This is a genomic window from Streptomyces sp. ISL-12 (assembly GCF_018614415.1).
In the GTDB taxonomy this organism is placed as follows: Bacteria; Actinomycetota; Actinomycetes; order Streptomycetales; family Streptomycetaceae; genus Streptomyces.
Genome location: NZ_JAGGOO010000008.1, coordinates 1 through 55,260 on the forward strand (window position 1 = coordinate 1; position 55,260 = coordinate 55,260).

The following is a 55,260-nucleotide window of genomic DNA, read 5'->3' on the forward strand; positions in this document are numbered from 1 at the left end:
CGCCTGCGGGGATGCTCCGCTCGCCACCAAGGCGCCGGGCGCCCGCGGCCGGTCGACCCCGCGCCTGCGGGGATGCTCCGTCCGTGGCCGTGACGAGCCCGGACGTGGTCGAGTCGACCCCGCGCCTGCGGGGATGCTCCGCCGTAGCTGCCGGCGCCCTGCTGCTGGGGGAGGTCGACCCCGCGCCTGCGGGGATGCTCCCCCGTGAGACCGTCCTACGCGCGCGGGAGGTGTCGACCCCGCGCCTGCGGGGATGCTCCGGGTCCGGTACGTGCCGAACCCGCGCATGTACAGTCGACCCCGCGCCTGCGGGGATGCTCCGTTCGAGGAGGCCCGCCGCCTCGCCCAGCGAGCGTCGACTCCGCGCCTGCGGGGATGCTCCGATCACCGTCCGGGCCGACACCACCCATCAGACGTCGACCCCGCGCCTGCGGGGATGCTCCGCGGGAACGGGTCCGCCAGTACGGCAACGCCGTGTCGACCCCGCGCCTGCGGGGATGCTCCGCCCGCGACCGGGCGGCCGTCGCCCGCGTCCAGGTCGACCCCGCGCCTGCAGGGATGCTCCGGAGTACGGTCCGGACCGCGCGGCCACGGACATGTCGACCTCGCGCCTGCGGGACGCTCCGGACACCCCCTGATCTGCGACGACTTGACCATGTCGTCCCCGCAGCTGCGGGGGGTGTCACTTCAAGGCGCTTTGATCCGGCTGCGCGATGGAGACAGTGCTTAGAAGGCGCTCGGCCTATCACGGTCCGCACTCGCTCTGACCTGCACCAACACCGCAATGTGACGGCCTGTCAGTAAGGCTGGGGGGCAGATGGGGGAACCGCTCTCCTTTCGGCAAGCCGGGGGACGCCGTAACCCCATGGGGTGATATGTCATCGCCCGCAGTACCTTCACACGATTAAAGGTCGTTGTGGAAACAATCTCTCCCTCTCCCGGCGTTGATGCCTTCGAACCGAGGAGGGGTAGGTGCCGGGCCTGAAGTGTTCCACATCACCGGTCGCGGCGTGACGGAGGTCGTGCCGCGTCTTGCTGAGGTTGAGGCCGATGTGCAGGGTCTCGTTGAGGCAAACATGGCGGCGTTGCTGGGGGTCAGTTTTCTGGCGAGCGAGTACAGCACCGGGCCGGTCCACGGCGGGCGTATCGACTCGCTGGGGCTGGATGAGAACGGGGCGCCCGTCGTGGTGGAGTACAAGCGTGGCGTTGACGCCGGCGTCATTCATCAAGGGCTGTACTACCTGAGCTGGCTTGTGGATCACCGGGCCGAGTTCGAGCGCTTGGTCCGCGACCGGCTCGGGAGTCCGGCCGTGCCCCAGGTGCTGTGGAGCAGCCCGAGGCTGATCTGCGTCGCCGGGGACTTCACTCGCTACGACGTGCATGCGGTGCGCGAGCACCGGCGCAGCATCGATCTGGTCCGCTACCGACTTTTCGGCAGCGATCTGCTCGGGCTTGAGACCGTAGCCTCCGTCAGTGGTAGGCCGCAGGCGGCGCGACGGGTTCGCCAGCAGTCAGCGGTGCCGGGCGCGGACGACGGCCAGAGGGTGGTGCTCGACGAGCTGGCGCGGGGGTTGGACGAGACGCTGCTGGGGCTGGGCGAGGGAGTGAACAGCGTGCAGCACAAGACGTACCGGGCGTATCAGCGGCTGCGGAACTTCGCGTGCGTCTGCCCGCCGCAGAGGACCAAGCTCCTCGTCTATCTCAAGGCTGACCCGGAGGAGGTTGACCTGATCCCCGGATTCACCCGGGATGTGACGGGGCTCGGTCACCACGGTACGGGGGACCTGGAGGTGCAGTTGCGCACTCTTCGGGACATGGACCGTGCGCGGGACCTGTTCCGCGCGAGCTACGCGGCGGCCTGAGCCACTCATGTCGGGCTCGGCGTCACGCGCGTGATGTCGGTTCGAATTGCTTCAGGCGGTTCCTTCCGACGTCGGGGCAGGCAGTGGCGGTGGACCATCAATGATGCGCGGGACCGCCGGTTTGGCCAACCGGCGGTCTCGCGCTATGTTGCGTCCTTCGTGACGGGCGGTACTTGGTGACTGCCCGCCTGACGGTGGACGGTTCGGCGCTCAGCTGTCGTGTCCCGCGTACTCGGGCTGTGCGAATCCGCCCGCCTTGCCGTCGGCGGTGCCTGGTCGGACAGAACGTCGCGGCTGGGGTGCCGGGCCCTCGGCCGGCGGAGCACCGGGACTGGTGGTGTGCGAGTCGTGCGATGCGTCTACCGGCTGGCCCGGCGGGAGGGCCCGGCAGGGACAGGGGCTGGTCGCGTGAGGGGTGTACGGCTGTGGGCTGGACCGTGTGGGGCCGTGGGTGAGGTAGGGATGGCGTTCGGCCGGCGAACGGTGAGGAACGGGCCTCCCTCGGCGGTTGGGTCCGTGCCGAGGATGTGGTCGCCGGAGCGCAGTTGGGCGGCGGTGATACGTACAAGGCTGTGCTCGGCGGGTGCGTCGGTGTTCGGTGTCCAGCCCAGGCTGGTGAGCGCGGCTTCCAGCGGCAGGTCGTACTGCTCCATCTGGTGGCGGAGGTTGCCGGCGGGGATCTGTGTGTGGCGGCCCCAGTCCTCCAGCCCCATGCTCATGCCGAAGGCGTGGTGCGGCGCACCGGTGCCCAGAGTGGAGCGGGACTGCGGTTCTTCGGTGATGGCCTGTTCCGGGTTCCAGCCCTGGGCCAGGCGCCGTCGCATGGTGGTGGCCACACACCGTGCCCGGGGGTCGACTGCCCAGTGGTGGAGAGTCTTGGTCTCTCCGAATGCGGTGACCGGCAGGGCGAAGTCGGCTCCTTCGGCGCCCTTTTCCAGAGCGTCGCTGAAACTCATGCCCGACTTCATGATGCGGTTGTAGAGCGTGTGGTACTTGATGCCGGTCTGCTCCGCCCAGCCGCGCAGCGTCAGCGTGCGCTCGTTGTAGGTGAACACCATGTCCGGTTTCTCATGGCGGGCCCTGGTGATGGCGTCGGCCGGGTCCCAGCCCAGGGCCAGGCGCGTGCGCAGGGCCTCGCGGCCCACGGCGCACCGTTCGTCCGCTGCCCAGGCGGCGAGGGGCTTGGATTCCCCGAAAGCGGAGATGGGTCCGCGGGCGAGTTCCCAGTTGTAGCGGTCGGTGCGCCGGTCCTTGGGCCAGGGGGGCCGCCTGTTCGGCTTCTCGGTGTCAGGGTCGGTCATGGTCTGCGGCTTTCCGAGGTCGTGCTGTCGATCGCGCCGGAGTCCGTCAGCGGTCACGGCAGTGGGAGGTGGGGGTGTGTTCTGCGCGCCTTGAGGTGCCGACAGGGAGGGTCGGCGCCGTACGACGGCAACTGGCTGAGGCGCTGTGCTGGGTGACATGGAGGAGCCGTCAGGGGCGTCGGCCGGCGGGGCGTGGGCTGGTGGCAGGCGGCAGGCCGGGCGGGGTGGTCCTGCGGTGGGCTGGGGAGGGGTGTGCCGTCGGTGTCGTACGGGTGCCGGTGCCGTGGGCGAGGTCTTCGGCGAGGGCGGCCAGGAGCGGGGCGGGGGTGTGGGCGGAGGCGTGGATGGCCCAGGTGGGGCGGTCGATGCTGGGGCCGGCCCAGAGGGTCCAGGTGGCGGAGGCGTTGCGGGGGTTCTGGGCGGTGAAGGCGTCGAAGGTGACTCCGGCGTCGCTTTGGGAGGTCGTCCAGGAGATGAAGCGTCCGTCGACGGTGTGTTTCCATCCGGCGTCGGCGAGTGGACGGGTGGCAGCGGTGACGGTCTCCTCGGAGACCAGGCCCGGGGCGCTGGTAGCGGTGTCCCAGGCTGATCCGTCGTCGAGGCTGATCAGGAGGGACTGCAGCAGGGGTTCGGGTGTGGCGCCGGTCATGGTGAGGTGCCAGATGCGGTCGGAGACGGGCGTTTCGTAGGCGGCGAAGGTCCAGGCGGTCTCGCGTGGGTCGGCTTCGTGGACGAGTTCGGCGCGCAGGGTCTGGGACTCGTGGACGAGGTGGGTGGTGTCGTCGGACCAGGTACGCCACTTCTGCCATTCGCCGTGTTCCTCGGCGAAGGAGTCGAGTACGGCGTCGTGGTCGGCGGGGTCTGCGGCGTAGGCGGGGACTGTCTCGGCGTGCCGGGCGGCCGGTTCGCCCTCGGCGAGGCCAGGGAAGAGCAGGGGGTCGCGGGCTTCGGCGGCCTGGCGCTCGACGTCTGTCTGAGGGGCGGGGCCGGGACGAGCCGCGTCGCCGTGGTCGCCGTGGAAGGAGGCGAGGGCGTCGGCGGCCGTTTCGAAGGTCTGAGTGACGCTGCGCAGGTGGTTCTCGCCGTGGAGGGTGACGCCGCTGCCGTCGCGGTAGGAGCCGGCGGCCACGATGGTGTGGCCGTCGTGGGCGTGGGCGTGGATGATGAGCCAGCTGTGGCGGATGTCGTCGTAGATCTTCTGGGCTTCGTCGGAGATCTGACGGATCTCCTGGCGATTGCACCAGGGGAAGGGGTAGTTGGCCCAGGTCCAGTCGTCGTCGATGGCTTCGCGCAGACCTGGCGTGATCGTCACGGTGATGTGCAGGGCGGTCAGCGCCTGGGCGGTGCGTTCGGCCCAGTAGGGCTCCTCGTGGTCGATGCGGGCCATGACCAGTGTGCCCGCGCCGACAGGTTCGAAGCCGCGCACGGTCAGGTGGGCGTGGGCGATGTGCTGTGCGGTGCCGGTGACGGTGGCGACGACGGCGCTGGGGTGGCGTGGGTGGGTGTCGAGGCGGACGTGTGCGTCGATGCGGGGTGGGGTGCTCACGCTGGGCGTTGTCCTTCTGCCGGTGGCCGGCCTGTGGTGGGTCGGCCACCGGCGTGTTCGAGGGGGTCAGCGGGGTGTGCGGGTGGTGCGGGCGGCGGTGGTGGTCGGCGGGCCGGCGCGGGTGGTGGGCGCGGGGTGGGGGCGCTGTGGTGGTGTGGTGGCGTGCTGCCAGCGTGTTCGGACGGCGCTCAGGTCGGCGAGGGCCCGGCGGGCGCCGATGACGAGCTGGAACGGTGTGATGGCCGGGGCGTCGGCGTACGCCTGGATGCGGCGGCCGGTGTGCTCGGCCTTGGCCAGCAGGGAGCGTCGTAGCGTCTGCTCGGCCCAGTGCCCGAGGGACACTGCAGGCTTGGCCAGGAGATGCAGTACCTCGCTGGGTTCTGTGCCGTGGTCGAGCAGGCCGCGCTGCTGGGCTTCCCACAGGATGGTTACGGGGTCGACCGGCTCGTGGCGGCGGGCCAGGGCGGACAGGCACTGCCACAGCCCGGCGTGCAAGGGGTGGGTGAAGTCGTCGGGGACCAGCCACCCGACCGACTCGATGTCTTGCGGGCAGGCGGCGGCTGTCGCGAGCAGTACCTGATCCTCCTCGATGGCCTCGGCGAAGCCGGGGGAGGGGCCCGGCGGCGGTACGGGGGTGCTGGGCAGGACGCCGGCGCGCGGTGGGAAGCGGGCTGTGATGTCGTCGACGACCGCGGTGAGCGCGTCGGCCTCGGTGAGGACCGCCTGGACGGGGTTCGGAAGGGAAACGTCGTGCACGGTCTGCACGAGGTGCTCGGCGGCGGTACGCAGACGCCGGCGGGCGTGCTCGGCCTCGACCATCCGCGCGTAGGCGGGCGCGTGCCGTGGCCAGGGGCAGACCTGGATGACGGTGTGCAGGTAGGAGGCGGTCAGCCCGCGCACCTGCTGGTTGGCCGAGGTGAGTACCTGGTCGAGCCAGTTCGTGTTCTTGGCGTGCTCGGCCGGATCGGGAGCGGGCAGCGTGCTGATCGCGGCGAACAGGGCCGAGTGCACGGCGGTGGAGAACGAGCCGGCGGTGATGCCGGTGAGGTCGGCGAGGTGGTGGGGTTCGAGGAGAAGAGCGCCGAGGAGGGCCTGCTCAGCGTGGAACACCGCAGGCGCGGGAGGAGCCAGCGTCTCGTCGCCGTCGTCGAGGGGGAAAGGGTGGGGCATCAGGCTGCGAGGGTGAAGTCGTCGGGGTCGAGGGGGATGCCGAGGTGCGGGGCGAGGAGGTGGGCGGCGAGCAGCGGGGGGACGGCGTTGCCGATCTGGGAGAACTGCTGGCCCTTGTTTCCCGCCCACGGGTAGTCGGCGGGGAAGGTCTGCAGGACGCCGGCCTCGCGGGCGGTGATCCGGATGGGATCCGGCGTCGCGGGGGACGCGGACTCCTTCGCGGGCGGGCCCTGGACGGGCTGGGCGATCCAGCGGCACTCGTTGGCGCGGTGCCCGAAGAACAGCGTCCCGGCGGGCTCGTCCAGCGGCCGGACGGTGGCCTTGGTCTGGTTGTTGCTGCGCAGGGCCCACGTCCAGCCGGTGGCCGTGCCGACCGGGGTGCGGGCTGAGTTGTCCGCCCCGGATGCCGGGAGGGCGCCGTGGCGGACGGCCGGGTCCGCCTCGTGGGCCTGTGTGGCCGGCGCCGTGCCGGTGGGCGTCTGCTGGGGGCGCCACAGTCCACGGTCGCGGGCGGTGAGCAGGGTCTGGCGGGAGCCGGAGGGGAAGGGCTCGGGTCCGCCGCCCGGCCCGCCACCGGCGCACACGGTGGGCACGGGACGGTCGGTGGCGCCCCAGCCCAGGGCCTGGGCCATGCTGACCCACCGGGCGCGGCCCGGCCCGAACAGCGACTCCGGTTCCGCGGCCTGGGCGTGGGTGGGCTCCGGTGGCTGGGCGGTGCGGACGCGGGAGGCGATCAGGATCGCCCGTCGCCGGGTCTGGGGCACGCCGTAGTCGGCCGCGTTGAGGGTGCCGGTCCACACGGAGAACCCCCAGCCGCGCAGGACTGCCGCGTACTGCCGCCACAGGGGCAGGACATCGGGGACTTCCTCCATGGCGACCCATTCGGGCTCGCCTACCGCGTTCAGCGCGTGGAGGTAGCGCATCGGCTCGGCGGCCAGCAGCGAACGCGGGTCCCGGCAGGCGGCGAGCAGTCGCTCTCGGGTGTCCCGGCCGGCGGCGAGATCGGCGACGGCCTGGTGCACCAGCGGCTGGTCCACCAGCCCGAGGCGCTTGCCGGCCATCGACCACGCCTGGCACGGCGGGCTCGCGATCAGCCCTCGGGTACGGCCGACCCACGGCCACACCGGATACAGCGCCACGTCCGTCCGCAGCGTCAACTGCCCCGCACGGACCCGGGTCAGGCAGGCCCACGCGTCCCATTCCAGGCCGACGTCCCGCGCGCCGAGAACGGTCAGTGCGTGGCTCCATCCGCCCGGGCCCGCGAACAGATCCAGGATCAAGAAGCCAGTCCGAAGTCGTCCCGCGTCAGCGCGATGTCCTCCGTCTCCCCGCGGCAGGCCCACGGGGAGCAGCCGTCCACGACGCCCTGCTCCAACTCCTCCATTCCGGGGCCGTCGGACAGTTCGTCCTGGCGGGCGGCCCACTCGGCGGCGGTGACATGGTCGATGGGCGCCTGGTCCAGGGGCACGCGGGAGCGGTGGAGGAACGCCTGTCCCAGCAGCCGGTTGCCGCCGGCGTTCGCGCGGGCGTTGCCCTGGCGGATGGCCGCGTCGAACGCGACAACGTCCTGCCACTCCTCGGGGCTCGTGTCACGGATATGCCGCCACTGCGCGTTGCCGTGGAAGGGACAGCCGAGACAGCTCGACTTCGGTGTGTCCGCGAGCCCCAGCGAGGTGAGATACCGGACGCAGTCGCGGCGGGTCCAGCCGAGATCGATCAGCGGGTGCCGGTTGCGCATGTAGCGGACGTCGGCGTCCTTGGCGCGGTGGAACTTGTCGGTGGAGATGCCGACCCACTGCTCGACGAAGACGTCCTTCGGGATGCGCTGCGGGTAGGGATACCCGAGCAGCTCCCGAATCTGTCGTTTTATCGGTTTGATCTTGTATTCGCTGGTGCACTGGCGCCGGGTCATGCCCGGCTTGCGGTCCTGGTTGAGGATGTACAGCGGCATGGACGCGAAGCGGTGCTCCGGGTCCAGAGCGTCCTTGCGGATGTTGCCGGTGGAGACCCGCAGGATCGGTATCCCGGCGGGCTCGGCGATCGTCTTCTCCAGCCGGTCCAGATGCTGGTAGACGGCGCGTGGTTCCCAGCCGGTGTCGGCGAAGACCGCGTAGTCGGCTTTGGGGAGGATGCCGTTGGCGGAGAGGGCGAGCATGGCGCTGGACTGGACGCCGGCGCCGAGGGAGATGCAGATGAGCGTGGGCGTGGTGGTGATCGTGGACTTCCTTGCGGGTGAGGGGCTGCGGGCGGTGGGCGCTGTCAGCGGCGTGCGCGGGCGCTGGGGGCCGTAGCCGGGGCGGGGACGGGCCGGGCCGCGGGAGGGCTGGCTGGCAGAGGGGCCGCGATGACGGTGCTGAGGACGGAAAGGCCCAGGGAGGTCAGGCGTACCCGGTCGCGGGGCAGCCCGCTGGAGTAGAAGGGCGGTGCGGACGCGGCGTCGCAGGTGACCAGGCCCTGGGCGTCGAGGCGGCGCAACATGTCGGTGTCCACCGAGTCGCTGCGGTCGTGGCTGTCGGCTTCGTAGTGCCCGGTGACGGCGACGTGGCCGCGGGCGACCATGAGCAGGGAGCGGCGCTGGGCCCTCTCCATGCCGGGGACCGTGGTGCGGGCGTGGGCCTTGGCCGGCAGCCGGTAGGCGAGGTGCGTGGTGGATTCCACGACGGTCGCGGGCGCCAGGGCGGTCAGTTCGCGTGCCTGCCGTACGTGCTGGCCGAACCCGCGGCGGCGGTCAAGGCGTGCGGCACCGGTCTCGTTCGCAGGGAGGGACTGCTGGGCGGAGGTGAGGTAGCGCGTGGCCCCGCTGGTCAGGTAGGCGGTCTGCTTGAGCCTCACGACCGCGCTGGGAACCGGCTCGACGGGCGGCAGACGCTGCTGCCGGACCGCCTTGACGCAGGCCAGCGCCTCGCGCTCCAGACGCCGGGCAGAGGACACGTAAGCGTCCGGGGCGGGTGCGGCAGTGCCTGCGAACAGGAGATCGATCCGGTCGTTGTGCTCGGTGTAGAGGCCGGCTAGAGCCAGCAGCCGCTCCACGAGTGTCAGTGGAGCGGGCACGTCCACGTCGAACATGGGGGCGTGGTCTGGGGTGCGTGAAGCTGTCATCCGTGGTTGGTCTCCGAGGCGGGCGGGATCAGGAAGAGAGCGGCCTGCCGGCCGGCAGACGGCGCCGGTACGGCGTGGCCGCTGGAGGGGCAGGGCCAGCGGTGAGGCGCGCGCAGGGGCGGCGGGAGCCGGCTGTCACCGCCCGCGTGCAAACTGGAACGGGAAGTCCGCAGGGGGGGCAGCGTCGGCGCACGCTGGTGCTGACGGGGTCTGCCGGGCCGGCCGGCGTCATCGGGCGCGCGGCAGCGGAAGCCCTCTTCGGCTCGCCGACCAGGGCCTGGTCGATGAGCTGCTGGTCCTCGCGACGGGCCGCCGCCGACGCGAGCCGGTAGGGCGGTCGCTGCGTGACGGCGTGGTAGGTGGTGGCAGCCCGGTCTAGCTCGTCACCGGCCAGCCGCGACACATCGCGGCTGGCCGCGAGAGTGGGGTCGGCGTCGGACAGCTCCAGTCGGTGAGGAAGCGGGCGATGCGCAATGTGACGACCCGGGCCGGTCGCGCTGCCTCAAGGGGCTTCCCACCTGGGGCGCCATCCGGAGAGGTTGGCCAGCGGGTCAAGGGTTTCGCCGAGCCGAGCCACCGCGCCGCCTGCCAGATGACGCTGGAAGGGCAGGACGTGGTCGGTAGGAGCGAAAATTCACCGTGTTCGCCGTACCGTCGTGGTGCTGGCAGGGGCTGCCGGCCGGACCGGGGAGGCGGAGGGCTCGTACGCGGCGATGGCCTGTCGGCCCGCCTCGGTGACCACCAGGCGCTGCCCTGTGAAGAGGGAGGTCGAGGTGTCCACTTCGACCAGTGCGTGTTTGGTCAGCACCCGCAGCGTGGCCTGGTTGACGGTACGGCCGTTTCCGTCGGTGGCCCGGCTGTAGTTATGCCGGGTTCCGGTGTAGACCCTGCCGCCGCCCTCGGACAGCCGTACCAGGGTTTCGTACTGGCCGGCGGAGAGCTTCACTGCCGTGACGGCATGCTGCTGCCCGGAGTGGTGCTGCAGATCCCGGGGGATGCTGCGGGCAAGGTAGTAGCAACCGGTGAAGGCGAGGTTGAGCTGGTGGGCGGCCTCGGTGAGGTGCTCCGGGAGGGCAGAGGACGCGGTCTTGTACTTGGTGTCCTGATTCGTGGACGAGCCGGAGTAGGGGACTCCTCCCGCCGGGTTTTCACTCAGGGCGGCGGCCAGCCCGCCGGCAGCGGTGGTGGCGGCGTGGACGACCGAGACCATCGCTTCGAGGGAGGGGCGGCTGCCGGGTACTGCGGTGTACTGGCTGCCGGCGAGTGCTTCCAGACGCTCCAGGGCGCGTCCGACCAGCTGGTTGGTGGTCACGATCGCTGTGGTGATCTTCTGCCGGGCGTCGGCGCCAGGCTTCGGACGCAGGTGGAGAACATCGCTGTGCAGGTCCTCGAAGTCGCTGCCGAGGGTCCGCAGCCGCGTGACCTCGGTTTCAAGGTTGATGGGTTGCATAGGGCTCCGAGCGGACGCGTGGATGGTCAGCGGGTGTGCCGGGCGGTCTGGTGTGTGGGTAGCACCACGGGCGCGGCGTGGGGGCGGGGCGGTGCCGGTGGGATGTCCTCGACGGTGGGGATGCCGAGGTCGACGTGGACGCTCACGCCGTCGGTATGCAGGTGGGCTTCGGCGCTGACCACGGCGCTCAGCGTGGTGCGTTCGCTGAGGGCGTCCGGCAGCAGGTAGTGCCGTTTCTGATCGGTGAAGAGAAAGCCGTGCCGGACGAGGACGTCATGTGCCGCGGCGGTGGTGGCGGTCGCGGTGACGGCGCCGTCGGCGAAGCGGAAGGTCACCTGGGACGGGTCCTGGTCGCCGTCATGGCGGCGAGTGGTCCAAGCCAGGTCGACGAGGTCCTGGGTATAGGCCATCAGCCCGTACGCCGCCACGCCGGCGCGCTCGTGGGCGTCCTCGGCGGTGTCGGGCGGCAGGAGGTAGATGGTGCGGCCGTGGTGCCGGCGGGCGGTGAAGCCGGCGTTGGTCAGCATGCGCGTGGCCTGGGGGATGGGGCGGTTGAGGACGAGGAAGGTGTGTCCATCGAAGGTCGAGCCGATGAAGACGTCGTGGTAGTCGGTGAGGGCCATGCTGCTTTCTGCGGGCTGGTGATGGGTTGCTGTGCCGCAGTCGCTTCCCCGCCGGGAGAGGCTCGGCGACGGTGCGGGCGGATCCGCGGCCTCGTGCGTGGCCGGACGACCCTGTCGGCGCGGGGGCGCCGGCGACAGCTTGGCCGGCAGTTCCGGCTCCGATGCGAGGGAGTCGAGGACGGCTGAGATGCGCGTGGTCCAGGCGAGTGCCTACTGGTTCGTCGTGGGGTGGCTGACTGCCCGCAGCGTGACGAGGTCGTCGCTGTTGCCGCATGTCAGGCAGCAGCGGTGGGCGGGGTCGTCAGGGACATCGTGGATGGGTGGCATGAGCGGTGCCAGGAATGCGGGGATCGTTGTTGGCGTGTGCGGCGGGAGGTTTCGGCAGTGTGAGCCTGATCGGTGGGGTTCACGGCCCAGCCGAGTTCTCCGCACCGTCCGGATTCAGGGTTGGTGCCGCGTCGGCAATTGGTCGCGCGGCGGTGCGGGGTTACGTGACCGTCCCGAGACCGGACTGCTTCGCCACGGCGCGGGCGGTGATCGCCTGGGAGGCCCGGGCGGAGGCGGCGGACAACTCGGCGGCGCCGGGTTCGAGGTACCAGGGGCGCAGGTCGAGCATGGCGGCGCGCAGGCCGGTGGCGAAGCACAGGGCGGTGCCCTTGGGCAGGGCCCGGATCGCGTCGGCGGGCAGGATGCGCTCCTGCCGCATCGACACCGAGGTCGACTTGCCGGACTCGGAGCGGGAGGTGGAGGTGGTCTCGACGTCGTGGTCGCCGATCAGTCGGGAGAGCTTGTCGGCGAAGTCCGGGTCGTCGATGCCGGAGCCGATGACCTTGACGGTGGAGGCGGACCACATGGCGTCCATGCCCGCATCCCCCCAGACCTTCTGGCCCTGGCGGTAGGACTGCAGGATGGTGATGGGGATGATGCCGCGTGAGCCGAGGTGGGAGTACAGGTCAGGCAGGTCGCTGATCTTGCAGACGTTGGCGGCCTCGTCCAGGATCGCGAGCATCGGCGGGTCCAGACGTCCGCCGGCCCGCTCTGCCTGGGCGGTCGCCGCGCGCATCACGGAGTCCGCGCAGGCGGCGATCAGGGCGCTGGCTCCGCCACCGCCGTCCTTCGACAGCAGGTAGAGGGTGTCGCAGGAGGTGACGAACTCACTCGGTCGGAACTCGAGGACGTCCTTCTGCGGGGTGACCCAGGCGGCGATCTCGCTGTTGAGGAGCGCGGCGGCGTACTGGCGGGCGGTCTCGTAGATGCCGTCGCGGGTCTCGGGCGGGCCTTCCACGGTGCCCTTGAGCTGGGCGGCTACGGCTGCGAAGCCGTGATCGCGCAGGATGTCCAGCGGCGCGCGGTCGGCGGGGAAGGCCAGCCACTGCATCACGTCGGTGATCGGCCGTTCGTCCAGCGCGGCGGCGAGGAAGAGCTGGGAGAGGATGTTGGATCCGGCCTTGGACCAGAAGTCGCCCTGCTGACTTGCGTCCACGGAGGCGGCCAGGAAGTGCCCGGCGAGCCGGCCCGCTCCGTCGAGGGTCTTGGCGTCGGCCAGCGGGTTCCACCACATCTCGCGGGCGGCGTGGGCGATCTGCTGCGGGTCCATCGACCACACCCGCCCTACCATCGCGCGGGCGTCGAGGGTGGCGGTGTAGGCGTCGCCGGCGGCCTTGTTGGAGGTGAGCAGGACCGGTCCGGGGGCGGCGAGGATGGACGGGATCGCCAGGGACGTGGTCTTCCCGGACCGCGGCGCCATGATCGCCACGGCGACGTCCTCGTACCCCATGCGTACCTCGTGCCGGGTGCCCTGGAGGTTGCCGAGGAGGATGCCGGTGTCCTTCGCGGCGATGTGCTTGGCCGTCTTCAAACTGGGGCGCAGGGAACGCGCCTTCGCAGTGATCGCTCTGGCCATCAGCGGCTCGATGTCCTTCGTCTTGGCCATCCCGGTGATCTTCTTCCGGCCGCTGCTGCTGCCCTTGTGCCGGGACCACAGGAGGCCGGCGACCGCGCCGAGTGCGAAGAGCACGGTGACAGGGACGATGCGAGTACCGATCAGCAGGGCTGTCGGCCCGCTGTCGGGCCAGAGCTGGTCGGGGTGGAGCAGGGCGTCGGTCGGCCGGTACGGCGCCTGGTCGTGGTCGGTGAGCCAAGCGGTGAGGTTGCCCGACAGCCAGGCGAGATGGGACAGGGGGGCGGCGACGCCGAGGACGCCGAGGAGGACGCGGAAGGCGAGGTCGTACCCGTCGTTGGGTGAGTTGGGGGCAGGAGGCAAGGAGGGTGCTTCTCCGGATGAGATGGCAGCGGTGGTGCTGGGTCAGCGGGTGCGGCCGTGGCCGGTCGAAGGGCGCGGTCGCGCTGGCGCCGTGTGCGCGGCGCGGTGGGCGGCGAGGGCGCGGACCCGGTCTTCGAGCGCGGACGCCAGGGCTTCGGCGGGGATGTCCCGGGCGGTGAGGGCCATGCGGTCGCGCGCCAGATGCGGCACCTGGTCCGGTCGTCGGAGCAGGGGAGTGCGGCTGGCGAGCGCGGTGGTCAGGATGGTCACGAGGTGCGGAGGTGTGGTGCGGTCGAGGTCGGCTCGCCAGATCGGCTCCATGGGAAGTGCTGTTCGGATCTCCCAGTTGGGGTGGTCATTGATCCGGACGAGGCCGTCGGGTGAGAGACGGCGCCTGTCGATCTCCGGCTTGGGCCACCTTGCCTCGCGCAGCGGCTCGAAGGGATCGGGCGTCACAGCCGGTTGGGACGGGGAAGTGAGGGCGTCAGTGAAGGCCGCGATGACTTCCACGGGGGTGCGGGCATCGAACCTGGCCGACCACGCCGGATGGTCCGCAGTGCGGGCGTGCTGGATCGTCCACCATGGGCCGTCGGCTCTCGGTTCCAGCCGCAGTAGCGCCTTCTGGTCGGGGCTGGACAGCAGGACCCGCGGTTGCAGCGGGTCGTTGCCATGGCTCCATCCGCAGGCCCGGTGCAGGGGGACGGTCACCCAGGCCGGATCGCCGCCCCCGGCCAGGTACACCGGGGACACGGAGACCATCCGCACGGTTCCTGCCGGCTCATGAGTGCTCACCGGCGTGCCTTCGGAGCCGGTGTTGCCGCAGGTGCGGCGGTCGCGGTCGGAGCCGGGGCCAGAGGCGGGGTATGCCGGGCCGCACGGTGTATCTCGATCAGTATCTGACCCTGGTCGGCCCAGTCCCTGAGATAGCTCCAAGACTCGGCGTGGTGCTCGGCGAGCGCTTCGTCGTAGGCGTGGGTGCCGGGCCCCGCACCGGCGGGGAGGCTGTCGCGGGTGCTCAGCCATTGCTCGTGCAGGGCGTCGAGCCTGTCGAGCGCCTCGCGCAGTACACGGAGCTGATACGTCCACCGCTGTTGCACCGATGCGGCCGGGATCTGGTCCAGTTGGGTTTCGGCGGTGGTCAGGAGGTGACGGGCGGAGGTGCGCACGGTGTCGAACGCGGCGGCGGTATCGGCGTCGCGCTGCCTCTGGCGCAGACCGTAGGCGTGGTCGTCGTGGGGCCAGCCGTCGAGGTCGGTGTGCTCGTCGGAGTAGGCGTCCCAGGAAGCCAGAACGGTCTCGGCTGTGTGCTGGTAACGGCCGAGGTGGCGCAGGGCCTTGCGGTGCTGGGGGGAAGTGCGGGGAATGGGGGAGTCCTTCGGGTGCTCGGTGGGGAGGGGATGAGCTGAGGCGGGGCGGGTTACCGTCGCGGTGGAGCCGTGCCGGTCCGGTGAGCCGCAGCCGGGGCAGTGGTCAACCGCTGCCGGTGGCGGGCGACGCGGTCCTGCGCCTTGATGGCCTTGACCCTCTTGGTGTGGGCGGCGACCACCTGCTCGGGCGAGAGCCGACTCGGTTCCTGCACGGCGCTGTAGTGGCCGGTCCGGTCGAGCATCCCGCGCTGCAGAGGGCTGGTGTCGGTCAACGCTGCGACGAAGGCATTGACCAGGTGGACCGGGGTGTCCGCATGGAAGCGGGCATGCCAGATCAAAGGGCCGGGATACGCGGCGTCACCGGACTCGTAGGTGTCGATGGACCACTCAGGGGCGTCGCGGAACTCGCTGGGCGCACGGTGCTGGATGACACACATGCCGTCGCTGGAGCGGGCCGTGCCGTCCTCGGCGCGGACCCAGCCTGCGGCCTCCACCGTCTGCCACGGCTCCGGTGGTGCGTCGGCCGGCGGGTCGATGAGGGCATCGGTCAGGCTGGAGATGACCTCGGCGGGCACCTGCGCCCCGAAAGAAGCTCGCCAGTACCCGTTGCCGAAGCCCGCCGTCGAGAGCTGCCACCAGCTCGCCAGGTATCCCGTTTCCGGGGTGAACTGCAGGCGGTGACGGTGATCGGGGCTGGCAAGCACCAGGTGGGTGCTCAACGGTTCGTTGATGCGGGTCCATCCGGCGGCGGCGAGGCCGTGCGTGACGTGCCGGGCATCACCGGGGCCGGCCAGGTGGCGGGGACTGGTGTCGAACAGGACCTGCCCGGCGTGCTTGTCAGCGAACTCGGCGAGCTGCCGGTTGCTCACCGGCACCGGCAGCACTCCGGCGTCGGGTAGCCATCGGCGCCGGAGCACTCCGGTTCCGCGAGGAGGGAGCGCAGGTCGTCCAGGACGTAGTGGAGAGCGTGCTGGTCGCTCTGCTCCCACGCGGCGCTGCGCAGTTCGGCGACCAGCAGCCGAAGGGCGGGAGCGCGCGGGGTGTCCGGGTGGTCGGCGATGACGCGGGCCAGCGCGCGCAGGGTGTCGCCAAACTGGACGGGAAGGCCGGTGTACTCGTCCAGCAGGGGCTCGACCAGGGCGAGCGCCTCGGTGGGGTCGGGGGCGTCGCGGAGGTGTTCGGTGAGCCGGGACAGGGTCTCGGTGGCGTGGTGGATGTCGTTGACGGTCAGGTCGGGCACATGGCTCCTTACCGAAGGGGGGCGGGGATCAGCGGCGGGTGCGGGCCAGGGGGAAGCGGGGGTGTCGGGCCGTGACAGGCGAGGTGGTCGGCCAGTTGCGGGCCCAGGCGGCGGCGCGGGCGGCGGTGATCCGGGCCTGTTGCCACGCGGCGAGCTGCGAGGGCAGAACGGACACGGACGTGGTCCGGATCTGGGTGCTGTGGGGGACGTGTCCGCGGGGACGCATCACCGGCTGGGGGCTGGCGAGAGCGGCGGAGAAGGCTGCGACGAGGTGTAGCGGGGTGGTGGAGCTGAACTGGGCGGTCCAGCCTGCCTGCTGGGTCCCGGCGCCGGCCCACCACAGGGCTTTGCCGTTACGGCCTTGGCGGAAGTGCAGCCACGCTGCTCCGTCGGGGCTCGTGGCGGTGTAGTGCCGGCCTTCGTAACGGGTGCGCCAGTGCTGCTCGGTCAGCGGCGCCCAGGCGTTGGGGGCGTGGGCGGAGCGTGGCTGGGTGAGAGCGTCGGTCAGGCCGGCGACGATCTCGACCGGGGTCTGCGGGGCCAGCGTCGCGGTCCATTCGGCTTGTTGCCCGCGTGCCGCACTGTGGATGGACCAGCCGCCCGGCTGCTGGTATGGGTCGTAGGAGATACGGACAGACCGGTCCGGGCTCCGCACTACCAGCGGACCGCGCTTCTTGCTCTTGTCCTGCCAGCCTGAGGCCCGCAGGTAGGCAAAAACGTGACGGATGTCGCCGCCGCCGGCCAGCGCGCGGGGCTCGATCAGGTAGTGCTGCTCGGGCTGTTCTCCCGCCTGCCGGGCCTGCCGCTGCTGGCGCTTCACCGGCTCCGCCGGACGACGAGCGGGGCAGGGGCCGACGGCTTCGCCGCCATGGCTGTGCGTGTGCCGATGTGGCTGAGGGCGTCGTGGTGTTCGTCGAGGTCACCGCAGATGGTGTTGAGGTCGTTCGCGGCCCGGCCCAGGGCCAGCCACACTTCCGCCGGCAGGGCGCCGTCTTCTGCCTGCTGCTTCGCGTGGACGGAACCGACTGCTACGAGACCGGTGAGGCGGCCGAGGATTCCCTCGTGGGGGTCGAGTATCCGGGCGAGCGCCTGAGTGGCCGCTTCGGGGGGAAGGCCGGGCTGGGCCAGGTATTCGGTGAAGCGGCTGAGCTGGCGGCCGACTTCGTTGGTGAGGGAGTCGGCGTACGTTCTCTGCTCGGGACGAGGCATGGTCCTCCTGGACGGTGCGGTTCAGTGGTGGCGTCGATGGCTGGCTGGCCGATTGGGGGCGATGCGCTGCTGAGGGGCGACGGGAGGGGTGGTCGGCTCGGGCGTATCGACGAGACAGGCGCGCAGGTAGTGGCGGAACACGGCGGTCGCCAGGCGGGGCTTCAGGTGCCGGCTGATCGGCGGGGGCGTACGGGGAGCTACAGGTCCTCCGGTCGGGTGGGCTGCCGGGGCCCGGGAAGCGGCCGGTACCCGGCACGGGTTGTCAGGTCGTCCGCTTCGCTGCCCTCAACGCGGGGTGGCCGGGTATGAGCCGGCCACCCCGCATGAAAGTCGCGGGGCAGAGGGTCAGTTTTCGGGCGCTTCCCTGACGTCGCCGGACGGCTTCTGGGCGTTGACCGGGGTGCCGAAGTCGGAGTAGGTGACGTCGGTCATGTCCTCGTGGGAGCTGACCTGCGCGACGAGGTACGGCTCGCCCGTCACGGCCGCGTACCACTTCACCGTCTCACCGTTGGCCTCCATGACGACCGGGATCACGCGCTGGCCGTCCAGCGTGGTGACCGTGCCCTTGGACACCTTGGTGCTCGTGTCGAGGGTGTCGGGGGAGGTGAACGCGTCGGTGTGGCAGTAGGAGGTGAGGGACTGGACGAAGTGGTTGTCCAGTGTCCCGTGGTACCACGTACCGGATTCCAGCAGGTTCTCGCCCGCCTCGCCGTTCATCCACTTCGCGAGTGCGGAGTCCGGCTTGATCCACGCCTCATCGCCCTGGAGGACGAGGTCGTACGAGCCCAGGTCGGTCAGCTTCACGGTGCCGGTGCACTCGGTCGCGGACACCCGCAGGTCACTGGAGGCGTTCGAGCGGGACATCTGCTGCCGTGAGCTGCCGGCCTTCGCGTTGGCCGCGTGGCTGAGGTTGTAGATGTCGGTGGAGGTCTTCACCTCGATGCCGTTGGGCGGGGCTTCGACGGCCGGAGCGGTGGAGCGCGCCGACGTGGAGCCCCCGGTGGACTCATCGGAAGTGGTGGTGCCGGCGCAGGCGGTGAGCGATCCCAGAGCCGCAGCGCACAGGAACGCGGCGGCGGAGCGGTAACCGGTCGAGAAGGACATGGGGCAACCTCACGGTGAGTTAGGAGACGGATACGGACGAGAGCGGCTGCCGCCGTTGTCGGCGGACATCTGCTCGTCCTGGAGGGGGGCGGGCCGAGGCGTCTCGCCGGCCGTGCCGTACGTCAGCGGTGACGGGAGGACGCCGAGGCGGGGCCGGCGCCGGGTGCGGGCGGGGCGGCCGGGCCGGAAGGCGGCGTGCGCGCGGCCCGGTTACGGGCCAGGAGGATCTGGTCGGCGGCCCCGTAGAGAGCCAGCGCGGTGCTCGCGAGCTGTTCGGCTGCCGCCGTGTCCTGGCCGCTGCTTGACAAGTTGCGGGACCACGTGAGGCAGGTGCTGACAAGTGCCTCGCGGAGGAGTGGCACCAGGCCCTGGTCGGGTCCGGCGATCTCGGTCGGGACCGCTGCGGTCTCCTCGCCGCTGCTGGCGTGCTGGCCGCGCTGGGAGAGCTGGGTCAGGTACCGCAGGGTCGCTTCGCGGTCTGCGTTCGGGGCAGTGAACGAGTTCAGTGCCGGATCGAGGTGGACGCTGTGTCCTGTGGCCAGCAGGGCGTGGGAGGCGGCCGTGGCCTTCCGGCGCTGCTGGTCGTCGGGCAGCCCGTGCGGCAGACGGTGATACGGACCGCGGGGACCTGGAGCGTCGAGGAATCCGTTGCGCTGCAGGATTCCGGCTGCTTCCTCGGCGCCGCCGAGGGCGACGACCAGCCCAGTGCGCCGGTCCCTGGTGAGGGTGATGTGTTCCAGCGCCCGGAAGTCGGGCTCTGTCGTGGTCATCGGGCCTTGGTCGTGCGCCGTGGGGCCGGGGCCGACGGTGTGGGCGCGGTGGCGGTCGGGGTGCTGCGGTCCGAGGAATGGTGCAGTGCGACGGTGATCTCGTGCGCACCGAGCTGCTGGCCGATCCGGTACACAGTCCTGGCCTGTGCGGCAGTGTCGTCGCCGGCGAGGAGATAGGTGCCGGTCTGCGGGTCCTGGACGAAGCCGTTGGCGGTCAGGATCGCGGCGGCGGTTTCGCCGACCGGTGCGGCGGCGAGAGAGCCGTTGTCCTGCCAGGCCAGCACGACTTGATCCGGCCGGGACGGCGGGATGTCGGGCGCGGCGTTGAGCCGGGCCTGAGCGAGGGCCGTCTCGTAGCGGGCCAGCAGGTCACCGCAGATCTGGCCTGCGGCGAGGAACGGATCGTCGGCCACGGCGATCCCGTTGGGCTCGCGCACCCCGCGGTACGCCTCGTCGGGCAGACTGCGCGGGGCGACGGCAGCGACGAGGAACCCGTTCTGGCCGTCGTGCCGGTCCATGACGGCGAGCTGGGCGCCGTCGGAGCGGGTCAGCACGGCCGCATGCCGCAAGGGGTGCTCGGCCAGGAGCTGGGCGGCGAGGTCCAGATCCCAGATCCGGTCGGTGAGCTTGGTGAGGCCGGACCAGTTCTCGGGGAAGTAGTAGGTGCTGTCCCAGGTGCCGGGGAGTTCGTCGGCGAGAACGTCGGCGTAGGAGGCCAGGCGCTCGGTGTCTTGAGGTTCGTGCATGCATGTCCTTGAGAGGGAAGGGGAGGTGCTCAGCGACGCGGCCCGGCGGAGGGCGGAGAGACCGGCACAGGGCCGGGCGGGGGCGCGCAGGCGCATACAGCCGAGCGTTCGCGTTCAGCGGTCGGCACCTGGCCGGTGCAGGTACTGCGAGCGGGGTGCGGGGCGTGCCGGTCGTGGAGCGAGTTGCGTACGTGGGTGAGGTCGTTGCGGATGATGCGCAAGGGCTCGGCTGTCAGAGAACGCAGCCGGCGGGCTGTGTGCACGTCGATGGGTTCTCCAAGGCCGTCGTAGAAGTCGGCGGTCGCTGTCAGGACGGCTTCCAGTCCAGCGAGGATGCCGTCGTGGGTGGCAGTCAGTTCGGTGAGGACCTCGGCAGCGTCCGTCGTGGTGGTCGCCTCCTGGAGGCGGTGAACGAGGCTGGTGATGCGGGCACCGAGGGGCAGATAATGCGGCGGGCGCAGGTCGGTGTCGAATGCCTCGTCACAGTCGACGTGATAGCCGAGGGCCCGCAGCCGGCCCACGGCACCGCTGGCCAGGCGGGTTTCCTCCTCTGCGGTCAGGCCGATGGGGGCCCGGTGGTAGCTGTCGTGGACGCGGACCACGGGCACGAAGCCGCAGCGCTGCAGGACGCTGTGTGCCTCCGGGTCCCCGCCGGAGGCGAGGACCTCGCCGGAGCGCGAGTCACGGTGGACGGCCAGGAAGCGATCAGAAAGAGCCAAGGGGAACGATGCTCCTAAAAGGCGCGGCGGGCGGATGACTTGGCGGCGGGCGCTGGCGCTGCAGTGGCCGGCGGACGTGGCTGTGCGGTCAGCCGGGCCGCGGCGGCGTCGAGGTCCTGCTGGATGTCGTAGACGCGGCGCGCGATCAGCTCCAGCCCGTGCCCAGCCCCGGCGTCGGATTGGCGGACGACCTGCCAGGCGGTGTGCTCGACCAGAGCGCGCACGGCGGCCAGCGGGCCAACTCGCTCGTCGGCGAGATGGGACAGCACGGACGCGAACGGGACCGACTCGGCCGGTGCGGACGTCACGGATGTGAGACACAGGTCGCGCTCGATGAGACGCGCCGCGTCGGCGAGGCGGCGCGGAAAGTCGGCGGGGCGCTGCTGCCAGGCGCCGTCCAGGCGGATCAGATTGGCGAGCACGTCGAGGCGGCCGGGCTGGGCCTGGACAGCGACCCACCGGCAGCCCTGTTCATCTCCGGGGATCTGGACGCCGGCAACGCGGGCGAGACGGTGGGCGATCTCGGCCCATTCCGCACGGGACAGGGTGCGGTCGTCGGGGTGCAGACGGACGTCGAGGTGGAAGACGGCATTCCGGTCTCCGCGCGGGCTGGCGGCGAACGGATGCTCGATCACAGGATCTTGGAGGTGTTCCGCCCACTGCGCCGCCGTCCACGTCTTCTGTTCATCGTCCAACGTGTAGTGGTCCAGGCCCGGCCAGTGGGCCACGACCGTGTGCTCGGGCCGAGACTCGTCCCGCGAGACGGGCCGGCCTAGCGCGTCGGTGAGCGCTTCGCGTGTGAGGAAGCTGCGCGGGTGGACAAGGGGGATCACGGCGGCGTCGCTCCGGTGGGGTCGAGGGGGGGACACGGGACGGGCGGTCACCGGCCTGGGCGGGCATCGCCGATGTGGACGAGCTGGCCGAGGGCCGTGGTGGTGTACCAGCCGCAGTCGATGACCGCGTCCCGATGCGCGGCGTACTTCGGCAGGAGCAGGTCCTCCATGGCCCGTAGGTAGATCAGGCAGTCGGGGCAGCGCCGCTGGATGTGCACGAGGTAGCGGGGATGGGCGGTGATGTAGGTCTGGGAGCCGCCGGCCGCGTTCCGTATCCGCCATCCGTCCTCGTCGGTCGGCGCATGCCAGGACGGCGCGATGACCCGCGCCGAATCCCCCCACAACTCCTGGCCAGCCACCCCCTTGAGCACGACAACTTCGTCACCCGGCTGGAAGTGGGCGTGGGTGAGGTCACGGCCCGGAGTGAGCGGGTCGGGCGTCGGCGCGAACGCCGGGACGGACGGGGGCGTCCAGGACGGCGGGTGCATTCGGATCCTCCCAGGTGGCGCTGGTAGCGGCGGGAGCATCAATAGTCCGCACGATCGCCGGTTTGGCTAACCGGCGATCTGCGGCTATGTTCCGCCCGGATCACCGGAACGGGTTCTCTGTGCCCCGGTCGGCCTCGGTGGCGGCATTGAGGAGTTCGAGCAGGTCAGAGCCGTCGGCGTCGCGCTGGTCGATCCACCAGCCGGCCCGGGTGACGTTGCGGGCCTTGTCCTCCAGATCCGCCCAGTCCGCTTCGTCCCAGGTGCCCTCGATGACGAGCGTGGTGTGCGCTGCCGTCATCAACTGGTGGCGGCAGCGCTCGCCCCAGTCCAGGGCCCGTTCAGGGCCCTCCAAGGGCGGCATGTCGAACCGAGCGGCCCACTCGACGGCGGCTTGCTGTTCCTCGGCTCGTTTGGCGGTGAGCCACTCCTCCTTGGAGGCGGTGTCGGTCTTGCGGGCGGCCTTCCAGCAGTCGGTACAGTCCTTGCCCGCGAGCCAGCGAGCGAATCCGGCGCGGCGGTCGGCGGGCCGGTCAGACAGGTCGTGAACGACTTCGTGGCCGCAACTGTGCTGGATGGTCCAGGAGGTGCGGACTGCCATGTGGTTGTTCCTGCTTTCTGTCTTCTGTGTTGTCTCAGCGTGTCCTGCGGATGGCGTCTGTGGCCGCCGTGGCGATGGCGGCGGGAGCGCTGGAGGGTTGGGGAAGGTGCAGCAAGGTGGTCCCCGGCAAGTGGTGGGACTTCGCGGTGAGGGTGAGCTGGAGTACGGCGCAGCCGGCGGTCGTGAGCTGCTTGACGCGGGTGACGGCTTGAGCGGTTTCGTCGCTGTCGTACCGGGCGTCGGTGACGATCACGAGGAGGCGGCCGGTGCCGGGGTGGCTGAGTGCGAGGGCGTGGTCGAGTGCGTCGATGGCGTCGGCGAGGTTGTGGTGGCCGCCGTTGGCATTGAACGTCGTCACGCGCTCTGGTGCTCGGTGGGTGGGTCGGGTCAGTGCGGTGAGGTGCTGGTCGTAGGCGATGGTGGCGGTACGGGAGTCGGGGTCGGTCAGGGCTGCTGCGCGTGCCACGATCCAGGCAGCGGACGCGACGGGCGCGCAGGCGGCACGCATGGAGCCGGAGACGTCGACGGCGATACCTACACGCAGCGGTGGGGTGGGGGAGTTCCGGCGGCGGGTGTGGGTGAACGGTTCCGCGGTGGGGACTGACCCGGCCGCCCGCTGAGCGTCGCGGGCGAGGGCCGCGCGCATGTTGAGGCGGCCGGGTGGGGTGGGGCTGGTGGTCCGCTCCTCGGTCCGCTCGCGGTAGGCGGCGGCACGCAGGGCGCGGCTCAGGCGCGCGGCGGCGCTCTGCTCGGCGGCGGTGGGCTTGCGGGTGCCGGTGACCGGGTTGTTGTAGGGCGCCGGTGTGCCGTCGGGGTTGACGGTGGTGCCACGGGCGTTGAAGACCGACTTGGCGGTGGCGGCGGCTTTGCGTCGCTGGTCGGCTCGCTGGGCGCGGTCCTGAGCCCGCGCCTTGGACTGCGCGGCCACGGCGTTGGCCGCTGCGTCCTGTGCCGCGAGGTCGGCGGCGTCGGTGGCTGCCGTGCTGTCCATGACGACCCCCACGGCGCCGGACAGCAGATCGGTGAGGTTCTCCGGCACGGGCAGGGCGGGGGCCGCGGCGTCCAGAGCGTCGCACCATTCTTGAGCGTGCGCGAGCATGGTCGTGGCGTCGGGGTCGGCGCACTGGTGGGCTGCGGTCCAGATGCGGGTGAGGGTGGCCAGCAGGTCGGCGCCCAGCACCTTCTTGCACAGATCGGCGACGGCCCGGGTCTCGCCGGCGTCCAGGATGCCGACGTCACGGCGGCCGAGGATCAGGGCCGCCACACCGGCGGCGTGCTCTATGCCCTGGAGGGTGGGGTGGGCGATGTCGGGCATGACCAGGGTTCGGGCACTGGTGCGCAGGTACGTGCGGTCCGTGGGCCGCGTGATCAGGTGTGCGCCTTCGACGCGGCTCTCCTCCAGTAGGAGCGCGGCCTCGACGACACGGGGGTTCGCTCCGGCCGGCGCCGTCCAGACGGAGTGGGCCGCGTGCGCGGCCTCGTGGACGAACACTCCCCAGGCGGCGGGATACCGCTCCTCGTCGCCCACGATCCGCGGACGGATCTCGTGGGGCTGGAGAGGGGCGAACAGGCCGGCGTCGAACTCGACCTCGCCCAGAGTGGGGAAGAACGCGGCCGGTGCGCCGCTGCGCGTGCCGGGGCGGCAGGTGACGAGGAGGTCCTGGCGGCCGGAGAGGGCGACCAGCCGATCGCCGAGTTCGGCTCCCACGCGCAGCCACGCGGCCGGGGAGGAGCGGGGTTGCGCGGGCGGGGCGCCGTCGTCGTCCCAGCGTGCGAGGTCGGCGTCGTCGTTCGGCGTGGTGGCGGGGGACTGGACGTGGTGATGGGCGCTCATCGCGAGCGGCCCCGGGGCGCGGAGCCGGCGCTGCCCGGGGGCTGCCGGACGGCTGAGGCGGAAAGCTGCTTGCCGAGAGTGAGGGGAGAGACCTCCTTGACGCCGACAGCCTTGATGACGGCGTCGGCGACGGCGTCACGATCCTCCAGAGGAGCGATGCCGACCAGGTTCGCGAGCGCGGCTTTGGTGCCGAGGACGGCCTCGGTCTTCTGGTAGCTGAGCAGCTCTCGCAGTTGGGGGGCCCAGCCCAGCTCGCCGAGTTCGACCTGGTGGGCGAGGTGTCGGGCGACCCGGACCACCCGGGCATCGATCTTCAGCGCCAGGGCGAGGTCATAGTCCGTGCCGATCTGGATCTGCACGCTGAACCGGCTCGCGAGCGCCTCCGTCAACACCGCCCCGTGGACGCCGGGATTGTGGCCCGCCACCACGTAGAAGCCCGGCTCGGCCTTGATGGTCTCGCCCTTGTGGGCCTTGACCTGGATCTGCCTGCGCCCGTCCATCGCGGGATACAGCGCCGCCAGGACCTTCGGTGAGATCAAGGTGGCATCGTCGATCAGCAGGGCGCGGCCCTCGGTCATCGCGGTGACCAACGGACCGTACTGGAAGACGTAGGCTCCCGCGTCGTCCTGCGTGTACTCGCCGATCAAGTCGCCGACCGTGGTGTCGCCGTCACCGGCGACGGTCAGCAGGTCCGGGAACGCCGCCTCGACCAGACTCGTCTTGCCGGTGCCCGGAGGGCCGTAGAGCAGCACCGGCACGTCGGCGTCGCGCAAGCGATTCAACGCCTCGACGTCGGGCAGATCGGCCAGCTCCCGGGGATGGTATATCTGGCCCCCCGCGCGGCGGATCGGGCCGGTCTGCCTGGGCGTGGCTGCTGCGGGAATGGTCGTGCGGGTCGTGGCCGCCTGGGCGCGGGGAGAGTGGGTGCCCGGTGGGCTGATCACAGCCCTCTGCGCGGCTGCGACGGTTTTCGCGTTCGCGCGGAACTCCGGTTGTCCGGTCCCGCTGCGGTCGGCCTCGCCGCGTCGCACCAGGGTGAGGGCGGCGTTGCGGACGGCGCCGTGGGAGTGGCCCAGCTGCCTGGCCATGTCCCCGATGGTGAGCTTGTCCGCCGGCCGGTCGGCCAGCAGACGGGCCACCTTGGCCCGTAGTTCGCCGCCCTTGGTGCGCGCTGGACTGGTAGGCGTTCCGGGTGTGGTCAAAACGAGGCCCCTTCAACAGGTGCGGGAACTGGCGGGGTTGGTAATGCGCTGAAGAGGCTGACCGCTCTCGGAGCGGATCACGGACTGTGCCGACATCGGCGACCGGGCCAACCGGGGCGTACCGTCGGCGCTCACCGGCCGACCGAGGGCCCGGTCCAGGTGCACGGGATGGCCGGCGACGAGCAGCTCGCTGGCTGCCAAGCAGGCCCGTGCGTCCGCTCCGTACCGGGTTCCGTCGCTCGGCAGGTGCAGCCTGGCGTCTCTTCGAAGCCGGCCTGGAGCAGGATCCGCCGGGCGGCGGCGTTGTAGCCGGTGGTGGTGATCTCGCCGGTGATGGTGTGCCGAATGGTCATGAACGGCTCTGCTGGTGCTTCGGGCAAGGCAGGTCTCCTATCGATGGTGGCGGGGAAAGTGGTGGGGTGTTGGGCGAAGGCGAGGCGGGCCCGGAGCTTCCAGCACATCAACGGTGCGTGGCTGGACCACGAACGATGGGCAATGACTGCCGACATGCTCCAGGGCCGGCCTCACCGCCCCGCAGCTACCTGACTCGCCTTTCCGCACGTTTCGATAGCCGGGTGTACCAACAACGGCCGTTGATGGCTCTTTCCTTGGTATCGGTGAGCGGGTAAGGGCAGGGGCCGAGTGCCGGGTGCTACTGGCGGCGCGTGACGGACGTGTTGCGAGGTGGTGGTACGGGCGGTGTGGTCTCTACGGCAGGGCGGGGCCGAATCCGGGGCAGTACTGGGGCACGGTGAGGCGGCAGAACTGCGACAGTGGCCCCCAGGTCCTCCGCCGCGTCGATCACCTCGTACGTGAGGGCTTTCAGTTGCTGGCTGAGGGCGGACAGCCGTCCGCCGATCCGCTGGCCCTGGACGGTGTCGAGTGCGAGGGAGAACTCCGCTGCGGTTTCCAGGAGTTCCCGCAGCCGGACTATCGGCCCGGACTGGTAGCCGGTCTGCGCGGCGCTGACCAGGGCCTCGGATACCTCAGAGGCCGTGCGCGCTTCTACGACTTCCCGCAGCAGCTCCTGCAGGGGGCGCTCGGGCGCGGCCTCTGGACGGCTGTACCGGGATGAGGCGTTGGGCCGCAGAACCCCAGGGGGCACAGCCGGAGGCAGTTCCTGCACGGCCTCCATCTCAGTGTCGAATCGGCCGATGACCTCCCAGCCCGGCGCGTCCGGGTCACCGGCCAGGGCGACGATCGTGGAGGTGTCGTCCTCGACCAGGTACGCCCAGGTGATCAGGCGGCCGTCGGACGCGTACCAGGACTCGGACAGGTCCAGTTCGCCGCGGCTCCGCGCTGCCCGGGCGCGGCCGGTCCAGAGCTGACGTTCCTCAGCGGTCATCTCGGGGCGGGGCTGGTGGTGCTGGTCGGCGAGGTCGGCGGCGACGGAGCCGTACTCCGCCCACAGCGCCAGGTGGGGCCACACTGCCGCATGCTGCTCGCGCTCGGCGGCGGAACCTCGTACAGCGGGTTCGCCGAGAGCGCGGGCGATGTGCGAATGGGAGGCGGCGAGCACGTCGAGCAGGTCGCGCCACGCTGTGACGTGCCGGGCCGGAGTCATCGTGGCCAGGGCACCGCGGGCCGCGTCCAGCAGTGGCTCGGCGTACTGGGCGAAGCCGGCCGCGTAGGTGTCCAGGGCTGTGGTGGTCCGGCGGGTGAGTACAGCCGCCGCTTGCTGCGGGTGGATGGTGCGTCCGTAGCGGTCGCGGGTGGCGTCGAGGTCGGTCTCGGCCCTCTGAACGAGAACGGCCATCCGCGACCGGAAGTCCCGAGCGCGGTCGGTGAGTTCGTGGACGTCGGGCGTGTGGTGGTTCGTGATCTGCTGCTCCTGAAGTGTTTGGTCAGCGGGGCCGGCGGCCGGGCGGGGCCTGCGCGGTCATGGCCACTGGGTGTGCCGGAGGGGCGGTGCGGGGCGGCTCGACGCGCAGGCCGGGGTCGAGATGCACCGGGTAGCGGGCGGCGGTGAGCATGTCCGCCGCCCAGGTGGCGTGCTCGTTCTCCCAGTCGCGCCCCAGGTCGAAGGGAAAGCGGACCCAGTAGCCGCGCAGGACCGGCTGGAACAGGAAACCGGCCCGGCGCAGCAGGTCGGCGGCGAAGGCGTCGTAGGGACCGGTGACTTCGACTTCGCCGCCCTGCCCGCGGGTGATGCGGATCGGGTCGCTGCCGGGCGTCACCGGGTCCGTCCGGTGGGCTGGTGGACGGTGGGGGCGTAGGTGGGCTTGGGCGGGACAGGCCGTCCGGACGGCAACGCGGTGGTGGGCGCGGTGTGGTGCTGGGTCGAGCGTCGGGTGGCGGCTTGCACGAGGCGGCTGCGGCGGTCTGCGAACGCGATGCGCGGGTCGACGGGGGCGGTGACGTAGTCGGCGTGGACCGTGTATCCGGTGCGCCGCAGATCCTGGATGGCCTGCCGGGCCCGGCGCAGGCCGTCGCGTTCAGGCTCGGTGAGCCGGAACAGGCCCGGTGTACCGGGGACGGGCTCGAACTGCTCGTGCGTGAGCAGCCAGTGAGCCAGGTGCGGGGGCACGGCGGGGGAGAGGGCAGCGGCGACGAGGCCGTGCTGGGGATGGGTGCCGAAGGCGAAGTGGAAGCTGGAGTTCAAGGAGATGGATGTTCCTGACGGTGGTGGTGGCCGCAGGTCAGCGGCGGGGCGTGTGCGGCCCCGGCGGCAGGGCGGGAGGCGGCGCGGGAAGGGCAGGTGCGGTGGGCGGGCGCGGTGCCGCGGCACGGGCCTGCCGCTGGAAGGTTTCTCGGTGCGTGAGCCACGTTTCGATGGCCCGCCAGATCCGTACGGGGTGCTCGGCGGGAGACAGTGCCCCGGCATCCACGTCCTCGCGCGTGTTCTCCGTGTCGAGGAGGGCTCTGGCGAGCAGGTCGAGCGGCCGGGCGTCCTGCGGCCAAGCGGTGGACGCGGGGCGGCATCGGTCGAGCAGCGCGGGAGCGTGGTGCATCACGGCGTGGAACTCACGCCACGCGGTGTCCAGGAACGCGCTGGTGGCCTCGCCGAACACCGCGACGTCGGCGGGGCTGGCATCAAGGGACCAGGCACGGGCGCGGTGATCACGCCAGCTGCTCAGTTTCGCGTGAATGAGGCTGAGGGCCTCGGCCACGGTGTCGGCCCGCCAGTTGTGCACGGCACGGTCGTAGGCGGGCAGGAACCGTTCGGCGATCGCCTGCGCGGCGCGTCCGGGAGACGACGGCGCCACAACGCTGCGCGGAGCGTGCGGGGCACCGGGGCGCTCGAAAAAGGCACTGGGGGCGAAGGCGCCCACGAGGTGGTCACGCGGGTGACCGGGACGTTCGACGAGGAGCAGCCTGGTGTCGGTCGACAGGTTGGTCAGGAACGCCGCGTACGGGATCCGCGCATTCTGCACGGCCTGGCCGAGTTCCCCGCTGTCCCACACCCAGGGCACGAGGTCCTCCTGCCAGACGGGATGCTCGTACACCGCGACGCGCGCCGTCCAGGTGCCGGGCAGCCGGTGGGCGATGTCACGGGCCGTATCGCCGATGAAGTGCCGGCCGCTCATGGTCACGCGGACGCCGCTCAGGTCGGCGCGGCGGCTCAGGTCGGACACAGCGGCTCGGGCGGCGGCCGGGCTGGCGGCTCCCAGCTGGTAGATGCCGTCCTCGCCGGGCCGGAAGCCGGTCTCGTCCAGTACTGTCTGGGCCCGTCGGTACTCCTCGCCGTTCACGAGGGCGAGGATCCCCCGGGCCTGGCCCAAGGTGAGGATGATCTGTGCGTCAGCCACCGGCGACCACTTCACGGCGGACGACGGCACGCAGGCTCCGGCCGTAACGCCAGGCGTGCTCTCGTGCGGCGGGCTCCAGACGGTCGAAGTCGCGCTGGGCGGTCATCTGTCCGGGGTGCTTGCGGTACCGGTACACCGGGCGTGGCAGCAGGATGCCGGGGGCGAGGCTGGTGACGCCGATCACGGACATGAAGTCCTCGCCCTGGACGAGCCCGCCCATCGGCGCGGCCCGTACGAGGCCGATGCGGGCGAGGAGCGTGGTGGGGCCGAGGGGGAACACCTCCTCGGGCCTGGGCCAGTAGTCCATGACGACGCCCGGCTGGTGCCGGCCGGGCGGGGTGGGGCAGCGCCACAGCCGGGCCGAGCCGTCGGGGTACAGGTCCTGGATCCAGCCGGCGCACCATCCGACCCCGGTGGATTCCAGGACAGACAGCCTGGCGGCCATGGCATCGTCGGTGAACTCATCGTCATCGTCAGCCCAGTTCACGTACCGGGTGCGGACCTCGTTGAGGGCGAGGTTGCGGGCGCAGGCGGCACCGACCGGACGGGGGATCGGCAGGGTACGGATGCGGGGATCGGCCGCGAGCGGGCCCGGCAGCCGCGTGGGGTCGGCGCCGTCGAGGGCGATCACCGCCTCCCACGGCACCGACTGCCGGGTGAGGCTGGTGTGCAGGGCGGTGAGGTAGTCGAGGCGGTCATCGTGCAGGCGGGTGGCGACGACGACCGTGATCAGGGCAGCGGGCAGGGAGGTCTCCGGGGGAGGGGCGGTGAGGGTCAGCGTCGGATGGCTGTGCGGGGCTTGGCCGATGCCGTGGCGGCCGTGGTTCCTGGTGCCCGATTGGTGGACGAGGCGGTGGTCACCGAGAGCGTGACGGGTACGGGCCAGTGCGCCGGGTGGTCACTGAAGGGGGAGCGGGGATCGGTGGTCCAGCCGACGACGGGCCCGGCATCGGCGTAGGGAACGGCGATCATTCGATGCCCTGCGAGTGCAGGACGTAGCCCCACTGCACGTCCTGGTCGACCGCGGTCTGTTCGGTGACCGTCATGCGCACTGGTGGGGACCCGTCGACGGTGAGCACGTGGTCCAGGGTCGTGCTGGGCCACTGCTCCCCGTCGGTCAGGGCCGTGACGATCTCGGGCGGAGCGCCGTCCAGCAGATCGGTGCCCAGCTCGTTCCAGCCGACGGCCACGTCGTCCACGAGATGCCGGGACATGGCGTCGAGGTCACGTGCGAAGCGGTACTGGTACGCGGTGAGCAGCAGGGGCCGGTGGTGGCTGGGACGGCCGTCGAAATGGACGTAGATGCCGGTGTAACCCGTGTCGGCGGGACGAGCCAGGAAAGAGCGGGTGGACAAAAGGCTCCAGAGGGGGCGAGGGCGGGAGCGGTGCCGGCGGGCCGTGCTGCCGCACGGTGGAGAAGGCGGGTCGGGCTCCTGGTAACGCGAGGGCTCAGCCTCGTGGCCGGCCGGGGCCCGGCCGGGTGGGCGGCGGAGGAGGGGCCGGCGGGCTGTTCTGCGAGCCGAGGGCCTGCTTCGTGACCGCGTCGAGGTCGGGCGCTGGATCGTAGTGGGCGCGCAAGATCTGCAGATCGGCGTGGGAGGCCATGGCCAGGGCGGACGAGATGCGGCTGGCGGCGTCCCGCAGCAGCCGGGGCGGGGAGCCGCGCTCGGCGCCGCGGTTCTGGCCTCGCCAGGTGGCTGTCTCGGCGAGCTGGTCGATGACCTCGTTGAGGAACGGTTCGACGGCGTCCAGCAGCTTGTCCAGGACGGCGCTGAACTGGGCGGGCGTCTCGGCGGCTGCCAGGGCGCTCTTGAACGGGCTCATGTCCGGCGTGGGGAACGGCTCGGTCGGGAGCGGGTGTTCGGCCAGGAAGGGCTGGGCGTCGCGTCGTGCCCACCGGTACAGGTCGTCTCGGGTGGCGGAGCGGGTGTGGTAGGCATGGATCTGTTCGCTGCTGCGGCCGACGTTGTCGTACAGCTCGAAGTCGGGGTTCAGAGGAGGGCTCCTGTCAGTGCATTCCTGAGCGCGTCATCATCGGTGACTGCGTGGCGGGCTGTCGGGGCGCCTGGGGACAGTGCCGCGCATCTGAGCGATGTACTGCTCGACAGAGTGGTGGGTCTCGACGTGCTGGGCTGCTCTGGTGACGGCGTCGGAAGCACGGAGAAGGTGTCCTCGCCCGTCCGCATGGTTGATGACCAAGCCCCACTCGTGGCTGCTGGCTGCCAGCGTGCCGGGCTTCGGAGCGGGTGACATGGCGATGCTGACAGTCTCGCGGAAGCTGTGTACGGCTTCGCGGGTGTGCGCCACGGCGCTTTCCAGTTCGGCCATGGCTTTGGACGTGTGCTCGGACGGGTTGTTGCCGTGTCCGTGGGTGAACTTACGGGACAGCAGGGCCGTGTTCGTGGCAAGGATCTGGGCGGTGGCGAGGTGCTGTCGCAGTTCTGCGATCGGCAGCGGAGAGGGCACTTTGCCGGCGATGTCCAGCAGTTGGAGCCGGAGGCCGATCGTGCGCAGTTCCGTAGATACCTGCTGCAATTGCTGGGATGGTGGCGGTTTCGGGATTCGAGAGGGCACATCTCTCCCTTGTAGTAGTTGCCATGCATGGGTGACCGCTCAGTGCATGCGGGCGTCAGTGTCGAACATCGACAACTCCCGGGTATGCAGCAGGTGTTGGACGACGAAGGACCGGCCGGCGACCTTCCACAGCCCTCGTCCGCGGTTGAGGTGGGCGATGGCTTCGGTTTCCACTGGGGTGAGGCCGAGCAGGGAGGTAGCGGCGTGGAGCTGGTCGGTTTCCTGTCGGTAGATGATGCGGGTGGAGCAGTCGGCGAGGAGGCCCTCGGCGAGGGCTCGGCCTTGTGATCCGGCGTCGCCTGCGGTGAGTAGGTCGGACAGGCGGTGGATGACCATGAGGTTGGCGATGCCCAGGCCGCGGGAGAGTTTCCACTGGGCTTGCATGCGCTGGAGCAGGCCGGGGTGGCGCATCAGGCGCCATGCCTCGTCGTAGACGATCCAGCGTCGGCCGCCATCCGGGTCGGTGAGGGCGGATTCCATCCAGGCGGAGGCGCAGGTCATGGCGAGGACGAGGGCGGTGTCGTCGCTGGAGCCGCCGAGCCGCGACAGGTCGATGGTGAGTATCGGCGCTCTGGGGTCGAAGGCGACGGTGGAGGGCGCGTCGAACATGCCGGCCAGGTCACCGTGGACCAAGCGGCGTACGGCGTGGGCGAGGTCGCGGGCGGCTTCGCCGAGCCGCCCGGACATCATCCCCGCGGCTCGGTCCAGGGCGACGGGGTCGTTCAAAGCGGTGGCGACGTCCCCGAGCAGTGGGGTCTGGTCGGTCTTGGCGGCGCGGGTGACGACGAGGTCAAGGGCGACGTCCAGGGCGGTGTGCTCCATGGGCAGCAGGTCCCGGCCGAGGACGGTGCGGGCCAGCGACCCGAGGAGCAGCAGGCGTCGTTTGCGGATCTCGCCGTTCCAGTCGTCCTCGGTTACGGAGGCAGGCCGAGGGGCGGCGTCCAGTGGGTTCAGCCGACCGGGCAGGCCCGGGCCGAGTGCGACGGAGGTGCCGCCGAGAGCTTCTGCGACGGGCGTCCACTCGCCTTTGGGGTCGCACGGCACGTAGACGCGATAACTGAAGGCGACCGATCGCAACGCGAGACTCTTGGCCAGTGCGCTCTTGCCCTGGCCGATAACCCCTGCGAGCAATACGTTGGGGTTGGTGAAGCCCTCGACCTTGCCGTACAGGGCGAACGGATCGAAGACGAAGGAGGCTTCGGCGTGGACGTCGCGGCCGATGTAGACGCCCTCGGCGCCGAGTCCGCCCTCGGCGAGGAACGGGTATGCCCCTGCGGCGACCGCGGTGGTCATGCGGTGCGCGGGCAGCTTCAGCCTGTTGCCACGGGCTGAGGCATGCCCGGAACGCCCGGCGACCGGGTAGAGCGGCGAGGGCATCGTGTCCTCGGCGGGTGTCGCGGTTGCTGGGCGGAGCGTGGCTTCCGTACGCGCTCTGGCGGCGGCTTCGGCGAGTTGACGGCGAGTGGCCCTACGGCTGGCTCGGTCGGTTACGTGCGGGGTGAACAGGGGGCTTGCGGAGGCGCGGCGGGCGCGGTGCGCGGGCCGGTGGTTCATCGAAAGGCCCTCGTTTCGGTGACGCTGCTCACCGAGTGCAAGTGGTGACGTGCGGGCGGTTGAGGTCGGTGGGGGTGGTCTTGCGGCGGACGGCGCGGCCTGCGGCGAGGTGGCGTTGACAGATGGTGAGGACCGGCGGTTGCTCAAGCAGCCGGCCGGGACGGCACTCGGTCACCTCGCCTGATGCGGTCGGCAGGAGGTGAAAGGCCGAGTGAATCGCGGCCATGGCCAGCCACAGCCGGGCGTGTGCCTCGGCCAGGTGCCGTCCTGCTGCGGGCAACGGGGGGCGGGTGGCCTCGGAGCACTGGGCGATGAAGTGGTGCACCTCGGTGAGGTGAGCGTGGAGCACGTCGAGATGGTTGCGGTCCACAGGCTCCGGCTGCGACGCGTGGTGCAGGCCGCGGGTGTGGTGGCGGACGCCGGCGGTGGCGGCTCGCAGATAGGGGTGCGCGTCGCCGGGGGGCGGAGGAGGAAACAAAAGGTCGGGAGTCCTTCCTGCCACCACCAGGAGGGGTGGCCGGGTTCACAGAGCGGTGCGGGCTAGGGGGAGCGCGGAGACGGGAAAGGCTGCGGGCTGCTGGAAGAGCAGGCGGCGCAGGTCCACGCCGGCGGTGACGGCAGCGGTCTCGATCTGGGCACATGCGGCGTCCAGAAGTGCGTCGGTCTCGGCGCTGACGGTGAGGAGGCCGGTCAGCGCGACGTCGGCGTGACCGGCGATGAGCTGCCGCTCACGTTGTTTGACGTCGGCGTACTCCACGGAGTCTTCCTCGTGGTCGACCTGTCCCCGGCGGGCGCGTTCGTTGGCGTCGGCGATGATGGCGGCCTTCTTGCGCTGCACGTCGCGCAGTGCGGACTCCAGGGCCTGGGGCACGTAGATGAGAGAGAGGCTGCGGCGGATGTCGGCGGTGAACATCAGGCCGTGCAGGAAACCTGCTCCCATTTCGACCCGCGGCCAGTTCTCCACCCAGTAGGTGGTGTGGCGGGCGGTGTCGGTGGCGAGCCGGTCATCCTCCTCGACCTGGACGACCGGCCCGGCAGCGGCGGGATCGGCTTCGGCTCGCCCGGTGGCAGACCACTGCTGCAAGGCGGCGAGGGCCTTGGGGTCGTAGGCGGTGCGGACGACGGCGGCGATTTCCCGAGCGGTCAGCCAGCCGGTGACCATCAGGCCCGCGTTGCGGGCGGCCTGGGCGACGGAGGTGGTGGTCTGCTGCAGCACGGTGAAAGCCCCAGGGAGTCCGCCGCCGGCCTGGGAGATGAGCCGCTTGGCGGCCTTCAGGTCCAGAGAGATGGCGAGGTAGGTCTCATGAGGGGCTGCGGTCGGGCCCGCGGATGCGACGAGTTCGGCGTAGATCTGTCCGGCGACGGGGGTGTGAGGCCGGCCATGCTGGGGCCAGTGGCGGGTGAGGGTGTCGCCGGAGTCAGGGACGGTGCGTTCCAGGACCTGCACGGCGGCGATGTGACCGGTACGGGCGATGCCGGCCAGGGCTCGCCCCCAGGCGGCCACGTTGTGGTTCTGCGTGCCGGGGTCGAGCAGAGCGAAAGCCCGGGAGGAGACGCGGGCGACGGCCGTCAGCGTCTGCTGGTGCGGGTCCTGGACGGCGGCGGCCCCGTTGGCGGAATCACCCGGGGTGACGACTTTCAACGAGGCGGCATCACCGGGCAGGTGCAGGATGCCATCGTGCCGGGGCCGGGTGACGGGTCGCGCGAGCCAGAGTGTCTGCCCGGTTCGGCGGCGGTAGCCATAACGGGCGACGATCGGAGCCCAGTCGATCAGGGACCGGCCGTTGCGGCGGACGGCGACCAGGGCGGCGACCACCGCCCACAGGGGAGCGAGGGCGAGAACTCCCAACAGACCGGTGCTGACGACCGTCAGCAACAGCAGAGCCAGTGCGGCGGAGACGAGCAGCAACTGGGGGAGGGTAAGGCCGAGGAGGACGCCACGGCGGGACCGGTGGGGGAACTTCACCGTCATCGGTGTGGACAGATCGGACAACGGGCGGGTCCTGGGGTACGCGGGGACGGGTGACGGTGAGCCTCCCGTCCCCGGGGCGGGCAGGCGGTCAGGGTCCGGTCGGCGGGGGCGGTGCCGCCACCGGGCCGTTCGTCGTGGTGGTACTCGGCGGACCAGCGGCCTGCTCACCCGGCTGCAGCGATGGCGACGGCGGCGGAGGCGTAGACGGTGACACGGACTGCCAGGGACTCTGGCCAGAGTCGGGACCCGGGCTGCCGCCGGTCTGTCCACTGGTGTCGTCGGTGGCCTTGGTCGGAGCCGGCTGGACAGCCTTCTGCAGACTCGATGTTGCAGAACCACCGCCCGAGGTCGTGCCACTGGTGCTGTTGGTCGCGCTGTCGGACGACGTGGGCGCGATGTCGCCGGGGAATCCTCCCTGGCCGGGGATGGCGTCCGGGCCCTGCGGGGCGCCTTCGGCGCCGGCTGCTGCGCCGCCGGCCCCGGCGGTGGCCGCCATCGAGGCGGCCTTCTTGCCGGTGCGCTCGGCGTGTTGCCGTGCGAGCTGGGCTCCGGCGCCGCCGGCCCGGTGCAGTGTCTCGCCGTCGGAGCTTTCGGCGGCCCAATGCACGAACTTGAACGTCGCGTACGGGCAGAGCAGTACGAGCACCATGATGACGATGCCTGCGAGGACATCGGCGAGGGCGGCCAATCCGTCCTGGGCCTCGGTCTTGCCCATCGCGGCGATTCCGAGCAGGAAGATGATGGTCATCAGGAGCTTGGAGACGACGAGGGTGGTGGTGGCCTCGATCCAGCCCTTGCGCCAGCGGCGCGCGACATCCCAGCCGCCGCCGGCTCCGGCGAAGACAGCCAACGTGACCATGACCAGGATGCCGACCTTGCGCACCATCATCACGCACCAGTACAGGACCGCGCCGAGAGCGGCGCCCAGGGCGGCGATGACGGCGACAAGCCACCCCAGTGGGGTGAGCGCGGGCAGCGCACCGACCTTGACGACGCGGCGGACCGCGGAGGCGATGTCGGTGTGCGCGGCTTGGAACAGGCCGTCACACAGAGCATCTGTGACTTCGACGGCGACCGTGGTGCAGGCGATGGCGGAGAACGCGAAGATCACACCGGCCGCAGTGCCGGTGAACGCCTGGGTGAGCAACTGGCCGTCGCGCCGGACCGCGGCGCGCACGAGCTGGGCGCAGAAAGTGCCCACCAGAATGATCAGGCCGATCGGCAGGATCGTCTCGTAGTTGTCGCGGAACCAGGCGGCGTTCAGGTCGACGGTGGTGGTGGAGCCGACGGCTCTGGCCGCGAGGTCGGTGGCGGTGGCGGCGAGTTCACCGGCGCTCTTCGCCATCCAGTCGCCGATGGCCTTGCCCGGGTTGGAGACGAAGTCGACGGCTGCGTCGACCGAGCAGACTGTGTTCGCGAGGGGAAGGTCACAAAACCCCATGGAGGTGTCTCCTTCCGGTCAGGGGGCGACGGCCGGCGCGATGGCGACGAGCGAGCAGGCGGCCGAGGGCCGGCACTGCACGGCGAGGGTGACGGAGCGTTCCTCCGCACCCCCGCCGCCCCTGGCCCAGGCGATGGTCTGCTTGCCGGTGACGGTCACGGCGTAGATGTACGCCTTCGTGATCTCCGATGGGTGCTCGGCGAGGGCCTGCTTGAACGCGGCCGGGTAGTGTCCTTCGGCCACGGCGGCGGTGGCGTGCTGCTTCTGGTCGGACATCCGTGACCACAGGGTGGGGTCCGGTATCTGCGCCGACACCGATGTCCAGTCGCCGTACTGGTCCTCGTCGGTCATCCACGCCTGCATGCCGGCGAGCTGTTGCTCGTGGCTGGTGGCGCGGGTGTCGTAGGTCCACAGCATCGCGGCGGCGGCCTTGGCGAAGGCGACCGGGTCGGAGGTGCGCGGCGGGCCGGCCACAGCCCCGCCACCGGCGCCCGGGTTCTTGGATCCGGATGGGGAGGAGGCGGAGCCGGTGGCGGGCGATGCGGTGCTGGACGTGGGGCTGTGCTGGTTGCTGCGGCCGACCAGGAGAGCGGTCACGGCGGCGAGGGCGAGCAGGCAGGCCAGAGCGGCTGCGGCGAGGGCGATGCGCCGCCTGGGCAGCCAGTCGGCCCCGTACTGGGCGAGTCGTTTCAGCATCAGTGAACCTGCGACCCCAGGTTGCTGAAGAAGGCGACGATGCCGTTGGCGGCACCGAGACCGATCGCGGCACCGGCGGCCACGGTGGCGCCCTTCTTGCCGTTGGCCTCGGCCTGGTGGCCACCGGTGTGGTGTCCCCACGCCCACACCGCGAGCGAGACGGCGAGCGCGCCGACCACGGCAATGATGCCGAACAGGTTGATCGAGTTGACGACGTTCTTCAAGACGGACAGGCCGGGCAGGCCGCCGCCCTTGGGAGAAATGCCCGGGTCGTAGGCGAGCTGGAGGAAACGGTCAGGAATGGGTGACACGGGTGGGCGGGACTCCTTGCGTGCGCAGGCCGGCAAGACCCGGCCTGCAGGGAGGTGAGAAGGACAAGGCGGAGTGCGCGAGTGGCCTGGGAAGCAGCGCGGGCGTTACAGAACGCGGCGGGCGGCGAGAACCTCCCAGTCCTTCAGCGGTGTGATGCGGACCGGCTTACCGGTGCGAGGGGCCTCGATGACCAGACCCTGGCCGATGTACATGCCGACGTGCTCGGGGCTGGCGGCGTTGCCGCCGCTGAAGAGCAGGTCACCTGGCTCAAGTGCCCTCAGTGACACGGCCTTTCCCTCGTTGACCTGGGTGTACGTGGTGCGGGTGAGGGTGATGCCGGCGTGCTTGTACGCCTGCTGCATCAGCGAGCTGCAGTCACAGCGGCCCATCGGGTCGGGCCCGCGCGGCGCCGTGCAGCTCCCGCCCCACTGGTACATCGTGCCGAGCTGGCCCATCGCCCAGACGATCGCGGTGCGGGCCCGCGGGTCAGTGCCCTCAGGAATCTCATAACCGTGGGGCACCGCCCCTTCGGGGATCGCCCCGAACTGGGACCCGTCACTCGCCGTGCCGCACACGGACCCGCTGGCCGGCTCTGCGGTGCCCGTGCCGGAACCGCTGGTGCTGCCGTTGGGGAGAGTCGCGACGATAGCCTGCTGCAGCGCGGTCGCCAGTGGTTCCCACTTGGCGTAGGCGTCCGGGTAGGCCGAACGCTGCACGGCCTGGGCAGCCTGGGTGACGGTCATCTGCTGCCAGCCGCTGACCTTGAGCAACGCGTTGTAGAACTGTGTGCTCGCGTAGACCGGATCGCGGATCTGGTCGGCGGTTCCCCAGCCCTGGCTGGGCCGCTGCTGGAACAGGCCCAGGGAGTCGCGGTCGCCGTAGGCGAGATTGCGCAGACGGCTTTCCTGCAGGGCGGTTGCCAGCGCGACGATCTGCCCGCGGCGGGGCACGTCGAGGCTGATGCCGGTGGCGACGATGGTCTGCGCGTGCGGGATCTGTTCACCGGGCAGATCGAGGCCCTCGACGCGAACGTCGGAAGCGTCCGCGCCGTCGAGGATCTTAGTGACCTGCTCAGTGATCGCGGCGGTGTCCACGTCTGACAAGCAGCTCGTGGCTGCGGACTGGGCGGCTTCGCTGGAGGTCGTCATCACCATGGCGGTACCGGCGAGCAGGAGCGGGGAAAGGAAGACGACGCCGATGCCGGCGGCAAGCGCCTTCAACCGGAGCGGAACACGCGCGAGTCTCCGGAGTCATGCAGGGGCGGGTAACGAGAGGTCATGGTCGTTTCCTTTCGGGTGAGAACCGGCCGTCATGACGACGCGTGGGCCCGGGCTGACGACAGGAAGGTGCGTGTCGGCGAGGTGAGTTGCCGTTCACGCACCAGCCAGAGGCGGGACCTGAGCGCGCCGGGGAGGCCAAAGCGCCGGGAATAAGCAGGACCAGGAAGGGTGTGCGTTGGGCCGTACAAAAACTGTAGGGGTGAATCGGCAGTTGACCAAATAGTCGGTGCTGACGGGTCGGAATCCGACCCGTCAGCACAGCATTTCTTGGTCGTCGGCGGATTCGCCTCTACAGTTGTATGACTCCCTCGCCGCCTCGTCCACGTCTGTGGGGTTCTCCACTCCCACTTCAAGGCCCGCGGACTGGCCTGTGCGAAGGGTATCCCAGTATTCCCCACCCGAATCGGGGTTTCTCTTTGCCTTTTTCCCTGCACCAAGGCGACGCGCTCGCTGTTCTGTCCGGTCTGCCGGACGACTGCGTCGACTCGGTGATCACCGACCCGCCGTACAACTCAGGCGGACGGACCGCGAAGGAGCGCACCAGCCGCAGCGCGAAGCAGAAGTACACCTCCGCCGACGCCAAGAACACCCTGCCGGACTTCACCGGCGAGAACATGGACCAGCGCAGCTACGGGTTCTGGCTGACGCAGATCATGACCGAAGCCCACCGGCTGACCAAGGCGGGCGGGACGGCGCTGCTGTTCACCGACTGGCGTCAGCTCCCGATCACCACAGACGCGATCCAGGCGGCGGGATGGCTGTGGCGCGGCGTGCTGGCCTGGCACAAGCCGACCGCCCGACCGCAGAAGGGCCGCTTCACCCAGAACTGCGAGTTCATCATCTGGGGGTCCAAGGGCGCGATCGACGCGGCGCGTAACCCGGTCTACCTGCCCGGCCTCTACTCCGCCTCCCAGCCGTCCGGGTCGAAGCGGCAGCACATCACGCAGAAGCCCGTCGAGGTGATGCGCGAACTGGTCAAGATTTGCCCCCACAACGGCACGGTCCTCGACTTCTGCGCCGGCTCCGGCTCCACCGGCGTCGCCGCCCTGCTGGAGGGCCGCGACTTCATCGGTGTGGAGAGAACCGAGCACTACGCGTCCATCGCGGCCGACCGGCTGACGGAAACGGTCCGCCAGACCCTCACCCAGGACGACTTCACCCTCGTCTCCTGACCCCACGCCACATGTCACCGGGCGGCGAACCCGCTCGGTAGCGCTTCACGTCCCCGCACTTAATCGCTTGTAGGAGGTCGTTCCTGCCATGTCTGACCCCGTAGAAGCCCCGGTCAACGGGGAGCCGGAGCCGGTCCGCGTCCCCGACGACCAGCTGGAGGGGATCGAGGCCAGCGTCCGGCGGTTGATGGAGCAGTCGGCGCAACAGGCGCAGCAATTGGACCATCTGGCCTCCGCCCCGCCCTTTCCGGGCGCTTCAAGTGAGTCCCCGTTCGCGGCATTCGGCATGCCCGGCTTCGGCGGTGCGGCTTCGGTGGCGCCGCCGGAGCCGCGACCCATCCTGGAACTGGAGGGCGAGGAGTACGAGAACGAACTCGACGCGCTGTCCGACTGGGTTGACGACTTCCTGCTTCCGGTCTACGGAGCGGAGGTCACCACGGCGACGCCTTGGTGCCTGCGCTGGCAGGATCACGACGATGTCGTGGCCTGGCTCCACGCCTTGTGGCTGGCCTACCAGCAACACAAGGACCCCGAAGCTGGGCTGTCCGGCCTGTTCGTGTGGCACCGGGACTTCCTCACTCACGCCATCGCGGCGATTCGCGCCCCAGGTGGCCCGCTGTCGGCGTGTATGACGTCCCCGGACCGGCCGGCACACCGCGTCCTGCCCGGCCCTCCGCGCTCGGCCCGGACAAAGCAGGCGACGGACACCGAACCATCCGAAGCCGGTGAGATGCCCGGACCGGCGTCGTGAGTCAGGGGCAGCAGCCGGCCTTCGGCCTGAGCTTCGATCCGCGCGCCCTGACCGACCTCCTCCAGGCCCCTGGTGACATCCGAGACCTCACCCTGTCCCGACTGCAGGATGTGGTCAACGCCGAGTGCTTCGGAACCCGCCTCACCGGGGACCTGGAGGGCTACCGCAAGCTGATCGTGGACGCCCGCAGGGAGTGGCGCGTCGTCTACGGCCTGCGCCCCGCACCCGAGACGGCCACACACAGGCGGGAAATCCACGTCGTCGCGGTCCGGCCCCGGGCGGGCAACGACGTCTACGACGAGGTCGGCCGCCGCCTGGGCATGACCCGCCGCCCGCGGAGCGCCCGCACGCACGCTGCCCGCTCCTGTCCCCCGCAGCTCACTACGCGCGGTGCCGGCCTGCGGCCACCGTTGCCGTCCGCGATGCCCGGCCTGCCCCGCCCCGCACAGACCTCTCCGCACCGCCCCACCCGCTGACCCTGGGAGCCCATGCCTTCCGAACCCGCGCCGGGCCCGGCCCGGCGCGCGGTCTCCTCACTCGACCACCGCATCGAGACCGCCACCGGCCATGACATCGACACCCTGTGGGCCCACCGAGACTCCGGGCTCCTGGACGAGGCCCACGCCACACTGGTCGACCGTCACCGTGAACTGGCCGACGCCGAGCGCGGCGTCACCTTTCACCGCACTCTCCTGCATCGCCTGTCCAGCGGCGAGTTTCCCGTCGACGAAGCTCTGTTCGTACGCATCGATCGCACCGTCAGCCAACTGGAACAGGCCGCCGACACCCGAGACACCGTCGCGCGACAGGTGCTCCTTGCCCTGGAGCCGGTCGAGACAACTGCCCGCACCGCGCACAGGCGTACCCCCGAGGCGCTCTCCACCACCGATCAGGCAGCGCTGCTCGCCATCGCCGGCGGAGCCAAACTTCACGAGCACCTCCTGACCAACCGGCTGTCGGTGACTGCGGCTTCCGGGGCACGCATCCCCTACGCCGAACTGCAGCGCCTTGAGACCGCAGGTCTCGTCGCTCGCGACACCAGTCACCCAGTCCATGCCGGGCAGCCGGTCACTCTCACCGACGCCGGCCGCGCCGCACTCACCGCACGCCGACAGCCCCGGCCAGCTCCCGCGCCGACATCCGTGCTGCAGCCGGGAGCATGGCCGGCGCGCTCTGTACCCCGGCGCTAACCCGAAAGGCCGTATGACCCCACGCGAAACCACTTCGACCAGCGACCAAGCCCTCGATACCTGCCTGGACTTCCGGGTGGACGAGCTGACCAGTGACGAGCAGGCCAGGACGGCGTTCCACGACGAGATCGGCGAGAGGGACGACATGCTCGATGCCCTCGCCCAGCACCACAGCGCCGACTACGCCCGCAGCTTCTACGTTCTGTACGACCGCAGTGCTACCTACGGACACCAGGGTGGGCCGCAGTACATCGCGCTCTACCTGCAACGAGACCACCGCAACCGGACACTGTCCTTCGAGCATGCGCAGCTGCCGCTGTCCTCCATGGCGCAGTCCTGGCTGATCCACCGGGGCTGCCCGCCCGGGGCCATCGCACTCGACCCCGACCTCGGCACGACCCCGGCCGACGAGGCGACACATGCCCTGGAACGTCGGCTCATGAACGACGGCGACCACTACGCGCTCGGCTGGTCCTACACCCGTGACCTCCCCAGTGACCACGTCACCGTGGCGGTGCTGCGCGCCCTCGACGACGGTGTTCCGTCCCCGTTCCGAGTCCTGGTGGAGGAAGTCGACCTCGACACGTGGACGCACACCCTGCGCGAGGGCGGCTTCGACACGGTGAGCGACGCCATGACGTGGTCCCGTGAACGCCTCACCGGCACCGCCGGCCCCCTTCCTCCGGTACGTCCGAAGGCCGCGTCCGTCCCCCCAGCGTCCGTACCGCAATCGGCCGCGACTCATTTGCCGGGAAGAACCCGCTGAGCGGGTATCTGCAGCGGCGCAACATAGCCGATGATTGCCGGTTGGTCAAACCGGCGATTCTCCGGACTCTTATACCGGCCGCAGGAAACACCCGGCCACCTACCTCGTTTTTCTTTCCTCTTGTTCGGAGGCTATTTCCGTATGCGCTCGAACCGAATCCTGATATCTGCCGCGATGCTGGGAGCAGTGATGCTGCCGGTACTGGCCGTATCCGCTGCCAATGCCGCACCGGCCACTGCGCCGGTCGCCGCCAAGGCAACGTTCACCAGCAGCAGTTGCCGTAGCCTTCCGCCGCTGCCCTACAGGGTCCACGCGAAGGCGGTCACCATCCGCTCCAAGCCCACCACGAAGTCCACAGCGGTCGGCATCCTGTACAGGAGCCACAAGTTCACCGTGCACAAGTCGAGCGGCAACTGGCGCTACATCACCGACCGGACCACCGGTATCAAGGGCTGGGTCTCCGGCACCTATGTCTACCGCGACGTTCGCTTGTGCCTCGACTGAGCAACCCCATCCCCTCGGTAGGCATTCGGCCCAGCCGACGACTCCACTCATCTCAAGTACGGCGTCACGACGCTGTGAGGAGGAGGCCCCCGTTGCCTGATGACATGTCCGGCGGTGACGTGGTGGGAACGCTCACCGGCCAGATCGAGGCCAGGTTCGGGATGAGCATGGACCAGTTGCGGACCGCAGTATCCGACGCACCGACCGCCAACCCGACCGTCACCGAAGTGGTCAAGTGGCACGTCCTGCTTCTCGCAGCGCAGGCCGCTCTCGACCGTGCCGAGGCCGATCTGCTCATCGTGCTGCAGACCCAGCACCCGGACGCCGCCGGCCCTTCGCAGGACCTGGTCAGCCGCGTCGGTGAGGCCCTGACCATACGCGACGGACGGGCCCTGGTCGTCCAGTTGCTGCTGGACCCGCTCGCCCTCGGCGAACAGGACATGAGCGCCGAGCGGCTCGCCCCGACCCGCATGGGGCGGCGGGCCGGTCCGGCCGTGCCGGCCACCGCACCACCGCGGTCCTCATTTGCCCAGCAGTCCGCAAGGAGTGCGCGGTGACGAGGTTACGGACCATGCCCAGCTCCATGGACGGTCGTCTCAGCGACGTTTTCGGCGCTCCGGTCGTCGACCTCTACGTCATGGTTGCCAGCCCTGACACATCCACCGCTCTGATCCGTGCACTGGAGCTGCGTTCTTTCCTCGCACTGGCCGAGGAACAGGTCGCCCGAGTCCGCAACGGCGTCCACCGCGCCATGGACCCCCGGCGCGACATGGACGAGCTGTCGGCCAGCGACCTGCATATGGACGCCCAGTGGCTGGAAGCGGCACTGGAAGCCCGCGACGGCTACCTCACTGCTCTCGACCGTCTGCTGCGGACCATGCCGCCGCCCAGCGAGCGGGCGCGGCCCGTCCGTCTGGCCCATCCGGCGGTGAGCACCACCTTGCCTCTGGCCGCCCCGGCACCGCAACGTGCCGGGGCGGCCCGGGCCCACCGATCGTGAAAGACGACCTCATTGACCTTCCTGACGTCCACTGAGGCCGCGCGGCAGATAGAGGACCTGTACGGCGCCCCTCTCGCTGACCTGGCAGCCCATGCCCAGGACCAGCCACCCGGGATGCTCGCCGCTCTCCTCGCGATGCACCACGACCTCGCCTTCGCTGAGCAGAGCATTACCTTCCACCGCGAACGTCTCACCCAGCTCGTCCACGCCGAGCGGCAGATCGGCACGCACGAGGTGTCCCACGTCCTGGACTGCGCTCGCCGCCTGACCGAAGCCGTCACCGTCCGAGACATCCAGGCACGGACGGTCCACGCCGTGCTCCGGAGCCTTGGACGTTCCGCCCCGAGCGAGCCTGCGTCGTCCCCGGTCTCCGTCCTGCCTCCGCCGCTGCCAGTGCCCGCCGGCCAGGCCACGAGCGCTACTCCAAGCCGCTGACCTGCTCCCTCACCCCAGGAGTCCTTATGCTGTCCCTCACCGGCCTTCCTCCCGCCACCGACGCGGATGTCGCCCGGGTCTCCGAGGCCCTCGCGATGATCACCCCGCGGTGGAACGTACGCATCTTGCTGGCGCTCTCCGGCCCGCCACTGCGCTACAACGAGATCGCGGACAAGCTGCCCTGGCTGCGCAGCGGCCAGCTCCACCCCAAGCTGCAGTCGCTGTGCGACGCCGGCCTCGTGAGGCGCACCGAGCACGATGCCCGGCATGTCACCTACGGGCACACCGACCGCGCCACCACCCTGCTGCCGGTACTGCCCCTGGTCGTCACCTGGGCCGAACAGTATCTGGAGCAGCCGGAGGGGCCGCTGCCGCCGATCGACCAGATCGAGGACAGCCTCACCCTGCTCACGCGCCGACACGTCGCCGCGATCTTGTGGACACTCAAGGCCCGGGGGGAGACGAGCGGCAGAGTCCTGGCTGAGATAGTCATGCCCGACGCGGGCTGGACCGCTGTCTATCCACCGCTGCGGCAGCTCGTTGCCGACGGACTGGTCAACACCGCCGGTTCCGGACACCCCTACAGCCTGTCCACGGCCGGCGAGGGCCTTGGCCCCGTCTTCGGCGCGCTGTCCGCATGGTCGGCCGGACAACCGCTCGCCCAGGCGGCCCGGCACCCCGTGTGGGGCCAGAACAACCAGGCTGGGCAGCCCTCACGTGCCTGGGTCAGCCATCCGGCCCCAACCCCGGCTCCGGCGGCGCAGACCCAGTCCGCGCAACGGCCGACCTGGCGGCGCACCGACCTGTTCTCCCACGCTCTTCCGCCCCGGACGACGCCCGCCCTGCCGACTGGAGGAATTCGCCGATGAGCCCCGCCCCTCACCCTCAGCTCCAGCGCATACGCCGGACTCTGTCGTCCACCGGCCTGATCCGCTTGGTCAGCGAGATCGACGACAACGGAGTCATTCCGTCCCGCGCACTGACCCGCACCCTGTCCGACCTGTCCACCACGCAGATCAGGCAAGCCGTCGAACAGGCGGATACCCTCGGCCTCCTCGACCGCTCCAGCACCGACCTCGGACTCACCCCGGCAGGCCGCACCCTCGCCGACCTCTACGACGCCACCGCCCGCTGGGCCCGTCAGCACGACCTTCCCGGCCCTGTCAGCACGTTCACCGAACGGATCCGCAGCGTCTTCGCACTGCTGGCCGAACCGGGCGAGACGCATCCGCGCCCGCCGAGCAGCGATGCCACCGGAGCGCGTCAGATCGGCCAGCTGCTCGCCGAATGGGTCGGCACCCACCAGGTGCACGGACTCCACCACCACATGTATGGCGTCGCCGCGTGACGCCACAGACCGTGAGGCGCCCACCTGAGGGTCTCCTCGGGAAGCTCTATCTTCCCCGTGGGGCGGATGCCGCAGCGTCCGCGATGACTACCTACGGTGTTCCCCTGCTGGTCCTGGCCGCCACCGGATCGGCGGCCTGGACCGGGCTGGCCTTCGCCCTGCAATGGCTTCCGCGTATTGGGGCGTTCACGGTGGCCGGCACCCTTGTCGACCGTCATGGCACCAGCCGTGTTTTCCGGGTCGCGTCGCTGGCACGAGCCCTTCTCACCTTGTCCGTAGCTGCTGCCCTCACCCTGGTCGACGTACGGACGACGACGGCAGCGGTCACGGTGCTGCTGCTCGCGGCAATCATTGGCGTCCTGACCGAGTTCAGCTACGTGGCAGCCGAAACCGCCGGCGGACAAGCCAGCCGCACGGCCAGAGGCGACGCGCACCGGGTGCAGTCCGCGCTCATCACCATCGACCAGACCGCCACCCTGGCGGGCCCCGCTGTCGCCGGCCTGCTCATCGAACACGCCGGCCCTGCCGCCATGCTCAGCACCCTCGCGGCCTTCTCCCTCCTCGCCGCCGCGTTCGGCCCACGCCACGCCACGGCACCGGACGAGACGGGCTCACCGAAGCGCGGACTCGCCTCGGGGTGGGCAACGCTGCGCACGCTACCCGCACTGGCCTGGTTGGTGGGCGGTTTGGTCATCTCCAACGGAGCCGTCGCCCTGCTCCAGGCCGCCGTCCCCGTCATCGTCATCACCGAACTGGACCATTCCAGCGCGGACGCCGGACTCATCTGGTCCGCAGCGGCCGTAACCTCCCTGCTCGCCGTCACGGCGTCCCGCCGGGCGATCGACCGCTTCGGGCTGTGGCCGGTCGGTGCCGCCGCCGGCACCGCGGTGGCCGGAGCAACCCTTGCCGTCGCCCAAGCCGACACCTACCGCGGCTATCTCCTGCTGATCGCCGTACTGATGGCCGGTGAGGGCGGCCTCACCGTCGTCCTGCGCACCGTGCGCTCCCACCTGATCCCGGCCGACGCGTTCGGCAGCACCCTCGCTGTGACCGTCCTGTTGCTCCTGCTGCCCTACCCTGCTGCCGGCCTCCTCGTCGCAGCTCTCCCCGCCGCCCAGCTAGGACACACCGTCACCGCTGCTGCCCTGCTCCAGGCCGTCGGCCTCGTAGTCGCCTTCGCCCGACTGCGACGCCTGCCCCTGACCCCGGCCTGACCGCCCCGGATACGAGAGGAGCCCTCGACCCCATGCCCACCCCGACCCAGGACGGTCTGCCCGGCCTCGGCCCCCCGTCCCGCGACGGCACCTCGATCGCCGAGCAGTTCGACTCCTTCGACGCCGGCCACCCCTGGGTGTACCGGGCCCTGGAACAGCTGGTGATCCAGCGCCTGGCCGCGGGCGCCCAACGGGTCGGGATGAAAGCCCTGTTCGAGGCACTGCGCTGGCGCCACCCTCACGGAGTGAAGGGCCTGAACAACAACTACACCGCCCTGTACGCCCGAAGGCTGCTCGCCGAGCACCCGGAGTGGGCTTCCGCGATAGAAACCCGCCGCCGGCGCAGTGCCTGACCGCCGTCGTCGGCCGTCCCTCTTCTGCCACACCCGCCTCCAAGGAGCCCTTTCGTGTCCCGTCCCGTCGTCATGGTTGTCACCGCTCCCGATGAGAGCTACCGCCGTTACTGCCTGGAGTCCGTGGCTTCGGCCTACGACATCGTCCTGATCACCACCGAGGAACCCTCCTGGGAGGTGCCATTCATTCAGGACTGCGTGATCGTGCCCGACCCCACCGACCAGACGGCACTGTCCGCCGCCGGCCGCGCACTGGCCGCACGCCACGACGTGGCCGGCGTGGTGACCTGGACGGAGTGGTACCTCGTCCCGGTCGCCCGCCTCGCACGCCAGCTCGGCCTGCCTACGGTCGCCCCCGCGGTGATGCGGGGCTGCCGCAACAAGGCCGCTGCCCGTGCCCTGTTCGCCCACCACGGCGTTCCCTCGGCCGAATCGGTGAGCGTCCGAACCTGTCAGGAGGCGCAGGCCGCCGCCGACCGCATCGGGTACCCGGTGGTCCTCAAGCCCGCCTCGCACGCGGGCGCCATCGGAGTGCTCCGCGCCGATAACCGCGACCAGCTCATCGCCGCGTACCGGGCCGCCGAGCGGACTGCCGGACTGGGCAAGGAGAGCACCAGCGTGTTGGTCGAGGAGTACCTCGACGGCCCGGAAATCTCCGTGGAGTGCGCCACCTACCGAGGGGCTACCACGGTCATCGCGGTCAACCGCAAGAAGCTGGGCCCGCCGCCGCACTTCGATCAACTCGCCCACAGCGTGGACGCCACCGACCCCCTGCTCGACATCGTCGCCCCGGCCGCGCGGGCAGCGATCAGCGCCCTCGGAATCACCGACGGCATCAGCCACGTCGAGATGCGCCTCGTCGATGGCCGCCCCCGCCTCATCGAGGTCAACGCCCGCCTCGCCGGCGACATGATCGGCCACCTCGTCCGTCTCGCCACCGGCATCGACCTGGCCCGCGCCGCCGCCGACATCGCCTGCGACCGCGCGCCCGACCTCACCCCCACCAAATCCTCCGCCGCCTCGATCCGGCTGCTCTACCCCACCACCTCGGGCACTCTCACCCACCTCTCCTACGACGGACCCCGCCCCACCTGGCTGGACCGGCTGCACTTCCAGTGCAGCCCTGGTGACCCGCTCCTCCTCCCCGCCGACGGGGGGAACCTGTTCACGGCCCGGATCGGCTACGTGATCACCACGGGGCGCACAGGCTGGCAGGCCCGCACGCGTGCGGAACGGGCCGCTCGCGCTGTCACCGCAGTCCTCGACCGGGCCTACAGCACCCGCACCGCAGCGTGAGCCGCGATCCTGCGGCTGACTGGCGCAGCCGCACGCTCCTGACCGGCAACTTCATCGGTCAAGGGCTGGCCACGGTGGAGCGGGGCGCACGGATGCCTGCCGCCCAAAGGGCCGCCCACCTCAGCACCGAACTACTGACCCTGGTCCCGGGACCCGCTGCATGCACCAGCCGATCCACCGACCTGACAGCCGCACTGCGACCCGCCGTCCGACGCATCTCACTTCCTTAGGATCCCGTGCCCCACGAGAACCACGACACCATCGACGGAGACGTCTACGTCTCCCCGCGCCATCTCGCCGGCACCACCGCAATCGGTGATCCCGGTCTCGACCCCCTCGACAGCCTCGGCTGGAACCTGCACCACGACGATCTCGGCAACGCCTACCTCACGGCACCCGATTACAAGGTCCGACTCGGCTACCTTCCCGAAGGGGAAGACGACGGCCTGTGGCGCATCAACGCCTACAAGGACGCCTTCGGCCCGCCGGCCTGGGGAGTCTGCTTCAACGACAGCACGCCGACGGAGTTCGTCACCGCCTTCACCACCGCCCTTGCCGCGGCATACCAGCACGGCCCGGACCACTACCTCGCCCGTCCGGTTCCCGGAACCACCGACCGCGACCCGTTCCAGGCCATCAACCCGCTCATCGAACAAGGCTGGCAGCTCGACCAGCCCGACTGGGACACCTTCGCCATCAAGTCACCCGACGGGCTCGCGAGACTGGACTACACCACCGGCAACCTCGATCCGGCCTTCGAAGTCGGCTCCCGCACCGCGCGCTGGCAGCTATGGGCAGGCACCGACATCGACCGGCCCTTCTGGTACGCCACCGCCAGCACCGACACCCCCGTCGCCCTCCTGCGGGCGGTCACCGAATGCGTGGCCGATCCCGCGCCGTTGCCTCGATGGCGGGACGACACCTTCAGCTATGTCAAGGGCCACGCCCGGCTCACCCCGATCCTCCCGCCGACCCCGTCGGCTCCCACACCACTCGACATCCAGCGCTCTGCTGCGCGCCGTCCGGCCGCGCTGCCCGCGCCCAGCGTCCCGCGCTGGAGCACCACCAGCCGACCGGCTCTGCCCGGCCGTCGCCGCTGATGTCTGCTCGTCCTCGACCGGAGTTCACCCTTGTCCCTGCAGGCTCCCGAGTTCTTCGCCGAGTTGTGCCTCCCCTTCCACGACTACGCCGTGGTGGGCAACACCTACTTCGCTGCCCCCGTCCCGGGTGGCCCGCTGCGGCTGCGGATCGACTTCAGCGCCACCATCTATGCCGACACCTACGGCGGGCTGCGGGTGGCGGTCGTTCACCCGGAGCGCGGCGAGATCGACGCGGTGAAGCTCAGTTTCCTGGACCACGGAACGTTCCACCGCCGCGACGAAGCCAACAACACTTCCCGGCGCAGCGACAAGTACGCCACCTTCAACAAGCACGGGCAGCCCCCGTGGGAGGGAGCCGTCACCACCGGGCTGCGCGACGCGATCGAGCAGTACACCGCCGTCTGGTTCCCCGGCACCTGGACAGCACCCTCGCGTGCCCGGGCGGCAGGCCGCACCGCACACAGGACACCGACCCCGCCGGACACCCCCGGTATCGGCCGCCGTCGCTGATCACACCGCCCGCACGACAAGGAGTCCCTTGCCCGACCCTCTGACGAATCTCCGACCCGACCAGGCGATCAAGGTTCTGCCGCGCCACCTGGCAGGCCCAGGAACGGCTGACCTCCGCACCATCTGGCCCTTCCCCTTTGATGAGGACTGGACCATGCATCAAACCGACGAGGGCGGGCCAGCCGTCGCGGCCAGTCCGTGCCTGAGCCTGCGCATGGGCAACGTCTCCACCCCCACGCCCGGCAGACAGTGGATCACTGCTGGCTACCGCGAACCGTTCGGCCCGGCCGCTTGGCAGATCTCCTTCGACACCACCACCCCGGTCGAGTTGCTCCACGATGTCCACGCCGAACTGCTCGACCGCTACCTCGAAGACCGCCACCGATACCCGACCTATCTCTTCCGCGGCCAGACCCCGCCGGCCCAGGCGTACGTGCCGCTCCTCGCCCGCGGCTGGAGCCACACCGTGAAGACCGACGGCACCCAGACCTTCCTCGCCCCGGACGGCTTCGGCGGGGTACAGCACATGTACGCCGCCGAGGACGGATCCAGCAGCAGTCCGGCTTGGAAAGCTTGGGGCGGCGACCCCAAGCTTCCCTCCTGGCGTGTGCGTTTCTCCGCCGACACCCCCACCGTGCTCGTCGCGGCCTTCACCGCCTCACTGATCTCTACCGAGCCGGTCCACCGGACGGTGCAGGACATCCCGTCCCACACCCGCTCGAACCTCTACATCGCCTCGACGACCACAGTGTCCGAACAGGCGCTGGCACCGGCGGGTGTCGCGACACCTCCTGCGTCCCCAGCCACAGGACGATCCCGCTGATCTGCCCCTCCACAGCGCTGCCGTGGCTGCCGTGGTGCTGGCTTCCCCACCTGGGCGCCAGTCCCGGCGGGCGTCTACCGGCTCACGGAGACACTCTCCGGAAGCCCGCTCCACGATGTCGTCGCCGACCAGGACATCGTCGTCACCCGAGCGCCACCGCCCGCCTGTCACCGTCGACCCGTACAAGCCGGCCCGGCTCACGATCAAGGCCAAGGACATCAAGACCGGCAGGCTTCTGCCCTGAACCACCGTGAACACACTGGCCCCCGGATCCGTTGCCGGCCGCGACGGGTCCGGGGGCTTCGACATGCCCCGACCGACTGGGGCCACTAGAAGTGGTCGGGTAGCCAGGGATCATGGTCAGCAGTGGCGCGGATCAGTGCGATGAGTGCTTCACCGGACCTGGCGGCGACTCCGGCGAGGCGTGCTGATGCTGCTGACCGGTAGCCGCCGGCGTACCAGACGGCGAGTTGTCGGCGGGTGAGCCGGACTTCGCCTGCGGCGTGCGTCGTGGTGAGTTGTCCGGCGCCGTCCTTGACTTCGAGCAGGTACTGGTCCCAAGTGCCGCCGTTCTCCCCTTCGATCTCCATCGGAACGGTGATCTCGCCGTCGGCGGGCCACCCGCGCAGCCGCACCGCTTCGTGAGGGTCGAGGATGCGGAGCATCCACGGGTGCCACGCTTGTGCCGTCGGCCGGTACCGGTGGAGGTTGTGCAGCAGCGCCGGGTAGGGAGGGAGCGCGGATCGCCGGAAGTGGATGGCGGGGGCGCGGGTGTGGTGGCTGGCGAGAAACGCCATCATGGCGGTGACGGTCTCCTCGTCGGCGGCCCAGAAGTCGTGGACGGTCAGTTCCATGCCGTGCCGTGCGTCGCGTTTCGTGGTGAAGGACAGCAGCCCTGTCGGGGTCTGCTCCGGGCCGAACTGGTAGGTGGTCAGCTCCTGCTTGCCGTCCATCCAGGCCGGCCACCACTGCGGGCGCAGCACGGCGCCGTTCCAGTGCCGGGACAGACGGCGTTGGAGGTCGTCGGCCTGCGGCGTCCGGCCGTGCGTGACGGGGAGCGCTGGGCGGGTGTAGGCCCGTTTGAGGTCGTCGGTGGCGATGGACCAGGCGAACACCGGGACGGGGGCTTCCCAGTGGAGGTGGCGGACGTATGCGCTGGAGGTCGTCCACAGCGTCGAGATCACCGCGCCCTGGTCGCGGAGGTGGCGGAGTCGTTCGGCGAGCATGTCGACGGAGAGCTGGGCGCCGCGTTCTTCGGGGGCGACGCATCCGGCGCTGAGCAGGGCGGAGGGTACCGGTGCCCCGCCGAAGAACTGCGGGACCATCAGGCCGAGGCCGCCGGCGATGACCCGCCCGTCCCGGAGGGCGACGCGGATGTCGGCGTGGGGGCGCAGGCGGGTGATGTCGCCGACGGGGTGGCCGTAGCTGCGGGTGGCGAGAGCGTCGTACTGCTGCCACAGCTCGTCGTCGGCCTGCACGATCTGGATGGCGTCTGGCATGGTCACCTCTTCCGTTCAGTAGTTGGTGCGGTCGCGGACGGCTTCGGCGTCGACCGGGACGAAGAAGCTGCGGGTGAACGTCACCACGGCCTTGCCGTCCTGGTTGTGGCCGGTCGTGCGGCTGGTGACGATGCCGGTGCCGGGGCGACTGCGGGACAGGCGTCGGCCGGTGATCTCCGTCTCCGCGTAGAGGGTGTCGCCCACGAACACCGGGTGGGTGAAGCGGATCTCGTCGAAGCCGAGGTTGGCGGTGGTCAGGCCGCTGGTGCTGCGGACCGTCATCCCGCCGACGATGTGGAGGGTGATGCTGCTGCACACCAGCGGCCTGCCCCATTCGGTGAGACTGCTGTAGTGGGCGTCGGTGTGGATCGGTGCGTCGTTGCCGCCGAGCGTGGTCATCAGGACGTTGTCCGTCTCGGTGAGGGTGCGCCCTGGCCGGTGTTCGACGACGAGGCCCTCGTGCAGTTCGTGAAAGCCCAGGCCGACCACTTCCCGGTAGCGGCTCTCGGCGATCAGCCGGTATCCCGTGGGCACGGGGCTGCCGCGGGTCACGCGTTCGCCTTGCACGGCATGCGGGCTGCGCGGGCCAGCAGGGCTTGCGCGGCTTTGACCATGGGCGGGCCGACCATCTGTTCCCCTACGCGGACGATGCGGCCCCCGGCGTCCGCGGCGGCGGCAACGATGGCGCGGGCGGCGGCGATCTGCTCGCTGGTGGGGGTGAACACCTCGGTGACGACGGGGAGCTGGCGCGGGTGTACGCAGCACTTGCCGGCGAAGCCGAGGTCCCGGGCCCGCTCGGATTCGTGCCGCAGTGCGTCCAGGTCGTCCAGGTCGAAGAACGGGGAGTCGATGGCGTGGATGCCTGCGGCGGCGGCGCTGGTGACGAGCGCGGACCGGGCGTGCAGCAGGGCTTCCCAGCCCTGGGAGCATCCGGTGGCGGTCGCGTAGTCGGCCGTACCGAAGACCACGCCGGCGATGCGGTCGGCCCGCGCGATGGACGGCAGCTCCTCCAGAGCGCGCGGCGTCTCGATCAGCGCGTACAGGTGGGGCGTGTAGCCGGGCGCGTCGAGGGCTCCGGCGGCGATCTCGATGTCCCGGGCCGATTCGGTCTTCGGGATCAGCACGAGGTCGGGCCGGGCCGGGTAGTCGGCGATGGCCGTCAGGTCGAGGATGCCGTCGCGGGTGGTGGGAGAGCTGATCCGCACCCCGCGCACGGGTCCGGCCGCCCCGGAGGGGGTGAAGAACGCGGCGGCTTCCTGGCGAGCGCGCGGCTTCACTGCGGCGGGCACGGAGTCTTCCAGGTCGACCAGGACGACGTCCGCGCCGCTGCCGTGCGCGGCCGGGAAACGGGAGGGGCTGTGGCCGGGCGTGACGAACCACACCCCGGCCGGGGGCGGTAGCTGGGTCATTGGCTCGCCCCCACCCGTTCGGCCAGAGCGCGGGCCGTGTCCGGGATCAGGTCCTCCTGCCCGGCGACGGCCCGGCGCCGGCCGAGTTCGACGAAGATGTCCCAGGGGTGCACGCCCTCGCGCTCGGCGGCGGCCAGCACGGGCCTCTTGAACCCGGAGAACACCCCGGCCAGCCCGGAGGCGAGGCTGGTGGCGTCGATCGTCGGCGGCGCGGGCATCAGCGTCTTCTCGGCGAGATCGGCCGCGTCGGCCAGGCGCCGCAGGTCGATCCCGGTGGCGTGGCCGTAGCGCTCCAGCACCGCCACGACCACTTCGAGCTGGGTATTGCCCGCACCCGCCCCGAACCCCCGCGCGCACGCGTCGATCGTGCGGGCACCGGCCTGGACGGCCGCCACCGAGTTGGCCACGGCCAGCCCGAGGTTGTTGTGCCCGTGGAAGGCGACTGGCACGTCCACCGCGGCGGTGATGGCGGTGATCCGTTCGGTGACGTCGTCGGGCAGGTAGTGGCCGGCGCTGTCGAAGATGCACACCGCCTGCGCGCCGTAGCTGGTCATCAGCGCGCACTGCTCGGTCAGGGCGCCGGGGCTGGCCATGTGGCTCATCAGCAGCACTCCTTGTGCTTCGGCGCCGAGTTCGCGGATGGTTCCCAGGTGGCGTTCGGTGACGGTGGCCTCGGTGCAGTGCGCGGCGACCCGTACGACATCGACGCCGTGCCTGATCGCGTTGCGCAGGTCGGCGGTGGTGGCCCAGCCGGGCAGCATGAGGGTGGCCAGCCGGCTGCGGGTGAGGGCCTCGCGGGCGGTGGCGAGCATCTCGTCGTCGCTGAGCCTGCCGCGTCCGACTTGCAGGGAGGACGCTCCGAGCCCGTTGCCGTGGCCGACTTCGACC

Annotated in this window: 63 protein-coding genes and 1 CRISPR repeat array (1 of these 64 only partly in view); of the genes, 18 read left to right on the plus strand and 45 right to left on the minus strand. The window is 70.6% G+C overall.

Translation table 11 applies throughout. The annotated features are described in order from the left end of the window. Window positions 1–51 precede the first annotated feature (51 nt). Window positions 52–627: direct repeats of the CRISPR family, unit length 29 nt; unit sequence GTCGACCCCGCGCCTGCGGGGATGCTCCG. A gap of 320 nt (window positions 628–947) precedes the next feature. Then, on the plus strand, window positions 948–1,862 hold the full coding sequence (locus J7I94_RS01930) for a DUF5655 domain-containing protein (protein WP_215164680.1): 915 nt from the start codon (window positions 948–950) through the stop codon (window positions 1,860–1,862). 359 nt (window positions 1,863–2,221) lie between these two features. On the opposite strand, the gene J7I94_RS01935 is transcribed toward J7I94_RS01930, so the two are convergent. The 10 genes from J7I94_RS01935 to J7I94_RS01980 form a co-directional block, all read right to left on the minus strand. Then, complete coding sequence (locus J7I94_RS01935; protein WP_215164681.1) at window positions 2,222–3,163, minus strand: hypothetical protein; 942 nt, start codon at window positions 3,161–3,163, stop codon at window positions 2,222–2,224. 169 nt (window positions 3,164–3,332) lie between these two features. Further along, window positions 3,333–4,709 (minus strand): DUF317 domain-containing protein, encoded by a 1,377-nt coding sequence (locus J7I94_RS01940; RefSeq protein WP_215164682.1) that lies wholly within the window; start codon window positions 4,707–4,709, stop codon window positions 3,333–3,335. A gap of 66 nt (window positions 4,710–4,775) precedes the next feature. Further along, window positions 4,776–5,879, minus strand: coding sequence for a DnaB-like helicase N-terminal domain-containing protein (locus J7I94_RS01945; RefSeq protein ID WP_215164683.1), 1,104 nt, complete (start codon window positions 5,877–5,879; stop codon window positions 4,776–4,778). Further along, entirely contained in the window at window positions 5,879–7,159 is a 1,281-nt protein-coding gene (locus J7I94_RS01950; protein WP_215164684.1) for a DNA cytosine methyltransferase, read from the minus strand. The genes J7I94_RS01945 and J7I94_RS01950 overlap by 1 nt, the downstream gene beginning before the upstream one ends. Continuing rightward, window positions 7,156–8,034, minus strand: a complete 879-nt coding sequence (locus tag J7I94_RS01955; protein ID WP_215164685.1) for a hypothetical protein — start codon at window positions 8,032–8,034, stop codon at window positions 7,156–7,158. Before J7I94_RS01955 ends, J7I94_RS01950 begins: the two co-directional genes overlap by 4 nt. 104 nt (window positions 8,035–8,138) lie before the next feature. Beyond that, the gene (locus J7I94_RS01960) at window positions 8,139–8,978 is read right to left on the minus strand and encodes a hypothetical protein (RefSeq protein WP_215164686.1); all 840 of its coding nucleotides are present in this window, start codon (window positions 8,976–8,978) and stop codon (window positions 8,139–8,141) included. A gap of 634 nt (window positions 8,979–9,612) precedes the next feature. Further along, complete coding sequence (locus J7I94_RS01965; protein WP_215164687.1) at window positions 9,613–10,428, minus strand: hypothetical protein; 816 nt, start codon at window positions 10,426–10,428, stop codon at window positions 9,613–9,615. A gap of 26 nt (window positions 10,429–10,454) precedes the next feature. Next, window positions 10,455–11,051, minus strand: coding sequence for a hypothetical protein (locus tag J7I94_RS01970; protein ID WP_215164688.1), 597 nt, complete (start codon window positions 11,049–11,051; stop codon window positions 10,455–10,457). 487 nt (window positions 11,052–11,538) lie between these two features. Then, on the minus strand, window positions 11,539–13,314 hold the full coding sequence (locus J7I94_RS01975) for a type IV secretory system conjugative DNA transfer family protein (protein WP_215164689.1): 1,776 nt from the start codon (window positions 13,312–13,314) through the stop codon (window positions 11,539–11,541). 42 nt (window positions 13,315–13,356) lie between these two features. Next, window positions 13,357–14,073, minus strand: coding sequence for a DUF317 domain-containing protein (locus J7I94_RS01980; RefSeq protein WP_215164690.1), 717 nt, complete (start codon window positions 14,071–14,073; stop codon window positions 13,357–13,359). Window positions 14,074–14,255: 182 nt separating this feature from the next. On the opposite strand from J7I94_RS01980, the gene J7I94_RS01985 reads away from it, so the two are divergent. Then, on the plus strand, window positions 14,256–14,720 hold the full coding sequence (locus J7I94_RS01985; RefSeq protein WP_215164691.1) for a hypothetical protein: 465 nt from the start codon (window positions 14,256–14,258) through the stop codon (window positions 14,718–14,720). A gap of 11 nt (window positions 14,721–14,731) precedes the next feature. Here the strand turns inward: J7I94_RS01985 and J7I94_RS01990 are convergent, their stop codons facing one another. The 29 genes from J7I94_RS01990 to J7I94_RS02130 form a co-directional block, all read right to left on the minus strand. Further along, complete coding sequence (locus J7I94_RS01990) at window positions 14,732–15,556, minus strand: DUF317 domain-containing protein (RefSeq protein WP_215164692.1); 825 nt, start codon at window positions 15,554–15,556, stop codon at window positions 14,732–14,734. Beyond that, complete coding sequence (locus J7I94_RS01995) at window positions 15,547–15,921, minus strand: hypothetical protein (RefSeq protein ID WP_215164693.1); 375 nt, start codon at window positions 15,919–15,921, stop codon at window positions 15,547–15,549. The genes J7I94_RS01990 and J7I94_RS01995 overlap by 10 nt, the downstream gene beginning before the upstream one ends. A 28-nt stretch (window positions 15,922–15,949) precedes the next feature. Beyond that, window positions 15,950–16,741: a DUF317 domain-containing protein gene (locus J7I94_RS02000; protein ID WP_215164694.1), complete on the minus strand. Its 792-nt coding sequence runs from the start codon at window positions 16,739–16,741 to the stop codon at window positions 15,950–15,952. Next, window positions 16,738–17,130, minus strand: coding sequence for a hypothetical protein (locus J7I94_RS02005; protein ID WP_215164695.1), 393 nt, complete (start codon window positions 17,128–17,130; stop codon window positions 16,738–16,740). The genes J7I94_RS02000 and J7I94_RS02005 overlap by 4 nt, the downstream gene beginning before the upstream one ends. A 345-nt stretch (window positions 17,131–17,475) precedes the next feature. Beyond that, window positions 17,476–18,234 (minus strand): hypothetical protein, encoded by a 759-nt coding sequence (locus J7I94_RS02010; protein ID WP_215164696.1) that lies wholly within the window; start codon window positions 18,232–18,234, stop codon window positions 17,476–17,478. A 122-nt stretch (window positions 18,235–18,356) separates the two neighbouring features. After that, window positions 18,357–19,004: a hypothetical protein gene (locus J7I94_RS02015; protein WP_215164697.1), complete on the minus strand. Its 648-nt coding sequence runs from the start codon at window positions 19,002–19,004 to the stop codon at window positions 18,357–18,359. Continuing rightward, the gene (locus J7I94_RS02020; RefSeq protein WP_215164698.1) at window positions 19,001–19,750 is read right to left on the minus strand and encodes a hypothetical protein; all 750 of its coding nucleotides are present in this window, start codon (window positions 19,748–19,750) and stop codon (window positions 19,001–19,003) included. The genes J7I94_RS02015 and J7I94_RS02020 overlap by 4 nt, the downstream gene beginning before the upstream one ends. A 29-nt stretch (window positions 19,751–19,779) precedes the next feature. Beyond that, window positions 19,780–20,469: a hypothetical protein gene (locus tag J7I94_RS02025; RefSeq protein ID WP_215164699.1), complete on the minus strand. Its 690-nt coding sequence runs from the start codon at window positions 20,467–20,469 to the stop codon at window positions 19,780–19,782. Between the two features lie 14 nt (window positions 20,470–20,483). Beyond that, entirely contained in the window at window positions 20,484–21,302 is an 819-nt protein-coding gene (locus J7I94_RS02030) for a relaxase/mobilization nuclease (protein ID WP_215164700.1), read from the minus strand. A gap of 47 nt (window positions 21,303–21,349) precedes the next feature. Beyond that, a complete protein-coding gene (locus tag J7I94_RS02035; protein ID WP_215164701.1) occupies window positions 21,350–21,790 on the minus strand; it encodes a hypothetical protein in 441 nt (146 codons plus the stop codon). 100 nt (window positions 21,791–21,890) lie between these two features. Then, window positions 21,891–22,388, minus strand: a complete 498-nt coding sequence (locus tag J7I94_RS02040) for a hypothetical protein (RefSeq protein WP_215164702.1) — start codon at window positions 22,386–22,388, stop codon at window positions 21,891–21,893. Between the two features lie 34 nt (window positions 22,389–22,422). Beyond that, window positions 22,423–24,222 (minus strand): VWA domain-containing protein, encoded by a 1,800-nt coding sequence (locus J7I94_RS02045; RefSeq protein ID WP_215164703.1) that lies wholly within the window; start codon window positions 24,220–24,222, stop codon window positions 22,423–22,425. Then, a complete protein-coding gene (locus J7I94_RS02050) occupies window positions 24,219–25,361 on the minus strand; it encodes an AAA family ATPase (protein ID WP_215164737.1) in 1,143 nt (380 codons plus the stop codon). Before J7I94_RS02050 ends, J7I94_RS02045 begins: the two co-directional genes overlap by 4 nt. A gap of 194 nt (window positions 25,362–25,555) precedes the next feature. Beyond that, on the minus strand, window positions 25,556–25,777 hold the full coding sequence (locus tag J7I94_RS02055) for a hypothetical protein (protein ID WP_215164704.1): 222 nt from the start codon (window positions 25,775–25,777) through the stop codon (window positions 25,556–25,558). A 299-nt stretch (window positions 25,778–26,076) separates the two neighbouring features. Beyond that, window positions 26,077–27,180 (minus strand): hypothetical protein, encoded by a 1,104-nt coding sequence (locus J7I94_RS02060; protein ID WP_215164705.1) that lies wholly within the window; start codon window positions 27,178–27,180, stop codon window positions 26,077–26,079. Between the two features lie 88 nt (window positions 27,181–27,268). Further along, a complete protein-coding gene (locus tag J7I94_RS02065; RefSeq protein WP_215164706.1) occupies window positions 27,269–27,601 on the minus strand; it encodes a hypothetical protein in 333 nt (110 codons plus the stop codon). Continuing rightward, window positions 27,598–28,026, minus strand: a complete 429-nt coding sequence (locus J7I94_RS02070; protein WP_215164707.1) for a hypothetical protein — start codon at window positions 28,024–28,026, stop codon at window positions 27,598–27,600. The genes J7I94_RS02065 and J7I94_RS02070 overlap by 4 nt, the downstream gene beginning before the upstream one ends. Before the next feature lie 37 nt (window positions 28,027–28,063). Next, window positions 28,064–29,173, minus strand: a complete 1,110-nt coding sequence (locus tag J7I94_RS02075; RefSeq protein ID WP_215164708.1) for a hypothetical protein — start codon at window positions 29,171–29,173, stop codon at window positions 28,064–28,066. Beyond that, on the minus strand, window positions 29,166–29,906 hold the full coding sequence (locus J7I94_RS02080) for a glycosyltransferase family 2 protein (protein ID WP_215164738.1): 741 nt from the start codon (window positions 29,904–29,906) through the stop codon (window positions 29,166–29,168). Before J7I94_RS02080 ends, J7I94_RS02075 begins: the two co-directional genes overlap by 8 nt. Before the next feature lie 235 nt (window positions 29,907–30,141). Then, window positions 30,142–30,528, minus strand: a complete 387-nt coding sequence (locus J7I94_RS02085; RefSeq protein ID WP_306521712.1) for a hypothetical protein — start codon at window positions 30,526–30,528, stop codon at window positions 30,142–30,144. A gap of 94 nt (window positions 30,529–30,622) precedes the next feature. Next, a complete protein-coding gene (locus J7I94_RS02090) occupies window positions 30,623–30,997 on the minus strand; it encodes a hypothetical protein (protein WP_215164709.1) in 375 nt (124 codons plus the stop codon). Window positions 30,998–31,204: 207 nt separating this feature from the next. Then, window positions 31,205–31,708, minus strand: a complete 504-nt coding sequence (locus J7I94_RS02095) for a hypothetical protein (RefSeq protein WP_215164710.1) — start codon at window positions 31,706–31,708, stop codon at window positions 31,205–31,207. 78 nt (window positions 31,709–31,786) lie between these two features. Then, on the minus strand, window positions 31,787–33,301 hold the full coding sequence (locus J7I94_RS02100; protein WP_215164711.1) for a VirB4 family type IV secretion system protein: 1,515 nt from the start codon (window positions 33,299–33,301) through the stop codon (window positions 31,787–31,789). Between the two features lie 28 nt (window positions 33,302–33,329). Continuing rightward, window positions 33,330–33,779: a DUF6238 family protein gene (locus J7I94_RS02105; protein WP_215164739.1), complete on the minus strand. Its 450-nt coding sequence runs from the start codon at window positions 33,777–33,779 to the stop codon at window positions 33,330–33,332. Window positions 33,780–33,824: 45 nt separating this feature from the next. Continuing rightward, window positions 33,825–35,294: an SCO6880 family protein gene (locus tag J7I94_RS02110; protein ID WP_215164712.1), complete on the minus strand. Its 1,470-nt coding sequence runs from the start codon at window positions 35,292–35,294 to the stop codon at window positions 33,825–33,827. Between the two features lie 67 nt (window positions 35,295–35,361). Continuing rightward, complete coding sequence (locus J7I94_RS02115; RefSeq protein WP_215164713.1) at window positions 35,362–36,714, minus strand: ATP-binding protein; 1,353 nt, start codon at window positions 36,712–36,714, stop codon at window positions 35,362–35,364. A gap of 18 nt (window positions 36,715–36,732) precedes the next feature. Further along, window positions 36,733–37,410: a hypothetical protein gene (locus J7I94_RS02120; protein WP_215164714.1), complete on the minus strand. Its 678-nt coding sequence runs from the start codon at window positions 37,408–37,410 to the stop codon at window positions 36,733–36,735. Next, window positions 37,410–37,721, minus strand: coding sequence for a DUF6112 family protein (locus J7I94_RS02125; protein ID WP_215164715.1), 312 nt, complete (start codon window positions 37,719–37,721; stop codon window positions 37,410–37,412). Before J7I94_RS02125 ends, J7I94_RS02120 begins: the two co-directional genes overlap by 1 nt. A 105-nt stretch (window positions 37,722–37,826) precedes the next feature. Next, window positions 37,827–38,942 carry a C40 family peptidase gene (locus tag J7I94_RS02130; RefSeq protein WP_215164716.1) on the minus strand — a complete coding sequence of 372 codons (1,116 nt, stop codon included), beginning with the start codon at window positions 38,940–38,942 and terminating at the stop codon, window positions 37,827–37,829. 476 nt (window positions 38,943–39,418) lie between these two features. Between J7I94_RS02130 and J7I94_RS02135 the strand changes: the two genes are divergently transcribed. From J7I94_RS02135 to J7I94_RS02145, 3 genes are all read left to right on the plus strand, one after another. Then, a complete protein-coding gene (locus tag J7I94_RS02135; RefSeq protein WP_215164717.1) occupies window positions 39,419–40,174 on the plus strand; it encodes a site-specific DNA-methyltransferase in 756 nt (251 codons plus the stop codon). Between the two features lie 187 nt (window positions 40,175–40,361). After that, entirely contained in the window at window positions 40,362–40,925 is a 564-nt protein-coding gene (locus tag J7I94_RS02140) for a DUF4913 domain-containing protein (protein ID WP_251074540.1), read from the plus strand. Continuing rightward, the gene (locus J7I94_RS02145; RefSeq protein ID WP_215164719.1) at window positions 40,922–41,401 is read left to right on the plus strand and encodes a hypothetical protein; all 480 of its coding nucleotides are present in this window, start codon (window positions 40,922–40,924) and stop codon (window positions 41,399–41,401) included. The genes J7I94_RS02140 and J7I94_RS02145 overlap by 4 nt, the downstream gene beginning before the upstream one ends. 57 nt (window positions 41,402–41,458) lie before the next feature. Here J7I94_RS02145 and J7I94_RS39175 read toward each other — a convergent pair whose 3' ends face one another. Then, window positions 41,459–41,980 (minus strand): hypothetical protein, encoded by a 522-nt coding sequence (locus tag J7I94_RS39175; protein ID WP_215164720.1) that lies wholly within the window; start codon window positions 41,978–41,980, stop codon window positions 41,459–41,461. Window positions 41,981–42,128: 148 nt separating this feature from the next. Between J7I94_RS39175 and J7I94_RS02155 the strand changes: the two genes are divergently transcribed. The 4 genes from J7I94_RS02155 to J7I94_RS02170 all read left to right on the plus strand — a co-directional run bounded on the left by J7I94_RS02155 (window position 42,129) and on the right by J7I94_RS02170 (window position 44,385). Next, window positions 42,129–42,881, plus strand: coding sequence for a hypothetical protein (locus J7I94_RS02155; RefSeq protein WP_215164721.1), 753 nt, complete (start codon window positions 42,129–42,131; stop codon window positions 42,879–42,881). A 141-nt stretch (window positions 42,882–43,022) separates the two neighbouring features. Further along, a complete protein-coding gene (locus tag J7I94_RS02160; protein ID WP_251074531.1) occupies window positions 43,023–43,385 on the plus strand; it encodes an SH3 domain-containing protein in 363 nt (120 codons plus the stop codon). Window positions 43,386–43,477: 92 nt separating this feature from the next. Then, the gene (locus J7I94_RS02165; protein WP_251074532.1) at window positions 43,478–43,942 is read left to right on the plus strand and encodes a hypothetical protein; all 465 of its coding nucleotides are present in this window, start codon (window positions 43,478–43,480) and stop codon (window positions 43,940–43,942) included. Window positions 43,943–43,956: 14 nt separating this feature from the next. Further along, window positions 43,957–44,385, plus strand: coding sequence for a hypothetical protein (locus J7I94_RS02170; RefSeq protein ID WP_215164742.1), 429 nt, complete (start codon window positions 43,957–43,959; stop codon window positions 44,383–44,385). 9 nt (window positions 44,386–44,394) lie between these two features. Here the strand turns inward: J7I94_RS02170 and J7I94_RS02175 are convergent, their stop codons facing one another. Then, window positions 44,395–44,697 carry a hypothetical protein gene (locus J7I94_RS02175; protein WP_215164722.1) on the minus strand — a complete coding sequence of 101 codons (303 nt, stop codon included), beginning with the start codon at window positions 44,695–44,697 and terminating at the stop codon, window positions 44,395–44,397. Between the two features lie 152 nt (window positions 44,698–44,849). Here J7I94_RS02175 and J7I94_RS02180 point away from each other — a divergent pair, with 152 nt between their 5' ends. The 9 genes from J7I94_RS02180 (at window position 44,850) to J7I94_RS38935 (ending at window position 51,708) form a co-directional block, all read left to right on the plus strand. After that, window positions 44,850–45,689, plus strand: a complete 840-nt coding sequence (locus tag J7I94_RS02180) for a winged helix-turn-helix transcriptional regulator (protein WP_215164743.1) — start codon at window positions 44,850–44,852, stop codon at window positions 45,687–45,689. Next, window positions 45,686–46,168, plus strand: coding sequence for a hypothetical protein (locus tag J7I94_RS02185; protein ID WP_215164723.1), 483 nt, complete (start codon window positions 45,686–45,688; stop codon window positions 46,166–46,168). Before J7I94_RS02180 ends, J7I94_RS02185 begins: the two co-directional genes overlap by 4 nt. Window positions 46,169–46,251: 83 nt before the next feature. Then, window positions 46,252–47,382, plus strand: a complete 1,131-nt coding sequence (locus tag J7I94_RS02190; protein WP_251074533.1) for an MFS transporter — start codon at window positions 46,252–46,254, stop codon at window positions 47,380–47,382. Window positions 47,383–47,414: 32 nt separating this feature from the next. Next, a complete protein-coding gene (locus J7I94_RS02195; protein WP_215164725.1) occupies window positions 47,415–47,735 on the plus strand; it encodes a hypothetical protein in 321 nt (106 codons plus the stop codon). 72 nt (window positions 47,736–47,807) lie between these two features. Then, window positions 47,808–49,031 (plus strand): acetyl-CoA carboxylase biotin carboxylase subunit family protein, encoded by a 1,224-nt coding sequence (locus J7I94_RS02200; protein WP_215164744.1) that lies wholly within the window; start codon window positions 47,808–47,810, stop codon window positions 49,029–49,031. Between the two features lie 236 nt (window positions 49,032–49,267). Beyond that, a complete protein-coding gene (locus J7I94_RS02205) occupies window positions 49,268–50,131 on the plus strand; it encodes a DUF317 domain-containing protein (protein WP_215164726.1) in 864 nt (287 codons plus the stop codon). 30 nt (window positions 50,132–50,161) lie between these two features. Beyond that, the gene (locus J7I94_RS02210; RefSeq protein WP_215164727.1) at window positions 50,162–50,641 is read left to right on the plus strand and encodes a hypothetical protein; all 480 of its coding nucleotides are present in this window, start codon (window positions 50,162–50,164) and stop codon (window positions 50,639–50,641) included. A 28-nt stretch (window positions 50,642–50,669) separates the two neighbouring features. Next, window positions 50,670–51,464, plus strand: a complete 795-nt coding sequence (locus J7I94_RS02215) for a DUF317 domain-containing protein (RefSeq protein ID WP_215164728.1) — start codon at window positions 50,670–50,672, stop codon at window positions 51,462–51,464. Between the two features lie 115 nt (window positions 51,465–51,579). Then, complete coding sequence (locus J7I94_RS38935) at window positions 51,580–51,708, plus strand: hypothetical protein (protein ID WP_285442386.1); 129 nt, start codon at window positions 51,580–51,582, stop codon at window positions 51,706–51,708. An 85-nt stretch (window positions 51,709–51,793) separates the two neighbouring features. On the opposite strand, the gene eis is transcribed toward J7I94_RS38935, so the two are convergent. The 4 genes in view from eis to dmpG are tightly spaced (at most 15 nt apart) and all read right to left on the minus strand, a layout consistent with a single transcriptional unit that may run on beyond the window. After that, window positions 51,794–52,963 (minus strand): enhanced intracellular survival protein Eis, encoded by a 1,170-nt coding sequence (eis, locus tag J7I94_RS02220; protein ID WP_215164729.1) that lies wholly within the window; start codon window positions 52,961–52,963, stop codon window positions 51,794–51,796. A gap of 15 nt (window positions 52,964–52,978) precedes the next feature. Next, window positions 52,979–53,515: a MaoC family dehydratase gene (locus J7I94_RS02225; protein WP_215164730.1), complete on the minus strand. Its 537-nt coding sequence runs from the start codon at window positions 53,513–53,515 to the stop codon at window positions 52,979–52,981. Further along, complete coding sequence (locus J7I94_RS02230) at window positions 53,512–54,372, minus strand: CoA ester lyase (RefSeq protein WP_215164731.1); 861 nt, start codon at window positions 54,370–54,372, stop codon at window positions 53,512–53,514. Before J7I94_RS02230 ends, J7I94_RS02225 begins: the two co-directional genes overlap by 4 nt. Beyond that, window positions 54,369–55,260 carry the 3' portion of a 4-hydroxy-2-oxovalerate aldolase gene (gene dmpG, locus J7I94_RS02235; protein ID WP_215164732.1) on the minus strand. 131 nt of this gene lie beyond the right edge of the window, so the window shows 892 of its 1,023 coding nt (coding positions 132–1,023); the start codon falls outside the window, past its right edge; the stop codon is at window positions 54,369–54,371. The genes J7I94_RS02230 and dmpG overlap by 4 nt, the downstream gene beginning before the upstream one ends.

Bases quoted from the DNA above. Each gene is read 5' to 3' on its own strand.
- J7I94_RS01930 (WP_215164680.1), top strand. From the start codon at position 948: ATGCCTTCGAACCGAGGAGGGGTAGGTGCCGGGCCTGAAGTGTTCCAC.
- J7I94_RS01935 (WP_215164681.1), bottom strand. From the start codon at position 3,163: ATGACCGACCCTGACACCGAGAAGCCGAACAGGCGGCCCCCCTGGCCC.
- J7I94_RS01945 (WP_215164683.1), bottom strand. From the start codon at position 5,879: ATGCCCCACCCTTTCCCCCTCGACGACGGCGACGAGACGCTGGCTCCT.
- J7I94_RS01955 (WP_215164685.1), bottom strand. From the start codon at position 8,034: ATGCTCGCCCTCTCCGCCAACGGCATCCTCCCCAAAGCCGACTACGCG.
- J7I94_RS01960 (WP_215164686.1), bottom strand. From the start codon at position 8,978: ATGACAGCTTCACGCACCCCAGACCACGCCCCCATGTTCGACGTGGAC.
- J7I94_RS01965 (WP_215164687.1), bottom strand. From the start codon at position 10,428: ATGCAACCCATCAACCTTGAAACCGAGGTCACGCGGCTGCGGACCCTC.
- J7I94_RS01970 (WP_215164688.1), bottom strand. From the start codon at position 11,051: ATGGCCCTCACCGACTACCACGACGTCTTCATCGGCTCGACCTTCGAT.
- J7I94_RS01980 (WP_215164690.1), bottom strand. From the start codon at position 14,073: ATGGTCTCCGTGTCCCCGGTGTACCTGGCCGGGGGCGGCGATCCGGCC.
- J7I94_RS02005 (WP_215164695.1), bottom strand. From the start codon at position 17,130: ATGCCTCGTCCCGAGCAGAGAACGTACGCCGACTCCCTCACCAACGAA.
- J7I94_RS02010 (WP_215164696.1), bottom strand. From the start codon at position 18,234: ATGTCCTTCTCGACCGGTTACCGCTCCGCCGCCGCGTTCCTGTGCGCT.
- J7I94_RS02015 (WP_215164697.1), bottom strand. From the start codon at position 19,004: ATGACCACGACAGAGCCCGACTTCCGGGCGCTGGAACACATCACCCTC.
- J7I94_RS02020 (WP_215164698.1), bottom strand. From the start codon at position 19,750: ATGCACGAACCTCAAGACACCGAGCGCCTGGCCTCCTACGCCGACGTT.
- J7I94_RS02035 (WP_215164701.1), bottom strand. From the start codon at position 21,790: ATGCACCCGCCGTCCTGGACGCCCCCGTCCGTCCCGGCGTTCGCGCCG.
- J7I94_RS02040 (WP_215164702.1), bottom strand. From the start codon at position 22,388: ATGGCAGTCCGCACCTCCTGGACCATCCAGCACAGTTGCGGCCACGAA.
- J7I94_RS02045 (WP_215164703.1), bottom strand. From the start codon at position 24,222: ATGAGCGCCCATCACCACGTCCAGTCCCCCGCCACCACGCCGAACGAC.
- J7I94_RS02055 (WP_215164704.1), bottom strand. From the start codon at position 25,777: ATGACCATTCGGCACACCATCACCGGCGAGATCACCACCACCGGCTAC.
- J7I94_RS02060 (WP_215164705.1), bottom strand. From the start codon at position 27,180: ATGGCCGTTCTCGTTCAGAGGGCCGAGACCGACCTCGACGCCACCCGC.
- J7I94_RS02090 (WP_215164709.1), bottom strand. From the start codon at position 30,997: ATGAGCCCGTTCAAGAGCGCCCTGGCAGCCGCCGAGACGCCCGCCCAG.
- J7I94_RS02100 (WP_215164711.1), bottom strand. From the start codon at position 33,301: ATGAACCACCGGCCCGCGCACCGCGCCCGCCGCGCCTCCGCAAGCCCC.
- J7I94_RS02115 (WP_215164713.1), bottom strand. From the start codon at position 36,714: ATGGGGTTTTGTGACCTTCCCCTCGCGAACACAGTCTGCTCGGTCGAC.
- J7I94_RS02120 (WP_215164714.1), bottom strand. From the start codon at position 37,410: ATGCTGAAACGACTCGCCCAGTACGGGGCCGACTGGCTGCCCAGGCGG.
- J7I94_RS02140 (WP_251074540.1), top strand. From the start codon at position 40,362: ATGGAGCAGTCGGCGCAACAGGCGCAGCAATTGGACCATCTGGCCTCC.
- J7I94_RS39175 (WP_215164720.1), bottom strand. From the start codon at position 41,980: ATGGACTGGGTGACTGGTGTCGCGAGCGACGAGACCTGCGGTCTCAAG.
- J7I94_RS02155 (WP_215164721.1), top strand. From the start codon at position 42,129: ATGACCCCACGCGAAACCACTTCGACCAGCGACCAAGCCCTCGATACC.
- J7I94_RS02160 (WP_251074531.1), top strand. From the start codon at position 43,023: ATGCGCTCGAACCGAATCCTGATATCTGCCGCGATGCTGGGAGCAGTG.
- J7I94_RS02170 (WP_215164742.1), top strand. From the start codon at position 43,957: ATGCCCAGCTCCATGGACGGTCGTCTCAGCGACGTTTTCGGCGCTCCG.
- J7I94_RS02185 (WP_215164723.1), top strand. From the start codon at position 45,686: ATGAGCCCCGCCCCTCACCCTCAGCTCCAGCGCATACGCCGGACTCTG.
- J7I94_RS02190 (WP_251074533.1), top strand. From the start codon at position 46,252: ATGACTACCTACGGTGTTCCCCTGCTGGTCCTGGCCGCCACCGGATCG.
- J7I94_RS02195 (WP_215164725.1), top strand. From the start codon at position 47,415: ATGCCCACCCCGACCCAGGACGGTCTGCCCGGCCTCGGCCCCCCGTCC.
- J7I94_RS02200 (WP_215164744.1), top strand. From the start codon at position 47,808: ATGGTTGTCACCGCTCCCGATGAGAGCTACCGCCGTTACTGCCTGGAG.
- J7I94_RS38935 (WP_285442386.1), top strand. From the start codon at position 51,580: ATGTCGTCGCCGACCAGGACATCGTCGTCACCCGAGCGCCACCGCCCG.
- eis (WP_215164729.1), bottom strand. From the start codon at position 52,963: ATGCCAGACGCCATCCAGATCGTGCAGGCCGACGACGAGCTGTGGCAG.
- J7I94_RS02230 (WP_215164731.1), bottom strand. From the start codon at position 54,372: ATGACCCAGCTACCGCCCCCGGCCGGGGTGTGGTTCGTCACGCCCGGC.